Origin of the sequence: Streptacidiphilus cavernicola (assembly GCF_042510955.1) — a bacterium.
Lineage (GTDB): Bacteria > Actinomycetota > Actinomycetes > Streptomycetales > Streptomycetaceae > Streptacidiphilus > Streptacidiphilus cavernicola.
Genome location: NZ_JBHFAB010000008.1, coordinates 114231 through 169577 on the forward strand (window position 1 = coordinate 114231; position 55347 = coordinate 169577).

A 55347-nucleotide genomic window follows, 5' to 3' on the forward strand; every position below is an offset into this window, starting at 1 on the left:
AGCTGAACGCCTCCATCGCCGCGGACCCCTCGCTGCAGGTGTACCTCCAGTACGTGGCCGCCTACGGGCTCGGCTGGAAACTGCAGCAGTCCGACACCATGAAGCTGCCCGGCTACACCGGCACGGCGGACCTCCAGTACGCCAAAGTTCAGCAATGACCGCGCGCCAGTGACCCACCGGGGCGTCCCGCGTTGGGAGGATCAAACGACGGGCGCCCACCGCGCCCCGTACTCTGGTGCGGCGGCGAACGGAAGCGGAAGGAGGGACGGCGATGTACGCCTGGATCTGGAACCGGCTGCCCGGGAACGCGGCGGTACGGGCGGTCCTGTCCCTGCTGCTGTTCCTCGCCGTCGTGGCCGCGCTGTTCACCTGGGTCTTTCCCTGGGCCGAGCCGCTGCTCCCGTTCAGCGACGTCACCGTGGACAACGGGACCAGCGGGGTGCAGCAGAGCGGGACGCCGTCGCCCTCGCCGGACTCCACGCCGTCCGGCGCGGCGAAGCCGGGCGCGGGCACCGGCAAGCCGACTGCGCCGACCATCGACGGCGCCGCCCTTCCGACGTACGTCCCGCGCGTACCGTTCCCGCCGACCGGAGTTGTTGCCTGATGACCGCCCGCATCCTCGTCGTCGACAACTACGACAGCTTTGTCTTCAACCTGGTCCAGTACCTCTACCAGCTCGGCGCCGAGTGCGAGGTGCTGCGCAACGACGAGGTCGCGGTGGAGTCGGTCACCGCGGGCGGCTACGACGGGGTGCTGCTCTCCCCCGGTCCCGGTACGCCCGAGGAAGCCGGGGTGTGCGTGGACATGGTGCACCACTGCGCGGAGGCCGGGATCCCGGTGTTCGGGGTGTGCCTCGGGCTGCAGTCCATCGCGGTCGCCTACGGAGCGGTGGTCGGCCGGGCGCCGGAGCTGCTGCACGGCAAGACCTCGGCGGTGGCGCACGAGGACGGCGGGGTGTTCGCCGGGCTGCACTCGCCGCTCACCGCGACCCGCTACCACTCGCTCGCGGTCGAGCGGGACACGGTGCCGCCGGAGCTGGCGGTCACCGCGTGGACCGACTCGGGCATCGTGATGGGCCTGCGGCACCGTGACCTGCCGGTCGAGGGGGTGCAGTTCCACCCCGAGTCGGTGCTCACCGAGGGCGGGCACCGGATGCTCGCCAACTGGCTCGCCGAGTGCGGCGACCCGGGGGCGGTGGACCGCTCGGCCGGGTTGGCCCCGGTGATCGGCCGGGTGGCGGTCGCATGACCGCGCTGCGTCCGGAGCGCGGCAGCAGCGGCGGGCCCTGGGACGACGACAGGGACGGGGACGAGGACGAGGAGACCCGGCAGCTGAGCGTCTACCGGCCGGAGGGCGAACCGGAGGCCGCGGAGCGGGAGTCCCTGACGGGGCAGTCGCCGATGGGACAGTCGCCGACGGGGCGGGCGGGGCAGGCAGAGCAGGCGGCGGCGGGCGAGGCGGTGCGGCAGTCGCCGGGGCCGGGCTTGGAGCCGGTGCAGCCGCCGATCCAGGCGTCGGAGCGGCTTCGGGACGACGACGTGGTCGAGTCCTCGGACACGCTGACGCTGCGGGTTCCGGCCTCGGCCTTCCAGCGGCCGGTGCCGGACGAAGACGTTCCCGAGTCCTCGGACACGCTGACCCTGCGGGTCCCCGCCTCGGCGTTCCAGCCCGCGCCCGCCCCCGCGCCGGAGGAGGCGCCGGTCGCGATCGGCGGCCGGGCCGAGCGGCGTCGGGCCGAGCAGCAGGCGCGCGGGTGGCGGGGCGCGCTGCCGGGCGGGTCGCCGGGCGGGTCGCGGGGCAGGAGCAGGACGGCCGGTCAGGCCGCGCGGCAGGCCCGGCCCGCACGGCCCAAGGAGAGCGTCGGGATCATCGCGGTCCGGGTGCTGGGCGAGCTGTTCATCACCCTGGGCGTGGTGATGTTCCTGTTCGTCGCCTACCAGCTGTGGTGGACCAATGTGACGGCGGACGCTTACGCCAGCGGCAGCGCCAAGTCGCTGGAGAAGCAGTGGGACCCGGGCGGCGGCGCCGGGACCGGCACCGGCTCGAAGGACCACCCGCCGTACCCGTCCTCGATATCCCACGACACCAAGTTCGCGATCATCTACATTCCCAAGCTGGATGTGATGACCCCGATCGCCGAGGGCGTGGACAAGGACTCCATCCTCGACAAGGGTCTGGTCGGGCACTACACGGGCGCCCAGGAGACGGCCTTCCCGTGGGACTCGTCCGGCAACTTCGCGCTGGCCGGCCACCGGAACACGCACGGCGAGCCGTTCCGCTACATCAACAAGCTGGTCCCCGGCGACAAGATCGTCGTGGAGACCGCCTACGACTACTACACCTACACGGTGACCAGTTCGCTGGCGCAGACCTCGCCGACCGACGTCAGCGTGATCGAGCCGGTGCCGCCGGAGTCCGGTTTCAAGCAGCCGGGCCGCTACATCACGCTGACCACCTGCACGCCGGAGTTCACGTCCAAGTACCGGATGGCGGTGTGGGGGAAGCTGACCCAGGACCTGCCGAAGAGTTCAGGTCAGAAGCCCCAGGCACTGCAGACCGGCTGACGCGGAGCGTCCCAGGGACGTACCGGGCGGGTGTGACCCCGCAGGTACGTTCCGAGGAGAGCCCGCCCGATGCCGTCCTTCCCCGATGCCAGCGCCGACACCGAGGCCACTGCCGACGCCGCCGCTGCTGACGCTGCCGCTGCCCGTTCCGCGATTCGCCGCCGCTCCGGCGCGCTGTCGACCGTCCTGGTGCTGTTCGGCGAGCTGCTGATCACTGGCGGGGTGCTGCTCGCGCTGTTCGTCGGCTACTCGCTGTGGTGGACCGACCTGGTCGCGGACCGGCACGCGGACGCGGTCGCGGCGAAGGTCCGGCAGTCCTGGTCGGCCCCGCCGACGGTCCGGCCCGGGTCGGATGCCAAGCCGGTGCCGCCGCGGCCGTTCAAGGTCGGCGACGGGATCGGCTTCCTGCACATCCCCAGGCTGGGGAAGGGCTTCCAGGTGCTGATCACCATGGGCACCAGTACCGCTGTGCTGAACCAGGGCGTGGCCGGGGTCTACCAGGAGCCCTACGCCGCGGCGATGCCGTGGGCGGCGAGCGGCAACTTCGCGATGGCCGCGCACCGGGACGGCCACGGCGCCAAGTTCCACGACCTGCCGAAGCTGCGGCCGGGGGACAAGGTCGTGGTGGAGACCCGCGACACCTGGTACGTCTACACGGTGGACCGCACGCTGCAGCAGACCTCCAAATACGACGTGGACGTCACCGCCCCGGTCCCGGCCGAGTCCGGCTACCGCGGCCCCGGGCGCTATCTGACGCTGACCACCTGCACCCCGGAGTACACCTCGCTGTACCGGATGGCGGTGTGGGCCTCGCTGACCCGCACCGAGCCGGTGGACGCAGCCCGCAGCCTCCCTCCGGAGCTGCGCTGAGTCCGCGTCAGCAGGCTACACATGGAAGGCGATTTCCCAGGTGTAGCCTGATCGCCGTTTGATGCGCGATTCCAGAAAATCACTGATGATTGGCAATAATAGACTGCGCTTCTTTTATTTTTTCCTCCTGCGCAATTTTCAGATGTTCGAGTTCGGATTTTTTATTTCTTATGAGTTGGTCCTGTATAGCTGACTCTACTTTGAACCATCCGTTGAGGAGGTCGATGCGTTGCTTGCATGAGATATCCGAATTTGCCGCCGCTATCTCGCTCTTGGATGCAACAGGTCCGTTGAACGACTTGTCGGCCAGGGGTTCCATGGGTGTGGAGAATTCATATCCAGACTCCATCATGCAGGACGACCAGCGCTTGAAGAGGGATTTTACAGCCGCACTCCCAGTTGATTTGACAAAGCTGTCCGTTGCGATTTCACTGGCTGCGGAGACGCCTGCTGAATAAGAAGAATAAGAAGTGAAACTTCGATTGACTTCGCCGAGGCATCCATCGGCTGGTATTTCTTTCCTATTCAAAGTTCTCACATACGGAAGGTTCATTAGCTGCATTTCACGCGCACCGTAGAGAACATTCTCCTCGGTCGTGCTCATGTGAGCAGGGTTCGAGGCCGGTGGTTCCGGGGGAAAGTGATATCCGTAATGCTCTGCGGAGTACGGATCCTGCAGTCCATAACGTCGATCTGGGACGATTGGAACCTTGAGAGCAGGGGGCGTGTAGTGGAATCCGAACCGCTGCATGCACTCACTCACCAAAATGCCCTGTGCGGAATTAATCAGCTTCATCTGGTCCGGTGTAAAACTGTATGCAGCTATTGGAAGGAGTCGCGCGTAGTCCGTGTATGTGGCAGTGGTCGACGCTGTGCTGAGGCTCGTTGGTCCCACGCTGCTGCCAGGATGCACCGTGGCCTGTGTTACCCCAGCCTTGTGGGCTGGGCATCCCGTTATTGCCGAGGTCACAATGAGGAGGATTGCTACTTGTGTGACCTTGGAAGATGCGCGCGTTTTCCAAATATACATGCTACCTAATCAGAAAGTATGGAGTCCGAATACCGACAGGCGCCTCAAGGGATGACTCTGTCGATATTCGGATATGCCCACAATTAAAATCTTTTGCTAGAAGTCGTAGCAGGACGAGGGGTGCGTCCAGTTGAAGGAGGCATTCTCGTTGTAGGTGTTGTGGAGCTTGCCGACCAAGCCATTGGGCGGGATCGAGTCGCATGCGCCACTATAGCCGCTGTTGTAGAAAATGCTCGCCCAAGGACTCGATGCGGTCGTCTCTGCTGAGGCTGCGTTGTTCTTCACGGGAAGCCCCTGGCCTGGAGCGGCCGAAAGGAACGTGTAGCCCGCGAAGTTGGGTATGCTCCCGTCCCTGAAAGCGGTGTAAGAGTTAAGTTGGTTGGAGTTGTAGCTCAAAATGAGGCACTCGGAACTTCCGGCGCAGGTGGTTCCTGTGGTCGCCGTCGCAGCTGAAGCCTGCGGCGCTACAGCGAGCACGCCGACCACGGCAACCGCAGAAATAATTCCATAGCGAAATTTGGAGAGGGCCATGATTCCTTCTTTCTCTATTGGTGAAAAGATAATCACATACTACTTGTGTGCATGTCAAGAGTATGTCCACATTTCTGCTCTGGATTAAAGCGTTGATCTGGCAGTCTGGTGCGATATTGGCGGGCATTCCCCCTGTTTGGTAGACATCCCGGGCATTGGGTCTTATAAGAGCTCGTAACACGATCACGCTGTGGCTTTCTTGAGGCGTCGCCAGCAGATGATCGTGCAGCCCAGTGAGACGAGGGCGTTGTGGAGGTCGAGGCGGCGTTCCCAGCGGGTGGCGAGGCGTTTGAACTGGTGCAGGAGGGCGAAGGTCTGCTCGACGACGTAGCGGAGTTTGCCCAGGCCGTGGATGTCGGGGTGGCCGCGGCGGGAGATGACGGGCAGGATCCCGCGGTGGCGCAGGGCTCGGCGGACGGCTTGGCTGTCGTAGCCCTTGTCGCCGAGCAAGGCGTCGGGCCGCTTGCGGGGGTGGCCGACGCGGCCGGCGACGGGTGGGACGGCGTCGACCAGGGCGAGGGTCTGGGTGATGTCATTGACGTTGCCCGCGGTGGTGATGACCTTGAGCGGGGTGCCGTTGCCGTCGCAGATCAGGTGGTGTTTACTGCCGGTCTTGCGGCGGTCGACAGGCGAGGGGCCCATCGCGGAACCCCTTTTTTCGCGCGCACGTGGGAGGCGTCCACGCACGCGCGGCTCCAGTCCAGTTCACCGGCCGCGTTCAGCTCCGACAGGAGTATCCGGTGCAACTGGTCGAAGACGCCGGCGTCCAGGCGGCGCCAGCAGGTCTGCCCGGAACCGAAGCCCAGCTTCAACGGCAGCTGCTGCCAGGTGATCCCGGTGTAGAGCACGAACAGCACACCCTGCAGGCACAGCCGGTCCGACACCGGCCGGGGACCGTGTGACCGCTCCGGCCCGGGCGGCAGCACCGGCTCGACCACTGCCCACAAGTCGTCGTCCACGACCCAAGGCTTGACGCTCACACCCTCACGAACGGCTCAATCGTCCTGCCGGTTACGATTGGCCTGTACCACTCCACAAGGTCGTGCGAGCTCTACGGGCGCTCCGCATCGCTGGCTGCGACCTGGTCAGATACTGCAAAATCCGAGGCACAGTCAGGACATGTGGTGCGACCGAAGAGATGGAGGAGGTGCTCTGCAGCCTCTGATTGCCCGGCCCGGACGGCCAAGTCGCGCAGGCGATGGGCCAATGGGGGCAGATCTCCAGGGGCGCTGGGGTGGACACCGGTGAGGAGGGGCCCCTCCCGGCCGACAACCCGAAAGCTCCTACCCGGGTCCCGGCGGCGAGTGCCGGCGGGCGCGCTGGTGAGGTCGATCCACAGGCTCTGCGCGCAGGCAGGGCAGCTCACGCCGTGTTCATCCCGACGTAGGCGATGTCTCCATACAGGAACACCCTCGAACGCCAGGAGGTCCTCCAGGCAGAAGAGGAAGTCGTCCGCATCGCCCTCGAAGCGGGTTGCCACCACGATCTCCAGGGTTAGCTGGTGCAACTCGCGCACAGCTGCCGGATAGCGTGCCTGGACGTAGCCGGGCTCGTGAAGCTGATGTTCCTCTGCGACGATCCGGCCGGCCAAGCCGAGGGCCTGTCCGCTGGCTCCGGGCTTCCGCCCAGTGGCGATGTCCGCCAGAACAGGGAGGGAGGCAAAGCTGGCGGTGTACACCGTCCCCTGGTGGCAGAGAGAAGCCCAAAGGTCCTCCCACGCAACGTCGGCCGCCTCGGGATCCCCAACATCCTCGAACAGCCTTGGCAGGTCGGACGCGGATCCATACGCGTGCCGCAGGAGAGCCCAGTCCACTGTCATGCCTTCGATCATCCCAGCCGCCTCTGACAGCCCTCCAACGCTCGAAGATCGTGTTACGAGCTCTACGGCCAGAGGAAGGATGCCACATGGGCCCCGGGAACGGGGAAGGGCCGGGACGCGGAGTGCGTCCCGGCCCTTCGGGCCGTAGCGATCAGGGGGCGGGTAGGCGGGCCGGGCTTTCGCCCGGGTTCCGGGCCGTGGTGCTACTGGCCGGTCTGACCCTGGTTGTCACCGGGTTGGCCGGTGGTGCCTCCCGCCCCCTGGGGAGGGGTCTGGGTTCCCCCGTTGCCCCCGTTGCCGCCCTGCTGCTGCGGGGTGAGCCAGAACTGGATCGAGGTGTTCGGCGCCACCATCGTCCCCGCGGGCTGGGACTGGCGCGAGACCTGTCCCGGGAGGTAGTTGCTGGGCTGGTTGTCGTCGCCCTGGGGGGCGGGGCTGAGCCCGGCCTTGGTCAGTGCCGCTGTCGCGTCCTGCTGGTCCAGGCCCAGCAGGTTCGGGACGGCGACCTGGGCTGGTCCGGAGGACACGATCAGGACGACGCCGGAGCCGGTGGCGGCCTGGGTGCCCGCGGCCGGGTTGGTGCCGATGACCTGGCCGTTGGGGACCTTGTCGCTGGCCTGCTGGGTCTGGTTGCTGACCGTGAAGCCCGCCGCCTGCAGCGCCGCGGTGGCGTCGTCCGGGGACTTGCCGGACACCGACGGGATGCCCTTGGTCGGGGCCCCGCTGCTGACGTGGATGGTGATGGTGCTGCCGGCGGCGGCCATGGTGCCGACCGCCGGGTCCTGGGTGCAGACCTTGCCCTTGTCGGCGGTGGCCGGGTCGCAGGCGACCGCGGGGCCCTTGACGATGGTGAAGGTGCCGGGGCTGTTGGTCACCGCCGCCTGCGCGCCGGCCAGGTCCTGGTTGACCAGGTTGGGGACGGCGTAGGTGGTCGGCTTCTTCGGCCCGGCGAAGACGTACTGGGCCACGAAGTAGGAGCCGATCAGCACCAGCACCGCCGCGACCGCCAGCACGATCCAGGAGGTGTTGCGGTTCCGGCCGCCGCCGTTGCCGGCCCGGCGGCGGTCGCCGCGACCGCCGTAGCCGTCGTCGTAGCCGTTGCCGCCGCCGGTGTCGTAGCCGTCGCCGCCGACGTCGTAGCCCTTGCCCAGGCCCGGCAGCAGGCTGGTCTGGCCTGCCTGGTCCGCGCCCTGCTGCGGCATCGCGGTGGTGCGGCCGTACTGGTCCTGCTGGCCGTAGCCCTGCGGCTGGCCGTAGCCGGGCATCGCGCCGGCCCCGTAGGCGACGGTCTGCACCGCGGCGACCGGGAGGCCGTCCAGGGCGCGTTCGATGTCGGCGCGCATCTCGTCGGCGCTCTGGTAGCGGTAGTCCCGCTCCTTGGCGAGCGCCTTCATCACGATGGCGTCGTACTCCGGCCGGACCTCGGGGTCGTAGACCGACGGCGGCTGGGCCTCCTCGCGGACGTGCTGGTACGCGACGGCCACCGGCGAGTCGCCGATGAACGGCGGGCGCATGGTGAACAGCTCGTACAGCAGGCAGCCGGTGGAGTAGAGGTCCGAGCGGGCGTCGACCTGCTCGCCCTTGGCCTGCTCCGGCGAGAGGTACTGGGCCGTGCCGATGACCGCCGCGGTCTGGGTCATGGTCATCCCGGCGTCGCCCATGGCGCGGGCGATGCCGAAGTCCATCACCTTGACCGTGCCGTTGCGGGTCAGCATGACGTTCGCGGGCTTGATGTCGCGGTGCACGATGCCGTTGCGGTGCGAGTACTCCAGCGCCTGGAGCACGCCGGTGGTCATCTCCAGCGCGCGCTCGGGCAGCAGCCGCCGCCCGGAGTGCAGCAGCTCGCGCAGCGTCGATCCGTCGACGTACTCCATCACGATGTACGGGATGGAGATGCCGTCGATGTAGTCCTCGCCGGTGTCGTACACGGCGACGATCGAGGGGTGGTTCAGTGAGGCGGCGGACTGTGCCTCGCGGCGGAAACGGGCCTGGAACGACGGGTCACGGGCCATGTCGGCCCGCAGCGTCTTCACAGCGACGGCGCGTCCGAGCCGGATGTCGTGGCCGAGGTAGACCTCTGCCATGCCGCCGCGTCCCAGGACGCCGCCCAGCTCGTACCGGCCGCCGAGGCGACGCGGTTCTTCCATGGTTCCAACCCTCTCCCTCGCCAGTGCCGAGGTTGATCTGTCGGTCCTGCGGTGGTCATCGGTCGTGGTCGGCATGCGTGCCCACAGGACGTGGGCAGACCGCTGCTTGCGGATACGCTACCGGGCCGGAGGGCCCTTTCGGTTCGCCAGGGGCACCTTGATATGAGACCGGTATCCGTCGTGGGGCCCCGGCGTGGCCTTGATCACTTGTTCAGGTAGGCCTGCATCATCGCCTTGGCGATCGGCGCGGCCAGTCCCGAACCGGAGATCTCGTTGCGGGCCGCGTTGCTGTCCTCGACCACGACGGCCACCGCGATCTCCTTGCCGGAGGAGTCCTTGGCGTAGGAGACGAACCACGCGTACGGGTTGTTCTTGTTGTCCACGCCGTTCTGGGCGGTGCCGGTCTTGCCGCCGACGGTGACCCCGGGGATCGCCGCGTTGTGGCCGGTGCCGTTCTGGACCACGTTCTCCATCATGGTCTGCAGCTGCTGCGCCACCTGCGGGGTGGTGGCCTGGGACAGCTGGGACGGCTTGGCCTGGTCGACCACCGAGAGGTTGGCGCTGCGGGTCTGCGCGACCAGGTAGGGCTTCATCAGTGTGCCGTTGTTCACCACGGCGGAGGCGACCATGGCCATCTCCAGCGGCGTGGCCCGGGTGTCGAACTGCCCGATCGAGGACTGGACGTTCTGCGGGCGGTTGATGCCGCTGTCGAAGACGCTCTTCGAGACGCCGACCGGGATCAGCAGGCTGGAGCTGTTGAAGCCGAACTTGTCGGCCTCCTGGACCATCCGGGCGTTGCCGATCTCGTCGCCGAGCTTGCCGAAGACGGTGTTGCAGGACACCCGCAGCGCGTCGTTCATGGAGACGTTGAGGCAGGTGTCGCCGGCCTCGTTGACCAGCTTCTGGTTGTTCGTCTGCGGCAGGACGTACGGGTCGGGCGAGTCGGTCGGCGCGTTGATGTCGGTGATCTTGCCGGTCTCCAGCGCCGCGGCGGCGGTGACCAGCTTGAAGGTCGAGCCGGGCGGATAGGTCTGCCGCAGCGCCCGGTTCAGCATCGGGTTGGACGGGTCGGCCTGCAGCTTGGACCAGGCCGCGCTGGCGGTGCTGTCCGCGCCGGCGATCGTGCTGGGGTCGTACGAGGGGGCGCTGACCAGGCCGAGGATCGCGCCGGTGGTCGGGTCGAGGGCGACCGCGGCGCCCTTCTTGCCGGAGCTCTTGAACTGGTTCCAGGCGGCGGCCTGCACCTTGGGGTCGATCGTGGTGAGCACGTCGCCGCCCTGCTTCTGCTTGCCGGTCAGCATGTCCAGGGTGTTGTGGAAGAACAGCGCCGAGTCGTTGCCGCTGAGGATCGGGTCCTCGACGTTCTCCAGCAGGTTGCTGCCGAACACCTGCGAGGAGTAGCCGGTCACCGGCGCGTACATGGGTCCGTCGGTGTAGGCCCGGCGGTACTTGTACTTGTTGCCGTTGACCAGCAGGTCCTTGGTGAGCGCCTTGCCGCCGGCGATGATCGCGCCGCGCGGGTAGCTGTACGCCTCGATGGTGCCGCGGGCGTTGTTGGGGTTCTTGTTCAGCGACGCGGCCTCGACGCCCTGGACGTAGTTCACCCGGATCATCAGCGCCAGGATCAGGACCAGGCAGAACACCGATACCCGGCGGATGGGCTTGTTCACGGGCGGGGTTCCCCTCCGGGTGCGGGCTCGGTCGCTTCTCGGGTCACTTGGCTACTGTCTACACGTGGTTCATGACGGCGTGAGCACCTGGGTCGGTTCTCCGGTTCCCGATCCGGTGGCCGGAGCCGGGGCCGGCCGCCGGGCCACGTCGCTGATCTTCAGCAGGATGGCGACCAGGGCCCAGTTGGTGATGACCGAGGAACCGCCCTGGGCCATGAACGGCATCGTCATGCCGGTCAGCGGGATCGTACCGGTCACGCCGCCCGCGACGATGAACACCTGCAGCGCGAAGGCCCCGGACAGGCCGACCGCCAGCAGTTTGCCGAACGGGTCGCGGGCGGCCAGCGCGGTCCGCAGCCCGCGTTCGAACAGCAGGGCGTAGAGCAGGAAGATCGCCATCAGTCCGGCCAGGCCGAGTTCCTCGCCGACCGTGCCGAGGATGAAGTCGCTCTTGGCGGCGAAGCCGATCAGCCAGGAGTGGCCCTGGCCGAGGCCGGTGCCCAGGGTGCCGCCCGCGCCGAAGGAGAACAGGGCCTGGCCGATCTGGCCGACCCCGCCGCCGTCCGGCGCCGCGGCCAGCGGGTTCAGCCAGTCGGTGATCCGGGACTGGACGTGCGGCTCGGTGCTGGCCACCAGCCAGAAGCCGCCGCCGGCCATGGCCAGGCCGAAGACGATCCAGCTGGTCCGCTCGGTGGCCACGTAGAGCATGATCACGAAGATGCCGAAGAACAGCAGCGAGGTGCCGAGGTCGGTCTCGAAGACCAGGATCATCAGGCTGAGCACCCAGACCGCGATGATCGGGCCGAGGTCCCGGCCGCGCGGCAGGTAGAGGCCCAGGAAGCGGCGGCTGGCCAGCGCCAGCGCGTCCCGCTTGACCATCAGGTAGCCGGAGAAGAACACCGGCAGGATGATCTTCACGAACTCGCCGGGCTGGATCGAGAAGCTGCCGACGTGGATCCAGATCTTGGCGCCGAAGTCCGAGGAGCGGCTCGGCAGGAAGGCCGGGATTGCCAGCAGGATCAGCGCGCTGAGACCGGCGATGTAGGTGTAGCGCTGGAGCAGCCGGTGGTCCTTCAGCAGCGCCATCACGCCGATGAACAGGGCGACCCCGAGGCCGGTCCAGATCAGCTGGTTCTGGGCGCCGGGGTAGTTGTGCGCGAGCTGCTTCGCCTGGTCGAGGCGCCAGATGAAGACCAGGCCGAGCCCGTTCAGCAGGGCCGCGACCGGGAGCATCAGCGGGTCGGCGAAGGGGGCGAAGCGGCGTACCGCCAGGTGTGCCAGCAGTACGAAGGCGCCCATGCCGAGCCCGTACTCCAGCATCCCGGCGGGGACCCGTCCGGCCATCGCCAGGCCGGTGTCGGCGTAGGCGAACAGGGTGATCAGGACCGCGAAGACCAGCAGCGACAGTTCGGTGTTGCGGCGGTTGGGCGCGCCCTGCGGAGTGATGGTGGCCGTGGCCGCCGTTCCCTCCGACGTCAGGAGGCGGCGCACTGGTCGGCCATCTGCTGGTCCTGCGCGCTCAGCGAGGGCGCGGCGGCAGGGGCGGAGGCGGTCGGGGCGGTGGGCTTGGCGTTGGTCTTGGCGCCGGAGGGGGTGGTCGGGGTGGCGGCGGGAGCGGACGGGGTCGGCGCGGGCTTGGTCGCGGCGACCTGACGGCACAGCGCCGCCTGGTGCTCCAGGGTGGCGACCTGGGCCTGGGCGTCCTTGAGGCTGCTGGCGGAGACGGTGCCGCGCAGGTGTGTCTGCTCGGCCGGCGGCAGGTCCTTCAGCTGGACGTCGGTGGCCTGGTGCACCTTGGACAGGCTGATTCCGGCCAGGCTCTGGTTGACGCCCTGGTAGATCGCCACGCTGCCGCCGTCGGCGCCGACGTAGTACTGGGTCTGGGTCCAGCGGTAGCCGAAGTAGCCGGCGCTGCCGACCAGGACCACCACGACCAGCAGCACCGCGACCGGGACGCCCCAGCGGCGCTTGCGGCCCGCGCGCTGCTTGCGGCGGCTGCGCCGGCCGCTCTCCTCGGGGAGGTAGTCCTGGTCGGACTCGTCCAGCGGGTAGGCGCCGTCCTGGTAGTCCTGGTCGTAGTCGGTGGCGTAGCCGACCGAGCCGGACGGGGCGGCGCCGGGCTGTCCCGGCTGCGGGCGGCCGAGCGAGGCGGCGCGGGCGGCCGGGGTGTTCGCCATGGCGTGGTGGGTGATCGTGGGCGGGCCGTCGGCGACCGCGCCGACCACGACCGGGGTGTCGGTGAAGTGGCCCGCCATGGTGTCGCCGTCGGTGACGTCGAGGACGTCGGCGACCACGCAGGTGATGTTGTCCGGGCCGCCGCCGCGCAGCGCCAGCTGGATCAGCTCGGAGACGGTCTGCTCGGGGGCGTAGTAGCTGCCGAGGGTCTCCTCCAGGGTCTGGTGGCTGACCACGCCGGAGAGGCCGTCGGAGCAGATCAGGTAGCGGTCGCCGGCCCGGACCTCGCGGATCGACAGGTCGGACTCGACCTCGCCGGTGCCCATCAGCGCGCGCATGATCAGTGAGCGCTGCGGGTGGGTGCTGGCCTCCTCCTCGGTGATCCGGCCCTCGTCCACCAGGCGCTGGACCCAGGTGTGGTCCTGGGTGATCTGGCTGAGCGCGCCGTCGCGGAGCAGGTAGGCGCGGGAGTCGCCGATGTGGATCAGGCCGGCCCGCTGGCCGGTCCAGAGCAGCGCGGTGAGGGTGGTGCCCATGCCCTCCAGTGCGGGGTCGCCCTCGACCAGCAGCCGGAGCCGCTCGTTGGCGCGGTCGGCGGCGGCGCTGAGCGCGGTGAGCGGGTCGGTGCCGGGCACGTCCTCGTCCAGCTCGACCATGGTGGAGAGGACCTCGGAGGAGGCCACCTCGCCCGCGGCCTGGCCGCCCATGCCGTCGGCGACGGCGAGCAGCCGCGGACCGGCGTAGCCGGAGTCCTCGTTGCCCTCCCGGATCATGCCCTTGTGCGACCCGGCGGCGAAGCGCAGCACGAGGCTCATGTGCCGTCCGCCCCCTTCCCTCGGTCCCCTGCGCGATGCCCCGGTGCAGCGTGCGTTGATGCATCGTACGGTGCCGTGCGCGGCCTGTCCGGGCGCGGGTGGGGCGAATTGCGGGCCCCACCGCCCGGACCCGGGGTGCGGGCCTGCTGCCCATGCCTCATGTGCGACTACTTCCGCAGCTCGATGACGGTCCTGCCGATGCGGATGGCCGTCCCCGGTTGCAGCGGGGTGGGGCTGGTCAGCCGGGTCCGGTCCAGGTAGGTGCCGTTGGTGGAGTTCAGGTCCTCGACGATCCACTGCCCGCTCTGGTCGGGGTAGATCCGGGCGTGGCGCGAGGAGGCGTAGTCGTCGTCGAGGACGATGGTGGAGTCGTGGGCCCGGCCGAGGGTGATCGTCTGACCCTGCAGGGCGACCGTGGTACCGGCCAACGAGCCCTGGGTGACCACGAGTTGGGTGGGCGCTCCGCGGCGCGGGCGCTGGGTCTGGCCGCGGCCGGGGTCGCGCTGCTGCGGGGGCTGCTGACGGGCTGTCGCGGCCCCGGCGGCAGCGGCGCCGCGGCGGGCGGTGGCGGCGCGCTGGACCACCTTGGTGCCGAACAGGTCGCTGCGGATCACCTGCACCGCGACGATGACGAACAGCCACAGCACGGCGAGGAATCCCAGCCGCATCACTGTGAGGGTCAGCTCAGACATGTGGAGCGCGTCACCCTTCGGCTTGCCGGTAGACGATGGTGGTGCTGCCCATGATGATCCGTGAGCCGTCGCGCAGCGTAGCGCGCTGGGTGTGCTGCCCGTCCACCACGATGCCGTTGGTCGAGCCCATGTCCAGGACCAGGGAGGGGTTGCCCATCCGGATCTCGGCGTGCCGTCGGGAGACCCCGGGGTCGTCGACCCGGATGTCGGCCTCGGTGCTGCGGCCGAGCACCACGACCGGGGTGGAGACCTGGTGCCGGTCGCCGTTGATCTCCAGCCAGCGCCGGGTGGTGGTCCCGGCCGGGCCGAAGCCGGCGCCGGGCATCGGCCGGACGTTGCCCGGGTCGCGCTGGGCCGACGGCGGCGGGGCCGACTGGCCGGGCGCGACGGCGGGGAAGGCGGGGGCGGTCGGCGGCAGCGGCGGGACCTGCGGCTGCCAGGGTTCGGCGGCCTGGCGGCCGTAGGGCTGGGCCTGCTGCTGGGCTGCCTGCTGCGGCGACTGGTAGGGCTGCTGCGGCTGGTGCCCGGGGGGCTGCTGGCCGTGGGCCTGGCCCTGTCCCTGCTGCTGCCTGCCGTACGGGTCGGCGGGCGCGGCGGCCTCGGGGGCGGCCTCGATCCGGCTGCGGACCCGGTACAGGCCGGTGTCCAGGTCCTCGGCCTGCTCCAGGGCGACCTTGAGCGCGCCCATGAAGGAGTAGCGCTGTGCCTGGGCGTACTCCCGCACCATCCCGGCCAGCTCGCCGCCGAGCTGGGCGGAGTACGGGCTCAGCCGCTCGTAGTCGTGCGGGCTCAGCTCGACGATGAAGTCGTTGGGGACGACGGTGCGGTCCCGGTTCCAGATGCTCGCGTTGTTGTCGCACTCGCGCTGCAGCGCTCCGGCGATCTCCACGGGCTGCACTTCGGACTTGAACACCTTGGCGAAGGCGCCGTTGACGAATCCCTCGAGTCGCTGCTCGAACTTCTTCAGGGCTCCCACGGGGCACCCCCTTCCATCGGGCGTTCTCGGCCCGCCGTGCGGGTGCGCGGCGGCGGCGTGCTTGTCTGCCTTACTGATCGTATCTACGCGGCAGGCCCGCGCGTGGTTCCTCGGGCACCGGGCGGGCGCCGCTTCTCTAGGAAGGATGCCATCAGGGAGCGTCGAGTCGGTAAGAGTCCGGGTGTGCAGGCTGAGACGTACCCCACGATGCGGGTGGTCATCCGCTGATCACCCGTTCGGCTTCGGCGGGGCGTCCGGGGCGGTCGGGGGCGGTCGGGGGCGTGGTCGGGGGCGTCCGGAAGACCCCTTCCGACGTGCTAATGTTCTTCTTGTCGCAAGGCGCTGCAGAGAGCGGCCAGGCGGTCGGAGAGCCGGTGGACAACCGGTTTGAAGACGGCGGGCCAGGTTCGGTAGAGTCAGCGGCATCACTCAATGCGCGAGTGGCGGAATGGCAGACGCGCTGGCTTCAGGTGCCAGTGTCCGAAAGGGCGTGGGGGTTCAAATCCCCCCTCGCGCACAGCGAAGCACCACGAGGTGCCTCCAGCAGAGACGAAAGTCACTGAGGGAGGCACCTCTTCGCGTTGTCGGTGGCCGGTGCGCCAACTACTCCGCTGCGCGGTTGAGTTCGGCCAGGAGGGCGGGGCCGGTCCAGGTGCGGGCCGGGGCGGGGGTGGGGGTCCGGTCGGCGGTCTCGGCGGTGCGGATCAGGGTGATCAGGCGGGCGTTGGCGGGGGCGGGGAGGTGGTGGCGGGCCGCCAGGGCTACCACCTCGCCCTGGAGGGCGTCGATCTCGGTGGGGCGGCCGCGTTCCAGGTCCTCCCACATGGACGACCTGGCCTGGGCGTCGATCCGCAGGCTGGCCGCGGCGAGGCGGTGGAACAGCGGGTCGGGCAGGCGCAGCAGGGTCGGGGTGGCCGCGGCCGGGAGCGGGCCGAGGCGGGCCGGGCGGACGCCCTCGGCGCGGTAGGCGGCCAGGGCCTCGTCCTGGCACAGGGCCAGGCAGCGGCGGTAGTCCCGTTGGCCGAGCTGGTCCCGCAGCGGCAGGCCGGACAGGGCGTTGACGGCGTTGTTGAGGTTCATCAGCAGCTTGGCGTACTGGACCTCGCGCATGTCCCGGCGGGCCTGGACCGGCAGCCCGGCCCGGGTCAGCGCGTCCAGGAGCGGTGCTGCCTGCGGCAGGTCGTCGACCATCAGCGCACCGGCGCTGCCCTGGTGGAACGTCCCCGGCCGGGTTTGCAGCACGTTGTAGGGGACCATCCCGGCCAGCACGGTGTGGTCCGGCAGCGCCTCCCGCAGTACGCCGGGGTTGTGCAGGCCGTTCTGGAAGCTGACCACGACGGTGCCGGGGTCGAGGTGCTCGGCCAGTTCCAGCGCGGCGGCGGCGGTGCCGCTGGACTTGACCGTGACCAGGACCAGGTCCGCACCGGCGACGGCGTCCGGACCGGTTGCGATGGTGAGGTCGGCTCGGGGGACGTGCCGGGGCGGACGGCCGGCGGCGGTGAGGGTGAGGCCGTCGGCGAGGGTGTCCAGCACCGTCCTGCGGCCGATCAGGGTGACCTCGGCGTGGGCGGCCAGGTGGCCGCCGAGGTGGCAGCCGATGCTTCCGGCACCGAGGATCGCGATGCGCGGGCGGCCGGGGGCCGCGGGTGGCGGTGTCACGGGGGAGGGCGCTGCGAGGGGCGACGTCTCAGTGGGTGGTGCGGCGGGGGACGGCGTCTCGGCGGGTGCGGCAGGGGAGGGCGCTGCAGCGGGCGGCGTGTCAGCGGATGGCGTGTCAGCGGGGGGCGGCGTCTCGGCGGGCGGGGTTTCGGGTGGTTGGGACAACGGGATCGGCCTCCAGGGGAGCAGCAGTGAGGGAGCGTCAGCGGCTTGCCGGGGCAGGCTCGGTGACGGAGGTCAGGATGCGGGCCAGGAAGCGGCGTTCCAGCAGGCCTGGCGGGAGTTGCTCGGGTTCGACGTAGCTCTGCGCCAGGCCGCCCTCGCGGATCGCGATCAGCAGCCGGGCGAGTTCGTCCGGGTCGACGGTGAGGGCGAGCCCGGCCCGGCGCAGGTGCTCGGTGATGCCGCGGGCGAGTTCCGCGCGGAGCCGGGCGTCGTGCTGGGCCAGGATCCGGGCGGTCTCCCGGTCGCGGATGGCGTGCAGGGTGAACTCGGTGCTGACCAGGTACCAGTCGCGTTCGGCCGGTTCGATCTCGCAGACGCGTTCGGCGAGCCGGTCCAGGGTGAGGTCCTCGGTGGGGATGGAGTCCATCGCGGCGCTGAGCCGGAGCACGGTCTGCGCGCTGTGCTGGTCGAACAGTTCCAGGAACAGTTCGTCCTTGCTGGTGAAGTTGGAGTAGAAGGCGCCGCGGGTGTAGCCGGCCCGTGCGCAGACCTGCTCGATCGTGGTGGCCTGGAAGCCGTGCTCGGCGAAGGCCGCCAGCGCCGCCGTCAGCAGCGCGGCCCGGGTGCGCGGGCGGCGCTTGGTGGTGCCCTTCGGCATCGGGCCCTCCTGGGGTGAGGCGGTACCGGAAAACGATACAGCGACGTATCGGATACGCCACCGCATCGGCTACCTTGTCGCCATGGACGACGCTGATGTGATCGTGGTCGGTGCGGGACTGGCCGGACTGGTGGCCGCCGCGGAGCTGGCCGAGGCGGGCCGCAAGGTGCTGGTGCTGGACCAGGAGCCGGAGACCGGCCTCGGCGGGCAGGCGTTCTGGTCCTTCGGCGGGCTGTTCCTGGTGGACTCCCCCGAGCAGCGGCGGATGGGCGTCAAGGACTCCCCCGAACTGGCCTGGCAGGACTGGCAGGGCAGCGCCGGCTTCGACCGCGGTCCGGACGACCCGTCGGGTGAGGACTACTGGGCCCGGCAGTGGGCCCGCGCCTATGTGGACTTCGCGTCCGGCGAGAAGCGCTCCTGGCTGCGCGCCCAGGGGCTGCGGTTCTTCCCGGTGGTGGGCTGGGCCGAGCGCGGCGGCTACCTCGCGGACGGGCACGGCAACAGCGTGCCGCGGTTCCACATCACCTGGGGCACCGGGCCCGGCGTGGTCGAGCCGTTCGCCCGGCGGGTCCGGGCCCAGGTCGAACTGGGCCGGGTCGAGCTGCGGTTCCGGCACCGGGTGGACGGCCTGGTGCTGACCGACGGTGCGGTGACCGGGGTGCGCGGTGCGGTGCTGGTGCCCAGCGACGCGGCCCGGGGGACGGCCAGTTCCCGGGAGGAGGCCGGGGAGTTCGCGCTGTCCGCGCAGGCGGTGCTGGTCACCTCCGGCGGCATCGGCGCGGACCACGACCTGATCCGGGCCAACTGGCCGGAGCGGCTCGGCGCCCCGCCGCGGCGGATGATCTCCGGGGTGCCGGAGCACGTGGACGGCCGGATGCTGGCGATCAGCGAGCGGGCCGGGGCCCGGCTGGTGAACCGGGACCGGATGTGGCACTACACCGAGGGCATCCAGAACTGGGACCCGATCTGGGCCAGGCACGGCATCCGTATCCTGCCGGGCCCCTCCTCGCTGTGGCTGGACGCGAACGGGCGGCGCTTCCCGGCGCCCAACTTCCCCGGCTTCGACACCCTCGGCACGCTGAAGGCGATCACCGACACCGGCCACGACTACTCCTGGTTCGTGCTGACCTACCGGATCGCCGAGAAGGAGTTCGCGCTGTCGGGTTCCGAGCAGAACCCGGACCTGACCGGGAAGAGCATCCCCGAGGTGCTGAAGCGGGCCCGTCCCGGCGCCAGCGCCCCGGTGCAGGCGTTCCTGGACCAGGGTGCGGACTTCGTGGTCGCCGACACCCTGCCGGAGCTGGTCGCCGGGATGAACCGGCTGACCGACCAGCCGCTGATCGACCTGGCCGACCTGGAGGCGCAGATCACGGCCAGGGACCGGGAGTTGGACAACCCGTTCGGCAAGGACCTGCAGCTGGCCGCGATCGAGAACGCCCGCCGCTACCGGGGCGACCGGCTGATCCGCACCGCCGCGCCGCACCGGATCCTCGACCCGAAGGCGGGCCCGCTGATCGCGGTGCGGCTCAACATCGTCACCCGGAAGACCCTCGGCGGCCTGCAGACCGACCTCTCCGGGCGGGTGCTGCGGGCCGACGGCGAGGTGCTTCCCGGCCTCTACGCGGCGGGCGAGGTGGCCGGGTTCGGCGGCGGTGGGGTGCACGGCTACCGCTCGCTGGAGGGCACCTTCCTCGGCGGCTGCATCTTCTCCGGCCGCCAGGCCGGCCGCGCCGCGGCTGCCGCCGTGGGGTAGCCGGGGCTGCGCCGTGGGGTAGCCGGGCTGCGGTGGGGTTGGCGACTATTGTGCGAATTGACGTCGCGTCACCATAAGTAGAGCAGGCGGAGGAAGCGCCTGCTTCACCAATATGACGCTACGTCAGCGGCGAGTCCCGCAGTCCGGGCAGAAGGCGGCGCCCTGGGGGACCACGGCCTGGCAGGAGGAGCAGGTGTCCTGTTGGGCGAGCCGGTGGCCGCAGCCGGGGCAGAACCGTGCGCCGTGGGTCTCGGTGCTGCACTGCGGGCAGACCAACTGCGTGCTGCGGTCCACGTTGTAGGCCGCGCCCTGGCTGCCGCCGACCTCGTACGCGCGCTGCGAGGCGACGTCGTTGAGGCCGCGCTGCTGGGAGGCGGCGACCTCGGCGGCGGTGTCCGGGGCGCAGTTCAGGCACAGGCCCTGGGCCGCGTTCCAGCACCGGCCGCAGACGTAACTGGTGCAGCGGGCGCAGCGGTTGAAGTGCGCCTTGGCGTCGTCGATGGCCTTCTGGAAGGCCTTGTCCTTGTTGGGGCCCCAGTTGGCGCCGACCAGGCCGCCGAGGGCGCTGCTCGCCTCGCTGCCGGTACGGCCGAACGCCCCCCAGGCGCTGCCGACCACCCGGTCCGCCCAGCCGGCCGCCCGGCCGCTGGTGTACGGCTGGAAGGCGGACCGCCAGGTGTCGGCGCAGCGGGAGCAGGAGAACTCGAACTGGAAGCCGGCGCCGGTCCCGTGCTGTTCACACAGGTCGCGGTAGTTGTTGCTGAAGTAGATCTCGTTGCTCATGGTGACGCCGCCCCCCACACAATCCATGCCATGTCGAACCCGTTGCGCACAGCGTGGCACAGCGGCGGGGCGGGGGATAAGCGCTGCCGCCCGATCCGGTTCGGAACCGTTACGCCGACCCTGACTGGCGGGTCGCGGTCCCGGCAGGCGTACGGCCCGCCGACGCAACGTCGGCGGGCCGTACCGGGAGGCGGGAGGGGTCAGCTCCTGCTGCCGGACTGCTGGTCGAGCGGCAGTCGCCCGCCGTGGGCGGCCGGGGCCGCGGCCGGGGCGGTGACCTTGCTCAGTGCGCTGGGCCACCACAGTGTCCGGTCGATGTCCATGGTCAGTGCGGTGACCAGGATCGAGCGGACCACCAGGGTGTCCAGCAGCACGCCCAGGCAGACCGCGAAGCCGATCTCGGCGAAGCCCACCACCGGCAGGGTGCCCAGCACGCCGAAGGTGCTGGCCAGGATCAGCCCGGCGGAGGTGATCACCCCGCCGGTCGCGGCGAGCCCGGCCAGTGCGCCGCCGCGGGTGCCGCGCTGCGCGGACTCCTCCCTGACCCGGGTCATCAGGAAGATGTTGTAGTCGATGCCGAGTGCCACCAGGAAGACGAAGACGAACAGCGGGAACGAGCTGTCCTCGCCCTCGAAGTGGAACAGGTGGGTGAAGGCCAGCGAGCTGATGCCGAGCGCCGCGGCGTAGGAGAGCACCACGGTCGCGATCAGCAGCAGCGGCGCGACCACCGCCCGCAGCAGCAGGGCCAGGATCAGCAGCACTACCACCAGCACGATCGGGATGATCACGTAGGAGTCGTGCCGGGACGCCCGCTGGGTGTCCAGCTGCACCGCGGTGTTGCCGCCGACCAGGGCCTCGGCGCCGGGGACGGCGTGTTCGGCGGCCCTGACCCGGTCCACGGTGTCCTGCGCCGCCTTGCTGTCGGGGGCGGCGGCGAGGGTGCCGGTGAGGTAGGCGTGGTCGCCCTTGACCACCGGCGGGGTGGTCGAGGCGATGCCGGGGACGCCCTTCAGCGCGGTCGCGGCGGCGTCGGCGCCGCCGGCGGTGCTGATCACCACCACCGGGGAGCCGGCTCCGGCCGGGAAGTGCTGGGCCAGCACGGTCTGGCCGACCACGGAGTCCGGCTTTCCGGTGAAGGATCCGGCTGTTGACAGGCCGTCGGCCTTGAGGCTGAACATGCCCAGGGCCAGCGCGCCCAGCGCCAGCGTGGTGCCGATCCAGACCAGCCGGGGGCGGCGCGAGATGCCGCCGCCGACCCGGGCCCAGATGCCGCTCTCGGTCGGCTCGGCGGTGCCGAAGGCCGGCTTGACCGGCCAGAACACCCAGCGTCCGCAGATCACCAGCAGGGCCGGCAGCAGGGTCAGCATGGCCGCCAGCGCGACCACGATGCCGATGGCGCAGACCGGGCCGAGGCCGCTGGTGGAGTTCATCCGTGCGAACAGCAGGCAGAGCATGCTGATCGCGACGGTGGCGGCGCTGGCCAGGATCGCCGGTCCGGCCCGGTGCAGGGCCTCCGCCATGGCCTCGTGCCGGTCCTCGTGCCGGCGCAGCTCCTCGCGGTAGCGGGCGACCAGCAGCAGCGCGTAGTCGGTGCCCGCGCCGATCACCAGCACCAGCAGGATGCCCGCGCTCTGTGCGTTGACGGTCAGTCCGGCGTGCTTGACCAGCAGGTAGATGACCGCTTCGGAGGCGGTCAGGGCCAGCCCGGAGGACATCAGCGGCAGGATCCACAGGGTGGGGCTGCGGTAGGTGAGCAGCAGCAGCACGATCACGATGCCGACGGTGGCGTAGAGCAGGGTGCCGTCGATCCCGGCGAAGGCCTTGCTCTGGTCGGCGCCGACGCCGCCGGGTCCGGTGACGTGGACGGTGAGGCCGGGGTCGCCCTTGGTGGCGGTGGCGCGGAGCGAGTCCACCGCCGGGGTGAGCGCGTTCCAGCCGGCGCTGGTGTCGACCGGCACGACGGTCTGCAGGGCCTTGCCGTCCTGCGACGGGATCGGTCCGGTGACGGTGCCCTTGACGTTCGGCGCGGACGCGAAGGCGGCGGCGTCGGCGGCGGCCTTGGCCTTGTCGGCGGCGGTGATGCCGCCGTCGCGGACGTAGAGCACCACGGTGGGCGCGCTGTCGGTCGAGGAGAACTGGCCTTCCAGGTTGAGGACCTTGGTGGACTCGGCGCTCCCGGGCAGCCAGCTCGACGCCTGGTTGTCCTCGGCGTTGGTGAGCTTCCCGGCGAGCGGGGCCAGGACCAGCAGCAGGATGATCCAGGCGGTGAGGACGACCCATTTACCGCGTCGTCCGCAGGGCAGGGCGGCGAGCCGCCGGCCGATGTTCATCTGGTTGTATCCCCCAATGAAACGCGATACATCGCGACTGTTGGGTCAACGATGTGGGGCGCGTCGGGGTGGTGTCAAGCACCGCAGGTCAGATGTGGGCGTTGTAACGGACGAGGTAGTCCGCGAAGCGCTCCAGGTCGTCGTCGGGCCAGTCTGCCAGCCGTTCCAGGAACGCGGCGTGCCGCTGCTCCCTGACGTCGGCCAGCAGCTGCTCGCCGGCCGCGGAGGCGCGGATGGTCTGGCCGCGCAGGTCCTCCGGGTCGGCGGTGCGCTCGATCAGGCCGAGCCGTTCCAGCGCGGCGATCTGACGGCTGACCGTGGACTTGTCCAGCATGAAGAACGCGGCCAGGTCGGTGCCCCGGCAGCCGCCGCGCTCGTAGAGGTGGTCCAGCAGGGTGTAGGTGACCAGGGTCAGGTTGGGGTGGATCCGCGAGGCCAGCGAGCGGGCCCGGCGGGCGACGGCGGTGAGTTCGCGCTGCACCGCGTCGATGGACGCGGCACGGGTGGGGGGTGCGGACAAGGGATGCTCCTTCGTTGGTTGTACAATACAACCAAACTCAGGAGTTGTCCCGCTCCGCGACGCGCTCAGCCGCGGTGCGGAAGCGGGAGTTCGAACCAGACCACCTTGCCGACCGCCTTGCGGCTGGTCCCCCAGCGCGCCGACAGACTGCTGACCAGGCCCAGCCCCCGGCCGTCCTCGTCCAGGGCCTCGGACGGCTCCAGCGAGGGCAGGTTGTGGTCGTCGTCGCTGACCTCGACCAGCAGCTTGCCGACCCGCATCAGCTGCAGCTCGACCCGGTCCCTGGCCACCCGCAGCGCGTTCGTCACCAGCTCGCTGACCAGCAGCTCCGCCGTCTCGGCCAGCTCCGCCAGGCCCCACTGCACCAGCTGCTGCCGGACCAGCTCCCTGGCCCGGCGCACCTCGGAGCTGTCCAGCTGCAGCGACCAGGACATCACGTCCTGCGGCGGGATGCCGTCGAAACGCGCGATCAGCAGCGCCAGGTCGTCGTTGCGGTCGTCGGTGTGCAGCCGCTCCAGCACGGTGTCGCAGACCTCGTCCGGGCTGCGCCGGGGGTCCACGATGTCGCCGCAGAGCGCGGCCAGGCCGTCCCCTATGTCGCCGCCGCGCATCTCCACCAGGCCGTCGGTGCAGAGCACCAGCATGCTGCCGTCGGAGACCTTGATCTCGCGCGAGGCGAACGCCACCCCGCCCACCCCGATCGGCGCCCCGGACGGCAGCTCCAGCAGCTCCCCACGCCCGTCCGGGTGCACCAGCACCGGCGGCACATGGCCCGCGCTGGCCAGGGTGCAGGTCCGGGCGATCGGGTCGTAGACCGCGTAGAGGCAGGTCGCCAGGTGGTCGTCGCCGAGCCGCTGGGACAGGTTGTCCAGGTGCCGCAGGATCTGACCCGGCGGCAGGTCCAGCGCGGCCAGGGTCTGCATCGCGGTGCGGAACCGGCCCATCGCCACCGCCGAGTGCAGGCCGTGCCCCATCACGTCGCCGACCACCAGCGCCACCCGGCTGCCCGGCAGCTGGATCGCGTCGAACCAGTCGCCGCCGACCTCGGCCCTGCGGTCGCCCGGGATGTAGCGGTGTGCGATCAGCACCCCGGGGATCCTCGGCGGACGCGACGGCAGCATGCTGCGCTGGAGCGTCAGCGCGGTCTTCGCCTCCATCCGGTGCAGCCGGGCGTTGTCCACCGACAGCGAGGCACGGGCCGTCAGCTCGCGCAGGTACGCCACGTCGGTCTGGTCGAACGGCGGCCGGTCCGCGGTGCGCAGCAGGGTCAGCATCCCGAGCACGGTCCCGCGCGCGGCCAGCGGCAGGGTCAGCATCGACCGGCCCTGGAACAGCGCGGTCAGCGCCGGGTTGCCGCGTCCGGCCGCGCACAGCTCCGCGACCGCGGCGCCGACCAGCGGGAGCAGCACCGGCTGGTTGGTCTGCAGCGAGAGCCCGGACGGGGTGTCGCCGGACAGCCGGAACAGGCTGCCCTCGTGCACCTCGTGCTCCCAGCCGGCCATCGACTCGCTGAACGCCCGTGCCACCTGCCGGAGCTGGGTCTCGTCGTCGGGGCGGTCGCGGGGCAGCTCGGTGTCCACGATCAGCCGGTCGCGCAGGTCCACGCAGGCGAAGTCGGCGATGTCGGGGACCACCACCTGGCACAGCTCGTGGACCGTCACGTCGAGGTCCAGCGTGGTGCCGATCAGGCCGCCGGCCTGGCTGAGCAGCCGCAGCTGCTCGCCGTCCGGCCGCGGCCCGGCCGACGCGGCGTCAACGGCGGTCGCGGGGAGGCCCGTTGGGCCGGTGAACGGGCCGGTGAACGGGCCGTCCCCGGTCCGCGGCGTGGGGACCAGCGGGTCCGGCGCGGGTCCGGCGCCGTTGCGGTGGCTGGTGGAGACCGCGTCCGGGCGGTTCTTGGGGGAGTCGGCGGCGGCGTCCCGCTCCTCCGCCTGCCGGTCGGCCCCGACCGGGCCGGTGTAGACGGGCAGTCCCACCGCCTCGGGCAGCGGCGAGCCGTCCGGCAGCTCGTGCGGGATCACCGGCAGCCGGATCGTGCCGTCCAGCAGCAGGGCCGGGGCGCCCGCCGCGACCAGCTGGCCGATCAGCCGGGCCCGCCGGTCCTCGGCGGTCCGCGGCAGCATCGCCGACAGCCGCTGCGCGGCGCGCCGGTCGTCGGCGGTCCCGGCCGGGGCGGACCACACCGGCACGATCGGCAGCGCGGCCGAACCGGCCGCGCCCGCCGCGCCGCTGGCCGCGTACGGGAGGAACTGGTCGCCGAGCGCGATCCGCGGGCCCGCCTCGCGCAGCGGCCTGGCGTCCGCGGCGAGCACCAGCAGCCCGCGGCCGGTCGGCTCGACCAGCCGGTAGGCCCAGCACAGGACCTCGACGCTGCGGCCGTCCCGGTCGGTCACCTGCAGCTCGCCGCACCAGGAGGGGGCGTAGGCGGTGAGGTCGTCCAGGTGGTCCAGGGCGTCGCCGAGCCGGCCCTCGGCCGGGGCGGTGCTGGAGCGGGCCAGCGGCAGCAGGCCGGAGGCGGTGCGGTCGAAGACGTCGTCGCGGCGGTGGCCGAAGACCTCCTCGGCGGCCCGGTTCCAGTGGCTCAGCCGTCCGTCGGAGTCGACCATCAGCACGGCCAGCCGCACCACGGCGACCACCCCGGAGGAGGCGGAGGGGGCGTGCGGGGCGGAGGGGTCCAGGGCAGCGTCGGGCAGCCCTCGCCCGGGAGCCGCGAAGGTCTCTTCCGCCATATTCACCTCTCCCAGCTCCACTGCCTCGGACCTGCGTCTGGTTGAGTACCCCAGGCAAGCACGAAACCTGCCGTCAATGCCTCACATCCGGGAAGATTCAGTGTGTCCGGTAGTGCGCGCGGGCTTGCACGCCCTAGTGTGCGCCCTCGATCGCCGCCGCGGTGACAGTAGGGTGACCAGGCGGACACGCGGTACAAACAACGAGCATTGAGGTTGAGATGGCTGCCGACACCCCGGTCCGGTGGACGGACCCCGAGGAACAGCAGCTGGAGGAGCAGATCGCGCTCACCGAGGCGCGCTGGGTCGACGCCGAGGTCGAGGTCGAGACCCTGCGGGTGGAACTGGACAACTTCGCCCTGGTGCACCACCAGCGGCTCGGCCCGATGTACGTGCGGCTGGACGAGCTGGACGCGCTGATCGCCGAGGCCACCGCCGCGCAGACCGGCGACCCCGAGGACATCAGGCGGGCCTTCGAGGCCCGCAACGTGGTCGAGCCGATGCCGGACCTGGAGGCGTTCTTCGCCGAGGCCGACGCGGCGGCGAAGGACGGCGGCAAGGACGGCGCCGAACCGGAGCCGCCGGTGATGCCGCAGGCCCCGGAGCGGATCAGGCCCGACAAGGAGGCCCAGCGCCTCTACCGCGAGCTGGCCCGCCGGGCCCACCCCGACCTGGCCCAGGACCCGGCCGAGCAGCAGCTGCGCGGCGCCTTCATCGCCCGGGTCAACGAGGCCTACGCCCGCGGCGACGTGCTCGCGCTGGCCGCACTGGCCGAGGAGTGGGCCGGTGAGACCGGCGACAGCGGCGCGCCCGCGAGCGGCACCCCGGAGCGGACCGCCTGGCTGCGGCAGCGGCTCGACTGGCTGGAGGCGCGGCTGCGCCGGATCGAGGCGACCCGCGCCGAGCTGGCCGGCAGCCCGATGGGGGAGCTGCTGATGCTGCTCCCGGACGACCCGGACGCGCTGCTCGAAGTACTGGCCGAGCAGCTGCTGGAGTCCGTCGCGGCGCGCCAGGCCGAGCTGGACCGGCTGGTGGGAGCGTTCTGACGGTCTCCCATACTGGGGTACTGGAGCCTTGAGCCCGCACATCTACTACCGCTACCGCTTGGAGAAGAGACCATGCCGCACGCCGCCGTCCCGACCGTGGACGCCGCTTCCGTACCCGCGACCGGCGCCCTGCTCGACGTCCGCGAGCAGGACGAGTGGGAGGCCGGGCACGTCGACGGCGCGCTGCACATCCCGATGGGCCAGCTGCTCGCCCGGATCGACGAACTGCCGGAGGAGAAGCTGTACGTGCTCTGCCGGGTCGGCGGCCGTTCGGCGCAGGTGGTGCAGTACCTGGTCGCGCAGGGCCGGGACGCGGTGAACGTGGACGGCGGGATGTACGCCTGGGAGGCCGCGGGCCGCCCGATGGTCGGCGGCGGGGGCCGGGAAGCGTTCGTGCTCTGAGAAATTCGGCTGTGCGGCGGGTGTGCGTCCGGGATGATGGTCGTCTACGTCTGCTGTCGTCTTCCTCCCCGAGGGGTCACATGAGTTCCGTCCCTGTCCCCGCGCCGCGCTCCGAGCGGATCGAGCTGCGGGTGATCACCCCCGCCGCGGCGGCCGAACTGGCCCCGGGGACCGGGGACGGCGGGTTCAGCTGGGCCCCCGGCGGCCCCTACGAGGGGACCAGGGACGCCTGCGGGATGATCGTCAAGGCGGTCGAGGGCGGCGTGTACGACCCGGGCTGGGGCGCGTTCGCGATCGTCAGGCTCGCGGACGGCGCGGCGGTCGGCGGGGCCGGCTTCCACGGCCCGCCGGACGAGGGCAGCGTCGAGATCGGCTACGACCTGGCCGAGTCCGCGCGCGGCCAGGGGTTCGCCACCGAGGCGGTCCGGCTGCTGACCGGGTACGCGCTGGCCGCGCCCGGCGTGAGCCGGGTGCTGGCGCACACCGAACCGGCGAACACGGCCTCGCAGGCGGTGCTGCTGCGGGCCGGGTTCGTCCGGGACGGCGACAGCGAGGACGGGCTGCCGCGGTTTGTGCTGCTGCCGGGGTGAATCCGGGGTGACCCTCGCTCAGAGGTGTCGGAGCAGGGTGGCGGGGGACTCCACCGCGTCGGCGACGAAGCGGAGGAAGGCCCCGGCGACGGCCCCGTCGCAGACCCGGTGGTCGAAGCTGAACGACAGCTGCACCAGCTGACGCACCGCCAACTCGCCCCGGTGCACCCAGGGTTTCTCGGCGATCCGGCCCACACCGAGCATCGCCGCCTCCGGGTGGTTGATGATCGGGGTGGAGCCGTCGACGCCGAAGACCCCGTAGTTGTTCAGGGTGAACGTCCCGCCGGTCAGCTCGGCCGGGGCGAGGCGGCCCGCGCGGGCCGCCTCGGTCAGCCGGGCCAGCTCGGCGGCGAGCCCGGCCGTGGTCAGCCGGTGCGCGTCGCGGACCACCGGGACGGCGAGGCCGCGCGGCGTCTGCGCGGCGAAGCCCAGCTGGACCGCGGCATGTCGGCGGACGCCGGTGGCGCTGCCGTCCTGGCCGGTCACCACACTGGAGTTGAGCTCCGGGTGCCGGGCCAGACCGGCGAGGGCGATCCGGCCGAACAGCGCCAGCAGCCCGATCCGCTCCTCCGGTGCGCGCCCCGCGTTCAGCGCGGAGCGCGCGGCGAGCAGCTCGGTCGCGTCGGCGTCCACCCAGCAGGTGGCGTCGGGGATCTCCCGACGGCTCCGGGCGAAGGTCTCCGCGGCGAGGCGGCTCACGCCCTTGAGCGGGACGACGGTGTCGCCGTCCGGGAGCAGGTCGCCGCGCAGGTCGGGGGCCGTGGCATGGGCCGGGGGGCCGCTGGGTGACGGGGCGGCAGCTTCCGGCGGCGTGAGCGCGGTGGTCGTGCCGTTGGCGGCGGACTCGACGTCGGCGCGCATGATCAGCCCGTCCGGGCCGCTCCCGGCCAGCACGGCGAGGTCGATCCCGTGCTCCCGCGCCAACCGCCGCACCAGCGGCGAGATCACCGCGGGCGGCGGCGGCCCGGACGGGGACCCGGACGCGGACCCGGACGCGGACCCGGACGCTTGGACCTGCGCCGCTGCTCCGGCTGACACCGAGGCGGCTGCCGGGGCCGTTACCGGTGTGCCCGCCGCAGACGTCACCCGGCGACGTCGTGAGCCGCTGCTCTCGGTGGTGCCGTAGCCGACCAGGACGTTGCCGGAGCCCTCGCCCGCGGCGGGAGCTGCTGCGGCGCCCATGGCGGCCCCCGCGGCCGGGCCTCCCGACTCCCCCGCCGGCGGACCGACCGCGACGGTCACCAGCGCCGCGCCGACCGGGACCTCGGTCCCGGCCTCGCCCGCGCGGGAGGTGATCACGCCCGCGTACGGGCAGGGCACCTCGACCACCGCCTTGGCGGTCTCCACCTCGGCGACCGGCTGGTCGACCGCGATCACGTCGCCGACCTCCACCAGCCAGCGGACGATCTCGGCCGAGGTCAGTCCCTCGCCCAGGTCGGGCAACGGAAACTCGCGTACGGAGGGCATCACGGTCACTGCTCCCACTGGAGTCGGGCCACAGCATCGAGAATGCGGTCCACCCCGGGGAGGTGGTGCTGCTCCAGCATCGGCGGCGGGTAGGGGATGTCGAAGCCGGCCACCCGGAGCACCGGCGCGGCCAGGTGGTGGAAGCACCGTTCGCTGACCCGGGCGGCGATCTCCGCGCCGACCCCGGCGAAGCCGGTCGACTCGTGCACCACCACGGCCCGCCCGGTGGCTCGGACCGCCGCGCAGACGGTCTCGTCGTCGAACGGGACCAGGCTCCGCAGGTCCACCACGGCGAGGTCCCAGCCCTCGGCCTGCGCGGCCTCGGCCGCCTCCAGGCAGACCGGCAGCGAGGGGCCGTAGGTCAGCAGCGTGGCCGAGGTCCCGGCCCGGCGGACCACCGCGCGTCCCAGCGGCTCGATCGGGGTGGGGTCGTCCGCGGACCAGGCGTCCTTGGACCAGTAGAGCCGCTTGGGCTCCAGGAAGACCACCGGGTCGTCCGAGGCGATGGCCGAGCGCAGCAGCCCGTAGCCGTCGGCGACCGTGGCCGGGGTGACCACGTGCAGGCCCGGGGTGTGCGCGTAGTAGGCCTCGGAGGAGTCGCTGTGGTGCTCGACCCCGCCGATGCCGCCGCCGTAGGGGACCCGGATGGTGATCGGCAGCGGCATCGCGCCCGCGGTCCGGTTGCGCATCTTGGCGACATGGCTGACCAGCTGCTCGAACGCGGGGTACGCGAACGCGTCGAACTGCATCTCCACGACCGGTCGCAGCCCGTACATGGCCATGCCGACCGCGGTGCCGAGGATGCCGGCCTCGGCCAGCGGGGTGTCCAGGCAGCGGTCCGCGCCGAACTCGGCGGCCAGGCCGTCGGTGATCCGGAAGACGCCGCCGAGGGTGCCGACGTCCTCGCCCAGCACATGGACCGACGGGTCGTCGCGCATGGCGTCGCGCAGCCCGGCGTTGAGCGCCGCCGCGAGCGTGGTGCCGGTGCGGGCGGGAGTGGCGACCGTGCTCACGACGCGGCCTCCGCGGCCAGCTCGGCGGCCAGTTGGGCGGCCTGTTCCCGCAGTTGCGGGGTCGGCTCGGCGTAGACGTGGGTGAACAGGGACATCGGGTCCAGTTCAGGTTTCACGTGAAACTCGGTGCGCATCCGGTCGGCCAGCTCCTCGGCGGCGGTCGCGGCGTCCTGGACGTCCGCGTTGGTGAGCAGCCCGGCGCCGCGCAGTTCGCGCTCCAGCAGGGCCAGCGGGTCGCGCTGCTGCCACTGGGCGACCTCGTCGCCGCTGCGGTAGCGGCCGGCGTCGTCGGCGTTGGTGTGCGCCTCGATCCGGTAGGTGACGGCCTCGACCAGGACCGGCCCGCGCCCGGAGCGGGCGTGTTCGACCGCCTCGCTGAGCACGGTGTGCGTCGCCGCGGCGTCGTTGCCGTCGACCAGGCGTCCGTGGATGCCGTAGCCGACGGCCTTGTGGGCCAGGGTCGGCGCGGCGGACTGCTTGGCCAGCGGGACGGAGATGGCGTAGCCGTTGTTCTGGACCAGGAAGACCACCGGGGCGCCGAGCACCCCGGCGAAGTTCAGCGCCTCGTGGAAGTCGCCCTCGCTGGTGCCGCCGTCGCCGACCAGGGCCAGCGCGACGGTGTCGTCGCCGCGCAGCCGGGCGGCGTGGGCCAGTCCGACCGCGTGCGGGGCCTGGGTGGCGAGCGGGGTGGACAGCGGGGCGACCCGGTGCTCGTAGGGGTCGTAGCCGCTGTGGGCGTTGCCGCGGAGCAGGGTCAGCGTGGCCAGCGGGTCGACCCCGCGGGAGACCACGGCGAGGGTGTCGCGGTAGCTGGGGAACAGCCAGTCGGCGGGCCGCAGCGCGGTGGCGGCGGCGATCTGGCAGGCCTCCTGCCCGGTGGACGCGGGGTAGACGGCGAGCCGGCCCTGCTTGGTGAGGGTGGTGGCCTGCTGGTTGTAGCGGCGTCCGGCGACCAGACGGCGGTAGAGGTCGCGCAGCAGCGCGGCTCCTTCCGGGCTCTCGGCGAGCGCGGCGAAGGCCGGGGTGCCGAGGACGCGGAACGGCTCGGCGTCGGGGAGCAGCGGCGCGGGGTCGCGGCGCGGGCCGTGGGCCTCGGGGGTCCACGCGGACGGGGGTGGTGTCAGCGCGGTGGAGTGGTCGAGGACGGTCACGGGCACCTCCTGTGTGCGGGTGGGGTGGAAGAGGTGCTGGCAGGCGCGAAAACGCCCTGCTGTCCCTACCGATTGTTCGGTTGTTTGATCGAATCGGCTACCGTTGCGCCCTGGAGCTGGACAAACGGCCGGGTTCGCGCTGTCCTGGAATCAGGATGTCCACCAGGGGAGGGCAGGGGACCATGCCCGCTGAACAGATGGCCGACCGGGCCCGGCGTCGGGCCGCGTCCACCCGGATACCCGAGGGCCCCGGGCCCGACTCCAGGGCGGATTCCAGGCCCGACTCACGGCCCGAGCAGCCCAAGCCGGTCCTGGACCCGGCCGGCGGCCCGCGTTCGCTGGACCGGATCGACCGCGGCATCCTGCGGCTGCTCCAGCAGGACGGCCGGGCCTCGATCCGCTCGGTCGCCGAGCGGGTGCACGTCTCCCGGGCGAACGCCTACGCCCGGATCGCCCGGATGGTGGAGGACGGGGTGATCCGCGGGTTCACCGCGCGGGTGGACCACGAGCGGGCCGGGCAGGGGGCGTCCGCGTACATCACCCTGAAGATCGTGCAGAACTCCTGGCGGGCGGTGCGGGGGCAGTTGCTCGACCTGCCGGGGGTGGAGCACATCGCGCTGGTCAGCGGGGAGTTCGATGTGCTGCTGCTGGTCCATACGGTGGACAACCGGGCGCTGCGGGAGCTGGTGCTGAACCGGATCCAGAGCATTCCCGAGGTGCTCGGCACGCACACCCTGCTGGTCTTCGACGAGACCGACCGCACCCCGGTGCTGCCGGACTAGGTCGGCGGGTCAGCCGCGCTTCGCGCGCAGCCCGCTGAAGGCGAGGGTGCTGACCGCGTCCACGATGTGCCGGGCGGCGGTGTCGGCGAGGTCGGCGTCCGGGTCGTCCCGGTACCACTCCACCAGCGAGTTGATCATGCCGAAGAGCAGCCGGGTGGCCAGCCGCGGGTCCACGTCCGAGCGCAGTTCCCCGGCCGCGACCGCCTCGGCCAGCAGTGCGGAGACCTGCTGGTCGAACTCCCGCCGCCGTTGCAGCGCCCACTGCTCGGTGCCGGTGTTGCCGCGGACCCGGAGCAGCAGGGTGACGTAGGGCAGCTCGGCGAGCAGCACCTCGGTGGTCCTGCGGACCACGTGCTCCAGCCGGTCGACCGGCGGGCCGCCGGCGGCGGCGGGCTCGTCCAGGATGCCGAAGAGGTGGTCCAGGGCCCGTCCGACGGCGAGCCGGAGCAGTTCCTCCTTGCCGCGGACGTGGTGGTAGATGGACGACTTGGTGATGCCGGCGGCGCGGGAGAGGTCCTCCATCGAGGTGCCGTCGTAGCCGCGTTCGTTGAAGACCCGGACGGTCACCGCGAGCAGCGTGTCCACGGTGTAGCTGTCGCGCCGCTGCTGGGTCCGCGAGTTGTCGACCATGACCGGAAGCCTACGGTCTCGTCCGCCCGGGTTGGCAGCCCGAGCTGATAGTTGTATCGTCATAACGGTTATAGAAGTCAAACTAATGGAGTCGCCCCGTGCCTGACAGCAGCACCGCACCTCTCAGTGCCCGCAGGCGCTTCCTCGTCCTCGGCATCTGCTGCATGAGCCTGTTCATCGTCGGGCTCGACAACACGATCGTGAACGTCGCACTGCCCTCGATCCAGCGCGACCTGCACGCCTCCGTGTCCGGCCTGCAGTGGACCATCGACGCCTACACCCTGGTGCTGGCCAGCCTGCTGATGCTGTCGGGCTCCACCGGAGATCGGATCGGCCGCCGCCGGACCTTCCAGACCGGCCTGGTGCTGTTCACCCTCGGCTCGCTGCTGTGCAGCCTCTCCCCCAGCCTGAGCTGGCTGATCGCGGCCCGCATGCTCCAGGCCGTCGGCGGCTCGATGCTCAACCCGGTGGCCATGTCGATCATCACCAACACCTTCACCGACCCGCGCGAGCGGGCCCGCGCCATCGGCGTCTGGGGCGCCACCGTCGGCTTCAGCATGGCGCTGGGCCCGGTCGTCGGCGGCCTGCTGGTGGGCTCGGTGGGCTGGCAGTCGATCTTCTGGATCAACATCCCGGTCGGCGTCGCCGCCCTGGTCCTGGCCGGGCGCTTCGTCCCGGAGTCCAAGGCGGCCAAGGCCCGCCGGGTGGACCCGGTCGGCCAGGCGCTGGTGATCGCGCTGCTCGCCTCGGTCACCTACGCCGTCATCGAGGCCCCCTCGGCCGGCTGGACCTCCGCCCAGACCCTGCTCTGCTTCGGCATCGGCATGCTCGCGCTGGCCGTCTTCGTGGGGTACGAGTCGCGCCGCCGGGAGCCGCTGATCGACCTGCGCTTCTTCCGCAGCGTGCCGTTCTCCGGGGCGACCGTGATCGCGGTCTCCGGCTTCGCCTCGCTGGCCGGCTTCCTCTTCCTGAACACCCTCTACCTGCAGAACGCGCTCGGCTTCAGCGCGCTCAAGGCAGGCCTCTACACCCTGCCCATGGCCGCCATGACGGTGGTCTTCGCTCCGCTGTCCGGACGGATCGTCGGCGCCCGCGGACCGCGGATACCGCTGATCGCGGCCGGGGTGGCGATGTCGCTCAGCGGGCTGACCCTGACCGGGCTCAGCCTGACCACGCCGACCTGGCAGCTGATGGCCGCGTACGTGATGTTCGGCATCGGCTTCGGGATGCTCAACGCGCCGATCACCAACACCGCCGTCTCCGGGATGCCGCGCAGCCAGGCCGGGGTGGCCGCGGCGGTCGCCTCGACCAGCCGCCAGGTCGGCCAGTCGCTGGGCGTCGCGGTGATCGTCTCGGTGGTCACCTCCTCGGTGCAGGGCCCGTCCGGGCCGGCCAGCTTCACCCAGGCCAGCCACATCGGCTGGTGGATCACCGTGGCCCTGGGCCTGGCCGTGCTGGCGCTCGGTATCCTCACCACCGGCGCCTGGGCCAAGGGCACGGCCGCCCGCAACGCCGCACGGCTCGCCCCCGAGGACGTCAGGACACCGGTCGCCGCATGAACGCTCCGCTGGACACCACCGAAAGCAGGCTGGAGACCGCGAGCCGGGTCTTCGAGGCGATGCGCAACCTCGTCCTGGAGTCGGACGACCGGCGGATCGAGGTCACCGAGGCGCTGGGGATGAGCTTCGGCCGCACCAAGGCGCTGCGGCGGCTGGCCGCGGGCCCGCTGCGGATGAGCGAGCTGACCGCCAAGCTGCTCACCGACAAGCCGTACACCACGCTGATCGTGGACGACCTGGAGCGGCGCGGGCTGGTGGAGCGCAGCGTCCATCCGGACGACCGCCGCTGCAAGATCGTCACCATCACCGCCGCAGGGCAGGCCGTCGCCGCGCAGGCGGACGCGATCCTGGCCCGGCCCCCGGAGTCGATGCTGGCGCTGGACCCGGAGGAGCTGGCGGCGCTGGACCGCGCGATGGCGAAGCTCTGACGCGGGGCCGCACCCCCTTGTGCCGACCGATCGTTCGGTTAGCCTGGTGCTGGCACCGTCGCCAGGACCGACCGAGGAGCGTCCATGCCCCATGAGCTGATCGACCGTCACCAGGCCACCCTGGACAGCGCCCTCGCTGCGCTGGCGGCCCGCGACTACTGGTCGCCGTACCCCGAGTCCCCCCGCGGCTACGGGGAACCGGTCGCCCTGGACGCCCTGCAGGGCCGCAGCCTGCTGCTGGACCAGCCCGGCAGCGACGGGCAGATCGGCCCGGACCCGGCCGACGGCGGCGAGCGCTCCCCGTACGGGCCCGAGCTGCGGGTCGCCTACCCGCACGCGGGCGACCCGGAGGCGCTGGTCGCCGCCGCCCGCGCGGGGCAGCCGGCCTGGGCCGCGGCCGGGCCGCTGCTGCGGGCGGCGGTCTGCGTCGAGATCCTGGCCCGGATCAACGCCCGCTCGGCCGAGTTCGGCACCGCCGTGATGCACACCACCGGGCAGGCCCCCGGGATGGCCTTCCAAGCCGGCGGCCCGCACGCGCAGGACCGCGGCCTGGAGGCGGTGGCCGTCGCCTACGCCGAGCAGACCCGGCTGCCGGCCCGCGCCGACTGGACCAAGCCGCAGGGCAAGCGCGACCCGCTGGTCATGGTCAAGGAGTTCACCGCGGTCCCGCGCGGCGTCGCGCTGCTGATCGGCTGCAACACCTTCCCGACCTGGAACGGCTACCCCGGCCTGTTCGCCTCGCTGGCCACCGGCAACCCGGTGCTGGTCAAGCCGCACCCGCGGGCCGTGCTGCCGCTGGCGCTGACCGTCGCCGTGGCCCGCGAGGTCCTCGCCGAGGCCGGCTTCAGCCCGGACCTGGTGCTGCTCGCCGCCGAGAAGCCGGACGAGGGCCTGGCCAAGACCCTGGCGCTGCACCCGGACGTCCGGGTGATCGACTACACCGGCTCCACCGGCTTCGGCGACTGGCTGGAGGACAACGCCCGGCAGGCCCAGGTCTACACCGAGAAGGCCGGGGTCAACACCGTCCTGCTGGACTCCACCGGCGACTACGCCGGGATGCTCGCCAACCTGGCCTTCTCGCTGGCGCTCTACAGCGGCCAGATGTGCACCACCCCGCAGAACCTGCTGGTCCCGCGGGACGGCATCGGCACCGACCAGGGCCACAAGGGCTTCCGTGAGGTCGTCGCCGACCTCTCCGCGGCGCTGGACCGGCTGCTCGGCGACGACGCCCGCGCGGCGGCGCTGCTGGGCGCGGTGGTGAACCCCGGCGTGCTGGGTCGGATCGAGCAGGCCGAGAAGGGCGAGTTCGGCGAGACCGCGCTCGCCCCGCGCGCCGTCGCCGTCCCGGAGTGGCCCGAGGCCGTGGTCCGCACCCCGGCGCTGGTGGTGCTGGACGCCGCCGACGCGGCCCTGCCGGGCGAGTGCTTCGGCCCGGTCGCCTTCGTGGTCGCGGTGGACTCCGCCGCCCGGGGCACCGAGCTGCTGCGTGACACCGTCCGCGAGCGCGGCGCGATGACCGCCGCCGCGTACACCACCTCGCCCGAGGTGGAGGCCGCCGTGGTCGCGGCCTGCCTGGACGCCGGGGTGTCGCTGTCGCTCAACCTCACCGGCCAGGTCTACGTCAACCAGACCGCGGCCTTCTCCGACCTGCACGGCACCGGCGCCAACCCGGCCGCCAACGCCGCCTACAGCGACGCGGCCTTCGTCGCCTCCCGGTTCCGCACCATCGAGGTGCGTCGGCACAGCTGACCGAGCCGCGGCACAGCCGGCGGACAGGAACGGCCCGCAGCGCGGGCGAGGGCACACCGAAGGGGTCGTACGGGATTCTCTCGTGCGACCCCTTCGCCATGCCGCTGTCACACCTGTAGGCCTTCTGTTGCGTCTTTTACAGGATGTAGCGGATCACGTCGCTCATTCCTACGAACGATAACGATTCCGCTGTCGAACGGCCTCCAGGGCATGGAAAGCGCAGTTTTTCGCCCTAATCTCTGACCCCATCGCCTCACTGACTTGCCGCAGAAAGGCCTCACCCCCATGACAGGCCCCAGCTTCGAAGACCTCGCCCGGTTCGCCAACCGGACCCGTGCCCGCTCGACGGCTGCGGCGATGAGCCGCCGCTCGCTGCTCCGCGGCGCCACAGCAGGGGGTCTGGCCGTCGCCGGCGCCGGGCTGCTGTCCGCCTGCGGGGTCCAGGGCCACGTCGTCCCGCCCGGCGCCAAGGCGACCGGGGAGCCGGGCAAGGACTACTCGGCCACCGAGAAGAAGGTCGTCTGGGCGACCTGGCCCGCCTACATCGACATCCAGGACGACAAGCACCCCAACGTGCACCCGACGTTGAACGCCTTCACCAAGGAGACCGGCATCGCGGTCGACTACCTGGAGATCATCAACGACAACAACGACTTCTACACCAAGGTCGACCCGTACCTGGTGAAGGGGATCGACACCGGGTACGACGTGATGGTCGTCAGCGACTACATGGTGGCCAAGTACCGCACCTACGACTACCTCCAGGAATTCGACCTGGCGAACATCCCCAACCACGCGAAGATGCTGCCGAGCGTGCTCAAGGACCCGGTCGACCCCGGCCGCCGCTTCTCCGTCCCCTGGGCCTACGGCTTCACCACCATCGCCTACAACACCAAGCTGGTGAAGCAGCCGATCACCTCGTTCGCGGAGATCTTCACCCGCTCCGACCTGCACGGCAAGGTCTCGCTGTTCAGCGAGATGGAGGACACCGTCGCGGTGGCGCTGCTGGCGCTCGGGTACAACCCGGAGAGCTTCACCGAGCAGCAGTTCAACGAGTCGCTGGAGTACGTCCGCAAGGCCCTCAACGCCGGGCAGGTCCGCGCCTTCACCGGCAACGACTACCTGAGCGACTTCCAGAACGGCAACACCGCGGTCACCATGGCCTACTCCGGCGACGTGGCTCAGCTGGGCATCGACTACCTGGTCACCGTGGACCTCCCGAAGGAGGGCCTGCTCTCCTGGTCCGACAACTGCGTCATCCCCAACTTCGCGCGGCACAAGACCAACGCCGAGAAGCTGCTCAACTACTACCTCCAGCCCGAGGTGGCGGCGGAACTCGCCGACTACATCGACTACGTCCCCGCGGTGGACGGCGCGGTGGCCGCGCTGCAGAAGCTGGACCCGGACGCCGCCTCGTCGCCGCTGATCGTCCCCAGCGCGGCCATGGAGGCCAAGGCCCACGGGTTCATGGCGCTCACCGTCGCCCAGCTCAACGACTACACCAGTCGGTTCCAGCAGATCATCGGCCAGTAGGCCGCACCGCCCCGTTCGACGGCCCCCACCGACGCCGACGCGAAGGAAGATTCCCGATGAGCTCCACTGACGTACTCGGCCGGACCGAGGGCGGCGATCTCCGCCTGGCCGGTCTCACCAAGCGCTTCGGCGCCTTCACGGCCGTCGACAACCTCGACCTGACGATTCCGCAGGGCTCCTTCTTCGCCCTGCTCGGCGCGTCCGGCTGCGGCAAGACCACCACGCTGCGGATGGTCTCCGGCCTGGAGGACCCCACCGCGGGGCAGATCTTCCTCGGCGACCAGGACGTCACCGACACCAAGCCGTTCCGGCGCCCGGTGAACACGGTGTTCCAGAACTACGCGCTGTTCCCGCACCTGGACATCTTCGAGAACGTCGCCTTCGGCCTCCGCCGCCGCGGCTTCAAGAGCGTCAAGCCGCAGGTCGAGTCGATGCTGGAGCTGGTCGAACTGGGCCACCTGGCCAAGCGCAAGCCCACCCAGCTCTCCGGCGGCCAGCAGCAGCGCATCGCGCTCGCCCGCGCCCTGATCAACCAGCCGCAGGTGCTGCTGCTGGACGAGCCGCTGGGCGCGCTGGACCTCAAGCTGCGCCGGCAGATGCAGATCGAGCTGAAGCGGATCCAGACCGAGGTCGGGCTGACCTTCGTGCACGTCACCCACGACCAGGAGGAGGCCATGACCATGGCCGACACCATCGCGGTGATGAACCAGGGCCGGATCGAGCAGATGGGCTCCCCCGCCGAGCTCTACGAGAACCCGGCCACCACCTTCGTCGCCAACTTCCTGGGCCAGTCCAACCTGATCCCCGGCACGGTCGAGTCGGTCTCCGGCGACGTGGTCACCGTCTCCGCGCACGGCCGCAAGCTCACCCTGGACGCCAAGCGCTGTCGCTCCACCGAGGGCCAGGTCATCCTCGGCGTCCGCCCGGAGAAGGTCCAGCTGGTCGCGACCGAGGCGGACGTGCCGTCCGGCCACAACGCGCTCAGCGGCACCGTCTCGGACGCCTCCTTCATCGGCGTCTCCACCCAGTACCTGGTCAAGCTGCCCTCCGGCCAGGAGGTCTCGGTCTTCGAGCAGAACACCGGCCGGGAGATCCAGCGCCCCGGCAGCCAGGTCGTCGTGCACTGGGAGCCCAGCCAGGGCTTCGGCCTCGACGGCTCCCAGGACATCGAGGCCGGCGCGGTCCTGGACGAGGAGGGCGCCGCGTGACCACCGCCGCCCTCGACCTCGACGCCTCCCCCGCGGAGGCCCCGCCGGCCGACCGCAAGCAGCGCCGCAACCTGACCCCCTGGCTCCTGCTGCTGCCCGGACTGCTCTGGCTGGTCCTGTTCTTCCTCGTCCCGATCCTCACCTCGGTGTCGGCGTCGGTGCAGACCGGCAACTTCGACGACGGCTTCAAGCTGACCTGGCACTGGTCCAACTACTGGGCCGGCGACGGCACCCAGGGCGGGGCGCTGAAGTCCTACTGGCACCAGTACCTGCACTCCGGCATCTACTCGGTCGCGACCACGGTGTTCTGCCTGGGCCTCGGCTACCCAGTGGCGTACTTCATCGCCTTCAAGGGCGGCAAGTGGAAGTCGCTGCTGATGGCCCTGGTCATCGTGCCGTCCTTCACCAGCTTCCTGATCCGGACGATCGCCTGGAAGACCATCCTGGCCGACCACGGCGTGGTCGTGAGCGTCCTGAACCACCTGGGTGTCCTCGACGTGACCAGGGCGCTCGGCATCACCGTCGGGGACCACGTCCTGGCCAGCCCCGGCGCGGTGGTCTGCGGCATGGTCTACAACTTCCTGCCGTTCACCATCCTGCCGCTCTACACCTCGCTGGAGAAGATCGACCCCCGGCTGCACGAGGCCGGCAACGACCTCTACTGCAGCACCTTCCAGACCTGGCGCCGGATCACCCTGCCGCTGTCCATGCCCGGCGTGATCGGCGGCACCCTGCTGACCTTCATCCCGGCGATCGGCGACTACATCAACGCCCAGCTGCTCGGCAACCCCAACACCAGCGTCGTCGGCCAGAGCATCGAGAACCTCTTCCTGCGGCAGACCAACGGCTACCCGGTCGGCTCCGCGATGTCGGTCGTGATGATGGTCGGCACGCTGGCCCTGGTGATGCTGTACATCCGCAAGGCCGGTACGGAGGACCTGATCTGATGGCTGCTGACACTTTTCCCCCCGCTGCGTCCCCCCGGCCCTACCCGCCGAAGCCGCCGATGCCGCCGATGCCGCCGAAGATCCGCCGCCGCGGACCGCTGGCCTGGATCTCGGACCACCTGCTGCTGGCCGCCACCGTCGTGATCTTCATCTTCATGCTGCTGCCGAACGCGGTCATCCTGGTGATGTCGTTCAACGCGCCGATCGGCAAGTACGACTACATCTGGAACCACTTCTCCACCGAGGCCTGGGCCCACCCCTGCGCCAACCAGGCGCTGTGCAGCAGCATGGGCCTGTCGCTGGAGATCGGCGGGATCGCCACCGTGGTCTCCACCGCGCTCGGCACGATGATCGCGTTCGCGATGGTGCGGCACCGCTTCAAGGCCCGCTCGGGCATCAACGCCCTGCTGTTCCTGCCGATGGCGGCCCCCGAGGTGGTCATGGGCGCGACCCTGACCGCGCTGTTCTTCAACACCATCGGCCCCGGCTCGCTGGGCTTCTGGACCATCACCATCGCGCATGTGATGTTCTGCCTCAGCTATGTGGTGGTGACGGTCAAGTCCCGCCTCGCGGGCATGGACCCGATGCTGGAACGGGCGGCGGAGGACCTCTACGCCACCCCCACCCAGACCTTCATGCGGGTCACCCTGCCCCTGGTCGCCCCCGGCATCGCGGCAGCGGCGCTGCTCGCGTTCGCGCTGTCGGTCGACGACTACATCATCACCGCGTTCACGGCGGGGCAGCGCACCACCTTCCCGATGTACATCTTCGGCTCGGTGCAGCGGTCCTACCCGGCGCAGATCGATGTGATCGGCTCGATCATGCTGCTGGGCACGATGCTGATCATCGCGGTGTCGACGGTCCTCGGCCGGATGCGGGCGACTCGTCGGTAGGTTCCGGACACCCCTTGCTGCGTCCCGCTCCCGCACGTCGGGGGCGGGACGTTGCGCGTCGGGGCGGTGTCGGGGTCGTAGGGTCGGGGCGTGGACGAGAACGTGAGGCCGGGCGAGGCGGTTGGGGCGGCTGATGTCATTGAGGCCGCCAAGGCGACTGCGGCGGTACGGGGGTGGCGGGAGGCGGCGCAGGGCAGCGTGCTGCTCGACGGCTTCCACGCGCTGAAGCACGCGCTGCGCTTCGGCGCCGACGTGAGCGCCGTACTCACCACCGACCGTGCGGCGGTGGCCGTCCTGGCCGCGGACCTCGCCCCGGACGTGGCGGCCAGGATCGGCGAGTCGGCGGTCGAGATTCCGGCGACGGTGCTGAAGGAGCTGGTCCCGAGGCTGCACCCGACCGGCATCGCCGCCCTCGCGGCGCGTCCGGACCGGGCCGCCGACCTGGCGGCGCTGACCCGGGAGCCGCGCCGCGCCCCCGTCGTCGTGCTGGACAACCCGCGCAACCTCGGCAACATCGGCGCCGTCGTCCGCCTCGCCGCAGGCTTCGCCGCGGCCGGCGTGCTGACCACCGGCGACGCGGACCCCTGGCACCCGACCGCGGTCCGGGCCGGCGCCGGACTCCACTTCGCGACCGTGGTGGAGCGGGTGACGGTCGATCAACTTCCTTACGGTGCACCGCTCTACGCCCTTGACCCGGAGGGCGACGACATCCGCGACGTCCCCTTCCCGGATGACGCGCTGCTCGCCTTCGGCTCCGAACGGCACGGCCTCTCGGAAGCGGTACGGTCACGGGCCACCCGGTTGGTCGCGATCCCGATGCGCCCGCAGGTGTCGAGCTTCAACTTGGCTACGAGCGTGGGGATGGGGCTGTTCCACTGGCAGACGGGGCGGGGGTAGTCGGGGGCGGGGTTGAGCCGGTGGCGGGTGGGGGCGGGGCCGCGGGTGGGGTCGGCCTTCGCCGTAGCCCGGCCAGCGCGCCGTCTCGCGCCTCCGGCGCACTGAAGCCAACTACGCGGAGGCGGGGGCGTGGTCGGCCACCGCGCCGCCGCCGAGCGCCGCTTTATCCCCTTATAGCGACGCGATTATCCGGAATAGTCGAGTCAACTTAATCGTTCGACAATCCGGACATATTCGTGGACCTGATGCCGTTCCAGGAACTTTCCAGGCAAAAGAATGCGATTGACAGGGCCGAGAAGGCATCTATAGCATCACCGAGCTATTTCACCTTCTTATTCAAAGCCAAAGGTAAGAATTATGAAGACCCGAATTCTCGGTTTGCTCGCCCCGCTCGCCATGGCGGTCGGCTGCCTGGTGGCTGTCCCAACCGCCGCCCACGCGACCGGAAGTATATGCGGTGGATACACGAACATCGTGTACGCCAACCGGTACAACGACAGCAAGGGCAACCCGATGGCGACCATCTACGTCTACACCAAGGGCGGTGCGGTCGACCAGTACAAGCTCACAACCCCTACCTGTGCGATCCTCTACGCCGAGGGTGCCTACTCGGGTGAGTCGAAGTACATGGGCGTCACGCTCTGCTCCGACTACGTCGCGGTCCCCTGCACCACCGATCACGGCACTTACAAGAGCTATGCCGGTCCCGTCTACCAGGCCCACGGCGGCTGCGGCTCGGTGACCTACGTCATGAAGAACACGGCCGGGACGACGATCGTCTCGGATTCCAGCGCCCTCGGCTGCGACTAGACGGTTTGATGCCGCGCCCCCGGTAGACGGTCATTGACCGGCGCGGCATGCAGCGCTGTCAGAAGGGTGTTCAGTTCTTCGGTGGTCACAAACCCGATGCTGAACACCCTTCCTGCTGCCCGGCACCATAGCAGTTCCGCGTCGCCCGCCATCGCGGCCCGTCACAGGTCGACATCGCCCAGCTCGCCCCGGCCCCCGCGTAGTTGGCTGCAGTGCGCCGGAGGCGCGAGACGGCGCGTGAGCCGCCGGTACGGCGAAGGCCGACCCCAGCGACGTCGCGCACCTTCTCGCTGACGTCCGCTGTCACGCCACGGCAATCCCCAACTCCCGCAGCAGCCCGGCGATTTCCTGAGCCGTGCCGTGCACCCTGGCCTTGCCGATGCTGAGCGACATCAGCCCCGCGGCCGGCTGGTCGGTCGTATGGCCGGTCGGCTGGCCGGTCGTCTGATCGGCTGTCTCACCTGCGGCTGTTGCCGCCTGCCCCGGTGCCGAGTGGCTCGTCGGCCGGGCAGCCGGGGTCTCGGGCTCGCGTGGCGCAGCCAACCTGCGGACCACGTCCACAAAGCGGATGGTGCCGCAGGGGCGGATGCCCTTGCTGCCCCGGATGCCGACCCGCCGCAGCTCCGGGCAACGGAAGTACGGGCCGAACGGCGGCCCGCTGTCCTCGTCCCGCTTCGGGACGCACACCTCCGTACGCCCGTGCAGGCAGTGGACCGAGCCGTCGGTGAGGACGCGGAAGTCGCCGTCCTCGATGCCGTCGATCCGGGCGACGAGGTCGACCGGCTGGTGGCCGATCGCCTCCGCGAGGGTCTCGGCCATCCGCCGCCGCTCGGCGTCGAGGTCGGTGTCGCCCCGGCGGAGCGAGGGGAGGAGTTCGTTGGTGACCCAGTCCTGGAAGGGCTCGGCTGACGACTTCTTGGAGCGCATGATCAGCCGGTACAAGCCGCCTTCGCTGACCAGGCTGAGGGTTTGGTTTCCTCGACCGTAGGCATTCCGACCTGCTGTTTCCTGGTATGCCTCAGTTGAACTTAGGCATACGGTCCGCATGTCCACGGTCTGCGACTCGCCCTCTCGGAGCGACCTGACGGCTTCGCTGGGGTTGCTGCGCCCCAGGATCCGGCAGACGTCCGCCGTGGCGAACCAGGGCGCGCCGTCGATGACGATCACGCGGATCGGCTGCCCGGTGACCGGGAACGCGGTCTGGCTCAGGGTGGGTTGTTCGGTGCGGGACATGACGTGCCTCTCTGACGAGTGGTGCTGACGTCATGCCAAACGCGATTGTCAGACCGAGGTCACCTGTTCGGGGGAGCGCGAAGACGGCGCACGGCGCGTGATCAGATCGCACGCGAGGGTGGCGCGACGAGCCACCCTCGCCCCGGCCCAGCGGAGGAAGGTGGTGGGCAGGAACACCGCGTCGGCGGAGATCATCGCCAGGGAGAAGAACGGCAGCCCCAGGGTGACCGCGATGGCCAGGTGTTCGATGATCATCAGCACCAGCAGCACGTTCTTGATGCGCCGGTTGAACACCAGGAACGGGAACGCCACCTGCACCATCACCGTGCCGTAGGTCAGCACGAAGACCGGCAGCGGGTGTGCCGACAGCAGTTGGGACAGTCCGGGCCAGGGGTTGAAGTAGTCCAGGTGCAGCGGGAAGTAGAGGGCGGTGCCGCCCTGCCAGAGCGAGCCCTGGATCTTGTACCAGCCGGCCGTGGCGTAGATGAAGCAGACCTCCACCGCCACGACCAGCATCGCGCAGTTGTGCAGCATGTCGCCGAGGGTGTCCAGCAGTGCCCGCGGTTCGCCGTCCGGGTCGTGTCGGCCGAGGTACCACCACAGGCCGCTGAGCAGCCAGAAGGCCCAGAAGACGGTGCTCCAGGTGTAGATGCCGGGGTCGAGCATGCCCCGGGTGTCGACCAGGTCGGAGAACTGCAGCACGGCGAGCAGCAGGCCCAGCAGCGCCCAGAGCGCGACGCCGGTGCGGTCGCCGGTGCGGTCGCCGGTGCGGTCGTCATCGCGCTCGCCGTTGCGGTCGGTGCCGCCTTCGCCGTCCCGGCCCCGTCGGCGGCCCCGGCGGCGTCGGCGGGCGTCCAGTGACCAGACCGTGCCGCAGCGGGTGAAGGCGAGGTAGATGGCCATCAGGTGGATGACGTTGTCGCCGCCGTCGCCGACCAGCACGCTGCGGTTCTGGACGGACAGCACGACCACCAGGAACAGCACGGACATGGTCCTGGTGTGCCAGCCGAGCAGCAGCAGGACGCTGACCAGGATCGCCAGCGCGTACACCGCTTCGAACCACCAGCGGTCGCCGGACCAGGCCAGCACGGTGAAGGCGTGGTTGCCGGACAGCATCTGCCGGGCCAGGTCCAGGCTCCAGGGCGAGCGGTCCCCGTACAGCACCCGGCGGTCGGGCCACTCGCGGAGCAGGAAGCCGCCGAAGCACAGGGCGAAGCCGATTCGGATGACCGCCGCCTGGTACGGGGCGAGCGGTCGGCCGGTGGCGGTGGTCCAGCCGGTCAGGACGGCGCGGGCGAGCCGGTCGCGGAGGGGGACGGCGGGAGGGGCACCGGTGGCGCCGCTGGAGGGGGCGGTCACAGCAGCCCCGTGTAGTCGTCGTCGGTGACGACCCACCACTGGAGCGTCTGGTAGCTGGTCTTCGCCTTGTGCTGGGCCCCGGTCCAGGTGGGTCCGACGACCGGTGTGGTCGCCACCCGGAACTGGATCTGGTTGACCGGTTCGCCGTGCCAGTCCCGGCCGATCCGCTGCAGTGCGATCCGCTTCAGGTACTCCTGGGACAGCGGGCCGCCGGTGCCGAGCGAGTTCTGGTTCGGCAGGTTGTGCCACGAGGTGTAGTAGTCCCAGGCCCGGCGCAGCAGGTTCTGGTCGACGTGGCTGGGGGCGAGGTCGCCGCGGACGTGGGCGATGTCCTGGGCGGTGAGGTTGATCCAGCCGGATTCCGGACGGCCGCCGGCTCCGGTGAGGGTCTGCACCCGGGCCTGGACGGCGATGTTGTCCTGCAGCGGGTTCGGTGCGAAGAGCTGCCAGTTCTGTTCGAACTCGGGATAGACGTGGGCGTTCACCTCGGTGGTGTAGCGCTGGGACGCGGGGTTGGCGGGGGCGATGGAGAGGAACACCGTGCCGAGGTGCCAGGCGGTGGCGGAGAGCAGCACCACCGCGGCGGCGGTGAGCAGCAGCAGCGAGGGGAGCGACCAGCGACGGGGGGCGGGGGGCGGGTCTGCGCTGTCCGGGGCTGTGCCGTCGGGGGCTGTGCTGTCCGGGGATGGCCTCGGGGCCGTGGGCTCGTCCGGGGCGACGGGCCGCTGGGCGGGCACGGCGAGGTCAGGTAGGGGGGTGTCCGTCTGTGGCTGTTCTGACACGCCTGCCTGCCCGCCTGCCTGCTCACTCGTTCGGTGGGGTGCTCCTGTCGATCCCGGTCCGCCCCGAACGGTACTGATCCCGTGCGGGTTGTGACAGCGGGTGCCGGGAATTGCCTGAATTGACCGTAATGCCAGCTTCCCTGGTGAAGCCCTCTCGGCCCTTCCCATCTACTAGAACCCGTTCTAATCTGACGTGTCGTCACATCTGGTCAGAGGAAGGGCAAGCCGTGGACTTCACCTTCACCGAGGAGCAGCAGGCCGCAGCCGAGGCCGCCCGCGCGGCCTTCGCCGACGTGGCGGTGGACGGGGTGCCCAGCCCTGCCCTCGGCATCGAGCCCGTCGCCGAGGACATCGACCGTGAGCTGTGGCAGCGCCTCGCCAAGTCCGACCTGCCCGGCCTCGCCCTCGCTGAGGAGTACGGCGGCTCCGGCCTCGACCCCGTCGCCTGGTGCCTGGTGCTGCGCGAGGCGGCGCGGGTGCTGGCACGGGTGCCGCTGCTGGAGACCGGTGCCGCCGCGCTGGCCGTGCAGCGGTACGGCAGCGCGGACCAGCGCCGCCGACTGCTGCCCGAGGTCGCCGCCGGGCGGCTGCTGCTCGGCGTCGCCCCGCACGGCCGGACCGGGCACGAGCTCGCCGACCAGGCCGTACGCGCGGAGCCCGGCGACGGCGGCTGGCTGCTGCACGGGTCGTCCACCGCGGTCCCGTACGCCCAGCTGATGGACCGGGTCGTGGTCCCGGCGCGGAGCGACCGGGGCACCCTGCTGCTGCTGGTCGACCCGCGCGGGCCGGGAGTTGAGCTGCGCCGCCAGGTCACCGCGCACGGGGAGCTGGCCGCCGAGCTGGTCCTCGACGGCGCCAGGGTGGACGCCGCCTCCGGGCAGTTGGGCGAGCCCGACCCGTCCGGGGCGAACTGGCTGCACCTGCGCGGGCTGCTGATCGTCGGCAACGCGGCGCTGTGCCTGGGCCTCGGCGAGCAGATCCTGCGGATCACCGCCGACTACACCGGCAAGCGCGAGCAGTTCGGCCATCCCGTCGCCACCTTCCAGGCGGTCGCGGTCCAGGCCGCCGACCGGTATGTCGACCTCCGGGCGATGGAGGTGACGCTGTGGCAGGCCGCCTGGCGAATCGGCCGCCCGGAGGGCGACGGTCCGGGGACGGACGCCGAGGTGGACCCGGGGACGGCCGGCGGAGCGGAGGCGGGGACGGCCAACGGCGCGGACGCCGGACGGATCCCGCTGGCGGCGGACCTGGCCACCGCGAAGGTCTGGTCGGCGGAGGGGGTCCGCGGCATCGCCGCCACCGCGCAGCACCTGCACGGCGGCATGGGCGCCGACCTCGACTACCCGCTGCACCGCTACCACGCCTGGGCCAAGCACCTGGAGCTGTTCCTCGGCCCGGCGCCCGCGTACGAGCAGGAGATCGGCGACATCCTGGCCGAGCACCAGCTCTGAGTACCGGCTCTCCTCTGCGCGGCCCTCCGCCGGCCCCCGGCCTGGTGTACTGGGCCGCATGGACGACGACGAGGCGTACGACGCGGTGGTGCTGGCCGGCGGCGCGGCTCGGCGGCTCGGCGGGGACACGGACAAGCCCGCGCTGGAGGTCGGCGGCCGGTCGCTGCTCGACCGGGTCCTGGACGGCTGCGCCGGGGCCCGGACGGTGGTGGTGGTCGGCCCGGAACGGGCGACCGCCGGGCGCGCGGCGGGGTTGCCGCGGGTGTCCCGGGTCCGTGAGGAGCCGCCGGGCGGAGGCCCGGTGGCCGCGGTCGCGGCGGGGTTGCCGCGGGTCACCGCGGGGGTGGTCCTGCTGTTGGCGGCCGACCTGCCGTTCTTCACCACGGACACGGCAGAGGCGCTGGTCGCCGAGCTGCGCCGGGACCGGGACGTGGACGCCGCGGTCCTGGTCGACGAGGACGGACGGGAGCAGCCGCTGGCCGCCGCGTACCGGTCGGCGCCGCTGGGCGCCGCGCTGGCCGCGTTGCTGGCCGAGCACGGCGGCGACCCCGCGGGCCTGCCCCTGCGCCGACTCGTCGGCGCCCTCCGCACCACCCGCGTCCCGGACACCTCCGGCGCCGCCCTCGACTGCGACACCTGGCCCGACGTGGAGCGTGCCCGCGCCGAGGCCGCCGCCCGAGCTGTCGACCGCCCCTGCCCACGTCCGGACCGGGACGGATGAGCCGGCTCATCGAATCGCTGCCCGACAGGTCATCCCACCCCCCGCCGTGTGGCCTTGGGGGGCGAAGCGGCGGAGTCGCCAGTCTGCCGTGCCCGGTCGTGGTGAGGCGGCCAGTCGTACTGCCGTCCCACCAGTTGAGGGCGAGGGCGAGGGTGTGCGGGGTCTGCGGCGGTCCAGGAGACTGCGACCAGTACCGCCCGGTCGGGCCTGTTACTTGGCGCCGATGACGTCGGCTGATGTGGGGTTTCGGCCTGCGTTGCTGGTCGGCTACGGCTGCTGTCGAGGTGATGGCAACACGGAGGAGCCGAAGGTTCAGACCTGGCTGTCGGCAGTGCCGGAGCTGACGACCCAGCGAGTCTGCTGCCCGGTCAGCGAGGCGATCATGTCGTAGTCCTGGTCGTAGTGGAGCACAGTCGCTCCGTGCCGCTCGGCGGTGGCGGCGATGAGCAGATCCGGCATCGACAGTGCGCGGTGGAAGCCCTTGCGGATGGCCGCGCGCTGGATCTCCGTGGCACGGTCCCAGACCTCGTCCGGCGTGGACAGGTAGTCGAAGCCGAGCAGGCGACGATGGAGAAACCTCGCCTCGGAGTCATTGCGGGCCGAGTACATGATCTCCATCTCGACCGGGCCGCAGATGGCGAGCAGTCCTCGCTCCTGCAGATCGTCGAGGACGGCAGCAACGCGTGGCTTCGCCCAGCGCTGCATCGCCGAGTTGTCGATCAGGTAACGCTCGTTCACGCGATGAGACCCTGCTTGCGGGAGTCGTAGGTCAAGTCGATCTCGCCAGATTTGATCGACTCGACGAACTCCTGCCGAAGGCGGCGCTTGACGGCGTCCTCCATGGCGGCGCGAACGGCTGCTGCCTTCGTCCTGACGTTGTACAGGCGCATGGCCTCTTCGACCATCTCGTCGTCGAGATCAATCACGGTACGGGACACGATATCTCCAGAACCTTATAGGCGACATCTAAACGATATCATCTGCGAGGCGGGACTGATATCGCCTGGTGCGTCCCTCAGGCCGTCAGCAGGATCTTGCCGATGTGGGTGCTGCTTTCCATGAGGCGGTGGGCTTCGGCGGCGTCGGCGAGGGGGAGGGTGGTGTGTACGACCGGCCGGATCACGGCTGAGTCGATCAGGGGCCAGACGTGTTCGCGGACCGAGGCGACGATGGCGGCCTTCTCGTCCAGGGGGCGGGCGCGCAGGCTGGTGGCGATGACGGCGGCGCGTTTGGCCATCAGCTTGCCGAGGTTCAGTTCGGCCTTGACGCCGCCCTGCATGCCGATGACGACCAGGCGGCCGTTGACGGCGAGGGCGTCGAGGTTGCGGTCGAGGTATTTGGCGCCGATGACGTCGAGGATGACGTCGGCCGAACCGACGGCTTCGACGAAGTCCTGGTCGCGGTAGTTGATCAGGACGTCGGCGCCGAGTTTGCGGCAGGCGTCCAGCTTGTCCGCGCTGCCGGCGGTGACGGCGACCTTCGCGCCGATGGCCTTGCCGAGCTGGATCGCTATGGTGCCGATGCCGCTGCTGCCGCCGTGCACCAGCAAGGTCTCGCCCGGCCGCAGGTGCGCGGCCTGGAAGACGTTGGACCTCGGGACAGTACCCCCACGTGCCCCGGCGGCTCGGTCTGCTCAGATCCGCTGCACGATGACCCGATCGCCGCAGAGAAGCCTCATGTCCTCCTCGTCGGAGGTGAAGACGATGACGTCGCCCCGCTGACGCAGAGCCACGGCCGCGAGTGCGGCGTCGATGGCGTACTTGTGCCCGTGCAGGCCGGCGGTTTCCAGCAGGATGATCGCCTCCGCCGCGATTTCCCTAGTGATCGGCTCCACCGCGATCTTCGACAGGGTCCAGGACCAGGCACTCTTCTTGACCCGGCCGTGGTACGCCTCGATGAGGGTCATGGAGGTGGTCATCACCCGGACCCCGGAGCGGTCCGCATCCTTCAGCCGGGCACCCATCGTGCGGTTGCCCAGGACGGCCTGCGACAGGCCCTCGCTATCGAGAAGGTAGACGAGCTCGGACATCAGCCCGCCTTGCGGTCCGGCACGGACCGGGCCTTGCGGTCGGCGTGCAGGCGTTGCACCGCAAGCCGCTCGGCCTCAGCCCCGGCCAGTTCCTCGTCGGTCACCTCCCCGTGCTCGCCTTCCCACCAGCCGACGAACTCATGGAGATGATCACGCTCGCGCTGGCGCTCTATGGCCTGCGCGACGTACCGGCTGAATCCACCGGACCCCACCTCTGCGCGGATCTCTTCCGCCAGGTCCTCCGGCAGTGTCACGGTGTACTTCTTCGTTGCCATACCATTCATCATACCGTCGAGCGGAGCGCCTCACCTCAGGCATGGAGCAGGATCTTGCCGATGTGGGTGCTGCTTTCAATCAGGCGGTGGGCTTCGGCGGCGTCGGCGAGGGGGAGGACGCGGTCGATGACCGGGTGGATGCGGTCGTTCTCCAGCAGCGGCCACACATGCTCGCGCACGGCGGCCACGATCGCGGCCTTCTCGTGCAGCGGACGGGCGCGCAGCGAGGTGGAGAGCACGGCGGCGCGCTTGGCCATCAGCTTGGCGATGTTCAGCTCGGCCTGAACGCCACCCTGCATGCCGATGATGACGAGCCGTCCGTTGACGGCGAGGGCGTCGATATTGCGGTCCAGGTACTTGGCACCGATCACGTCCAGGATCACATCAGCGCCGTCCGGGCCGAGTTCGGCCACGAAGTCCTGGTCTCGGTAGTTGATCAGGACGTCCGCGCCCAGCCCCCGGCACGCCTCCAGCTTCTCCGCACTGCCGGCAGTCACCGCGACCCGCGCGCCAATGGCCTTGCCCAGCTGGATCGCCATCGTCCCGATCCCGCTGCTGCCGCCGTGCACCAGCAGCGTCTCGCCCGGCCGCAGGTGCGCGGCCTGGAAGACGTTGGACCAGACCGTGCAGGTGACCTCCGGCAGGGCCGCCGCGGTGACCGGGTCGAGGCCCTTGGGCACCGGCAGCAGCTGCCCCACCGGTACCGCGACCTGCTCGGCGTAGCCGCCGCCGGAGAGCAGCGCGCAGACCTCGTCGCCGACGCCCCAGCCGCTGACCCCGGCGCCCAGCGCGGTGATCCGGCCGGAGCACTCCAGGCCCGGGTAGCGGGAGGCGCCGGGCGGCGGGTCGTAGAAGCCCTGACGCTGCAGCAGGTCGGCCCGGTTCACGGCGGTGGCCGCGACCTCGACCAGGACCTCGCCCGCTGCCGGGACGGGTGCGGGGACCTCGGTCAGCTCCAGGACCTCGGGGCCGCCGGGCGTGGTGATCGTGATGGCTCGCATGGCTCCGACGCTACCCGGGCGCGGGACGGGTGTGTGCGATGTCGGGGCTGAGGTGATGTCAGATCCGTACCGGATCAGGTCTGCGCGATGAGGTAGGCGGCGACGTAGCCGAGGGCGTTGGTGGCCCAGTGCAGGCCGATCGGGGCGAGCAGGCTGCCGCTGCGGCGGCGCAGCTCGCAGAAGACCACCCCGCTCAGCGCGGTGAACAGGACCGCGCCCGCGTCGGCCGCGACCGCTCCCCAGACCGAGTCGCCGAACAGCGGGGTGAGGGCCGGCTTCTCGGTGGACAGGTGCAGCGAGGGCAGGATGTGCCACAGACCGAACAGCACCGAGGACAGCACGGTCGCCGGAACCGTCCCGTGCGCCCGGCGGACCAGGCCGTAGAGCGCGCCGCGGAACGCGAACTCCTCCAGCAGCACCGTGCCGAACGGGACGTACAGCAGCACCTTGGCGGCCACCGTGTCGCCCGGCAGGGCGTCGGTGCGCCGGTCCGCGAACAGGTCCCGGGTGAACGGCAGCAGCGCGCCGACCAGGTAGACCGCGGCGACGATGCCGATCAGCGACAGGCACCAGCGCGCGCCGCGCGGCAGGGTGGCCGGGGCCAGGCCGGTCAGCTCGGCGGTGTCGGCCCAGTCGGCGCAGACCGGGCGCAGGACGGCGAGCAGCACGGCGACGGTGACGGCGGCGGTCAGCAGGCCCCAGCCGGGGGCCCAGCGGTTGTTGGTCAGATTGGCCAGCACCAGCACCGCGACGGTGACCGCGGTCGCCACGTCCGTACGCGCGATGCCCGTACCCGGGAAGCCCGAGCCCGGAAGGCCCGCGCCCGGGAAGCCCGCGCCCGGGATGCCCGCACCCCGGGAACCCCGCCGCGCGGTCACCCCTGGCCCAGGCCGGTCAGCCGGGCGGCCAGGCGTTCGGTGTCGGCGGAGGTCCAGCCGGGCGGTGGGACGATCGCCGCCCAGGCGGTGGTGGGCATGGTGCCGTACCGGTGCCCGTGGCCGTGCGGGACGCCGTTGGCGTCGGCCAGGTCGCAGGCCACCTGCCAGAACGTCAGGACCGGGTACCAGTTCATGGCCGGGGAGACGTCCGCGGCGCGCGGGCGGTCCAGCCAGTCGGGTCGGTGGAACAGCAGCCCGGGGCTCCACCAGACGATCGGGTCGGAGCCGTTCTGCAGGTAGACCGTGCGCGGTCCCGGCCACGGCGTCGCCGGGACGCCGAGGTCGGCGGGCACCTGCGCGAAGCGGAACCGCGCACCCCGGTCCACCACCGGCCGCCACTGCGGGCTGCCCGGTTCGCGGTCCCGGGTGACCTCCAGCCAGAGCGGGTTGTCGAAGGTCGGCCCGACCAGCAGCGCGCCGTCGGCCTCGGTCCCGAGCCGGGACGGGTCGCCGTCGAAGGCCCGTTCGGTGGCGTAGGAGCCCAGGCTCTCGCCGAACACCACCAGCTTCGGGCGGGTGGCGGCCGGCAGGGTCAGCCACTTGGCGCGTACCGCGTCGAACAGCGCCGCGCCGGCCTTCGCGGCCTCGTCCTCGGTCAGCACCGAGGCCACGCTCGGGAGGTAGGAGTACTGCAGGCCCACCTCGGCGCTGTCGCCCGCGTACATGTACTCCAGCGGGGCGGAGGCCTGCGGGTTGATCCAGCCGCTGCCGGTGGTGCCCATCACCGCGAGCACCTTGCGGGAGAAGCCGCCGGTGCGCTCCAGCTCGGCGACCGCCAGGGCGGCCCGCTTCGGCAGGGTGTCCGCGGAGCGCAGCCCGACGTAGACCCGGACCGGGTCCATGGCCGGGCGTCCGGCGAAGCGGGTCAGCTCGTCCCGGGTGCTCGCCTGGCCGACGAAGTTGCGGCCCTGGTTGCCCAGGCTGTCCCAGGACTCGTACGAGACGGGGCTGCCGGAGAGGGTCGGCAGGTCGGGCCGCACGATGCCCGGCGAGGTGCCGCGGTCGGCCAGCGAAGCGCCGCTCTCGATCGCCGAGAGCACCCCGCTGAGCAGGAACCCCTGGACCACGCCGACGACCACCACCGCGACCAGCGCCGCCCCGGCCGCGTAGGCGACCGGCGCCGGCGCCACCCGGCGCAGCACCCGGGCCAGCGCCCTCGCGCCGAGCCGCAGCGAACGGGCCAGCAGCACCAGCAGCCCGCCCACGGCCACGGCCACCAGCGGCACCAGCACCCACTGCCACCAGGGCAGTTGCGGTGGCAGCGCGACCGCCCTGCGCACCTCCCCCTGCCAGTGCACGCTACGGGCGGTCACCAGCACCGTCCCGACCAGCACGACCGCGCCGAGGATCCACCAGGCCCAGCGGACGGTCCGCGGCCCGGGACGGGCGCCGCAGCGGCGGGCCACCGCCTGGACGGCGGCACCCAGCGCATAGCCGATGGCGGCCGAGACGGCGGCGCAGAGGCCCTGCAGCCACCAGGCCCGAGGCAGCAGCGAGGGGGTGAGCGACAGGCTGTAGCCGGCCCAGGCGCCGAGCACCGCGCCCCAGGACGGCCGGCGGCGTACGATCGGGCCGTGCCGCTCCGGGCGCCCGCCCCGCCCGGTCCGCCACCGGGGCCGCAGCCAGGACGGCAGCCAGGACGGTGCCGGGAACCGTGCCCCGGACCGGGTCAGCGCTGACGCTCCGTCGGCCATCGTCGCCTCAGCCCGCCTTCCTCGCTCCCCGCCCGGGAGGTCGTCATGTCCTGTCTGCCCGAATCAACGGTGTAACGGCCACGACCGGGCGGCGACCCGGTTGCGCCCATCAGGTGACAGCGGGTTGACGGTCTGTAGGCTGAGCCGTGGGGGCATACGCGAAGCGGGAGGCGCGGATGGGCGGCTGGTTGTGGTGGATCATTCCGTTGGTGCTGGTCTTCGGGGGCCGGGTCGGTCAGCAGTTCCGGGGCGCGTTGCGGACCAGGCACGAACGGAAGCTGGAACTGCTGAAGGCGAACGAGAAGCGGCAGCGGTCCCTGGCCGCGGCGAACCGTCCGCCGGAGCCGGTCTGCGGCTGCACGCACCACCTGGCGAAGCACGACCGGGCCGGGAAGTGCCACGAGGTGGTCGAGGCGCCGACAGCCTGGGACTCCGAACGCAAGCCGACCGAGTACGCCGCCCGCCCGTGCACCTGCCAGCAGTACGTCGGGCCCGAGCCGCTGGGGACGGTCTTCGCGCAGGAGATCGTCGACCTGGACCGCTGACGTACCGCCGGGTGAGCTGACGTACCGCCGGGTGACGGGTCCTCAGACCGGGTCGGCGTCCGCGGCGAGGCGGATGACGATGAGGCGGTCGGTCGACTTCAGCACCGCCGTCTCGGGGTCGGTGTAGGGGAGCCTGCGGTTGCCGCGGACGACGCTGACCACCAGGTCGACGCAGTCGTGCGGGCTGCGCCCGGTCTCGGCGGCGGTCACCGGGCGGTCGATCATGTCCAGGCCGTTCCCCACGGTCAGCAGGTCGTCGAGAACCGCCCCGGTGTGCGGGCTGAGGCTGGAGACGCCCAGCATCCGCCCGGCCGAACTGGAGCTGGTGACC

At 71.2% G+C, this 55347-nt stretch carries 53 protein-coding genes, 1 tRNA gene and 1 pseudogene (2 of these 55 running past the window's edge); 23 read left to right on the forward strand and 32 right to left on the reverse strand.

Features of this window, described 5'->3' with window-relative positions:
* From ACEZDE_RS13290 to ACEZDE_RS13310, 5 genes are all read left to right on the forward strand, one after another.
* Positions 1 to 158: the 3' end of a DUF881 domain-containing protein gene (locus tag ACEZDE_RS13290; RefSeq protein ID WP_380535875.1), read on the forward strand. 535 nt of this gene lie to the left of the window's left edge; 158 of the gene's 693 nt are visible here — the last part of the coding sequence; its start codon lies beyond the left edge, outside the window; it ends in the stop codon at positions 156 to 158.
* Positions 159 to 271: 113 nt separating this feature from the next.
* On the forward strand, positions 272 to 604 hold the full coding sequence (locus ACEZDE_RS13295) for a hypothetical protein (RefSeq protein ID WP_380536148.1): 333 nt from the start codon (positions 272 to 274) through the stop codon (positions 602 to 604).
* Positions 604 to 1248, forward strand: a complete 645-nt coding sequence (locus ACEZDE_RS13300; RefSeq protein ID WP_380535876.1) for an aminodeoxychorismate/anthranilate synthase component II — start codon at positions 604 to 606, stop codon at positions 1246 to 1248. The genes ACEZDE_RS13295 and ACEZDE_RS13300 overlap by 1 nt, the downstream gene beginning before the upstream one ends.
* Positions 1245 to 2564, forward strand: coding sequence for a class E sortase (locus tag ACEZDE_RS13305; protein WP_380535878.1), 1320 nt, complete (start codon positions 1245 to 1247; stop codon positions 2562 to 2564). Before ACEZDE_RS13300 ends, ACEZDE_RS13305 begins: the two co-directional genes overlap by 4 nt.
* A 69-nt stretch (positions 2565 to 2633) precedes the next feature.
* Positions 2634 to 3434 carry a class E sortase gene (locus tag ACEZDE_RS13310; protein ID WP_380535880.1) on the forward strand — a complete coding sequence of 267 codons (801 nt, stop codon included), beginning with the start codon at positions 2634 to 2636 and terminating at the stop codon, positions 3432 to 3434.
* A gap of 79 nt (positions 3435 to 3513) precedes the next feature.
* Here ACEZDE_RS13310 and ACEZDE_RS13315 read toward each other — a convergent pair whose 3' ends face one another.
* The 10 genes from ACEZDE_RS13315 to ACEZDE_RS13360 form a co-directional block, all read right to left on the reverse strand.
* Positions 3514 to 4038 carry a hypothetical protein gene (locus ACEZDE_RS13315; protein WP_380535882.1) on the reverse strand — a complete coding sequence of 175 codons (525 nt, stop codon included), beginning with the start codon at positions 4036 to 4038 and terminating at the stop codon, positions 3514 to 3516.
* Between the two features lie 522 nt (positions 4039 to 4560).
* Positions 4561 to 4995: a hypothetical protein gene (locus ACEZDE_RS13320; RefSeq protein WP_380535884.1), complete on the reverse strand. Its 435-nt coding sequence runs from the start codon at positions 4993 to 4995 to the stop codon at positions 4561 to 4563.
* Between the two features lie 183 nt (positions 4996 to 5178).
* Positions 5179 to 5975 (reverse strand): IS5 family transposase gene (locus tag ACEZDE_RS13325; RefSeq protein ID WP_380535886.1). Its coding sequence is split into 2 segments (ribosomal slippage): positions 5179 to 5654 and positions 5654 to 5975, totalling 798 coding nucleotides; the frame shifts between segments, so codons are not numbered across the junction.
* 71 nt (positions 5976 to 6046) lie between these two features.
* Positions 6047 to 6826, reverse strand: coding sequence for a hypothetical protein (locus ACEZDE_RS13330; protein ID WP_380535889.1), 780 nt, complete (start codon positions 6824 to 6826; stop codon positions 6047 to 6049).
* A 191-nt stretch (positions 6827 to 7017) separates the two neighbouring features.
* Positions 7018 to 8961 carry a Stk1 family PASTA domain-containing Ser/Thr kinase gene (pknB, locus tag ACEZDE_RS13335; RefSeq protein WP_380535891.1) on the reverse strand — a complete coding sequence of 648 codons (1944 nt, stop codon included), beginning with the start codon at positions 8959 to 8961 and terminating at the stop codon, positions 7018 to 7020.
* Between the two features lie 203 nt (positions 8962 to 9164).
* Positions 9165 to 10631, reverse strand: a complete 1467-nt coding sequence (locus ACEZDE_RS13340) for a peptidoglycan D,D-transpeptidase FtsI family protein (protein WP_380535892.1) — start codon at positions 10629 to 10631, stop codon at positions 9165 to 9167.
* A 69-nt stretch (positions 10632 to 10700) separates the two neighbouring features.
* On the reverse strand, positions 10701 to 12122 hold the full coding sequence (locus tag ACEZDE_RS13345) for an FtsW/RodA/SpoVE family cell cycle protein (RefSeq protein WP_380535894.1): 1422 nt from the start codon (positions 12120 to 12122) through the stop codon (positions 10701 to 10703).
* Positions 12107 to 13621, reverse strand: coding sequence for a PP2C family protein-serine/threonine phosphatase (locus ACEZDE_RS13350; RefSeq protein ID WP_380535896.1), 1515 nt, complete (start codon positions 13619 to 13621; stop codon positions 12107 to 12109). Before ACEZDE_RS13350 ends, ACEZDE_RS13345 begins: the two co-directional genes overlap by 16 nt.
* 167 nt (positions 13622 to 13788) lie before the next feature.
* Positions 13789 to 14313, reverse strand: a complete 525-nt coding sequence (locus tag ACEZDE_RS13355; RefSeq protein WP_380535897.1) for an FHA domain-containing protein FhaB/FipA — start codon at positions 14311 to 14313, stop codon at positions 13789 to 13791.
* A 10-nt stretch (positions 14314 to 14323) separates the two neighbouring features.
* Positions 14324 to 15289 carry an FhaA domain-containing protein gene (locus ACEZDE_RS13360; RefSeq protein ID WP_380535899.1) on the reverse strand — a complete coding sequence of 322 codons (966 nt, stop codon included), beginning with the start codon at positions 15287 to 15289 and terminating at the stop codon, positions 14324 to 14326.
* A gap of 434 nt (positions 15290 to 15723) precedes the next feature.
* Between ACEZDE_RS13360 and ACEZDE_RS13365 the strand changes: the two genes are divergently transcribed.
* A tRNA-Leu gene (locus ACEZDE_RS13365) sits at positions 15724 to 15806 on the forward strand.
* Between the two features lie 86 nt (positions 15807 to 15892).
* Here ACEZDE_RS13365 and ACEZDE_RS13370 read toward each other — a convergent pair.
* Positions 15893 to 16948, reverse strand: coding sequence for a 2-dehydropantoate 2-reductase (locus ACEZDE_RS13370; RefSeq protein ID WP_380535901.1), 1056 nt, complete (start codon positions 16946 to 16948; stop codon positions 15893 to 15895).
* 202 nt (positions 16949 to 17150) lie between these two features.
* On the reverse strand, positions 17151 to 17771 hold the full coding sequence (locus ACEZDE_RS13375) for a TetR/AcrR family transcriptional regulator (protein ID WP_380535903.1): 621 nt from the start codon (positions 17769 to 17771) through the stop codon (positions 17151 to 17153).
* A gap of 82 nt (positions 17772 to 17853) precedes the next feature.
* Here ACEZDE_RS13375 and ACEZDE_RS13380 point away from each other — a divergent pair, with 82 nt between their 5' ends.
* Positions 17854 to 19524 carry an FAD-binding dehydrogenase gene (locus ACEZDE_RS13380; protein WP_380535905.1) on the forward strand — a complete coding sequence of 557 codons (1671 nt, stop codon included), beginning with the start codon at positions 17854 to 17856 and terminating at the stop codon, positions 19522 to 19524.
* Positions 19525 to 19647: 123 nt separating this feature from the next.
* Here ACEZDE_RS13380 and ACEZDE_RS13385 read toward each other — a convergent pair whose 3' ends face one another.
* From ACEZDE_RS13385 to ACEZDE_RS13400, 4 genes are all read right to left on the reverse strand, one after another.
* Entirely contained in the window at positions 19648 to 20307 is a 660-nt protein-coding gene (locus ACEZDE_RS13385) for a zinc ribbon domain-containing protein (protein WP_380535907.1), read from the reverse strand.
* A 200-nt stretch (positions 20308 to 20507) separates the two neighbouring features.
* Complete coding sequence (locus ACEZDE_RS13390; RefSeq protein WP_380536132.1) at positions 20508 to 22631, reverse strand: MMPL family transporter; 2124 nt, start codon at positions 22629 to 22631, stop codon at positions 20508 to 20510.
* Between the two features lie 94 nt (positions 22632 to 22725).
* Positions 22726 to 23157, reverse strand: coding sequence for a MarR family winged helix-turn-helix transcriptional regulator (locus ACEZDE_RS13395; protein WP_380535909.1), 432 nt, complete (start codon positions 23155 to 23157; stop codon positions 22726 to 22728).
* Positions 23158 to 23222: 65 nt separating this feature from the next.
* Positions 23223 to 25886 (reverse strand): ATP-binding SpoIIE family protein phosphatase, encoded by a 2664-nt coding sequence (locus ACEZDE_RS13400; protein WP_380535911.1) that lies wholly within the window; start codon positions 25884 to 25886, stop codon positions 23223 to 23225.
* Between the two features lie 218 nt (positions 25887 to 26104).
* Between ACEZDE_RS13400 and ACEZDE_RS13405 the strand changes: the two genes are divergently transcribed.
* The 3 genes from ACEZDE_RS13405 (at position 26105) to ACEZDE_RS13415 (ending at position 27921) form a co-directional block, all read left to right on the forward strand.
* Positions 26105 to 26929: a hypothetical protein gene (locus ACEZDE_RS13405; RefSeq protein ID WP_380535913.1), complete on the forward strand. Its 825-nt coding sequence runs from the start codon at positions 26105 to 26107 to the stop codon at positions 26927 to 26929.
* A gap of 72 nt (positions 26930 to 27001) precedes the next feature.
* On the forward strand, positions 27002 to 27331 hold the full coding sequence (locus tag ACEZDE_RS13410) for a rhodanese-like domain-containing protein (RefSeq protein ID WP_380535915.1): 330 nt from the start codon (positions 27002 to 27004) through the stop codon (positions 27329 to 27331).
* Between the two features lie 80 nt (positions 27332 to 27411).
* Positions 27412 to 27921, forward strand: a complete 510-nt coding sequence (locus ACEZDE_RS13415; RefSeq protein ID WP_380535917.1) for a GNAT family N-acetyltransferase — start codon at positions 27412 to 27414, stop codon at positions 27919 to 27921.
* Positions 27922 to 27939: 18 nt separating this feature from the next.
* Here ACEZDE_RS13415 and ACEZDE_RS13420 read toward each other — a convergent pair whose 3' ends face one another.
* The 3 genes from ACEZDE_RS13420 to ACEZDE_RS13430 are packed head-to-tail and all read right to left on the reverse strand — an operon-like array spanning position 27940 to position 31552.
* A complete protein-coding gene (locus tag ACEZDE_RS13420; RefSeq protein ID WP_380535919.1) occupies positions 27940 to 29388 on the reverse strand; it encodes a dihydrolipoamide acetyltransferase family protein in 1449 nt (482 codons plus the stop codon).
* Between the two features lie 5 nt (positions 29389 to 29393).
* Positions 29394 to 30401 (reverse strand): alpha-ketoacid dehydrogenase subunit beta, encoded by a 1008-nt coding sequence (locus tag ACEZDE_RS13425; RefSeq protein WP_380535921.1) that lies wholly within the window; start codon positions 30399 to 30401, stop codon positions 29394 to 29396.
* Positions 30398 to 31552 carry a thiamine pyrophosphate-dependent dehydrogenase E1 component subunit alpha gene (locus tag ACEZDE_RS13430; protein WP_380535923.1) on the reverse strand — a complete coding sequence of 385 codons (1155 nt, stop codon included), beginning with the start codon at positions 31550 to 31552 and terminating at the stop codon, positions 30398 to 30400. Before ACEZDE_RS13430 ends, ACEZDE_RS13425 begins: the two co-directional genes overlap by 4 nt.
* Positions 31553 to 31734: 182 nt before the next feature.
* Here ACEZDE_RS13430 and ACEZDE_RS13435 point away from each other — a divergent pair, with 182 nt between their 5' ends.
* Complete coding sequence (locus tag ACEZDE_RS13435) at positions 31735 to 32334, forward strand: Lrp/AsnC family transcriptional regulator (RefSeq protein WP_380535925.1); 600 nt, start codon at positions 31735 to 31737, stop codon at positions 32332 to 32334.
* A 9-nt stretch (positions 32335 to 32343) separates the two neighbouring features.
* On the opposite strand, the gene ACEZDE_RS13440 is transcribed toward ACEZDE_RS13435, so the two are convergent.
* Entirely contained in the window at positions 32344 to 32964 is a 621-nt protein-coding gene (locus ACEZDE_RS13440) for a TetR/AcrR family transcriptional regulator (protein WP_380535927.1), read from the reverse strand.
* A 164-nt stretch (positions 32965 to 33128) separates the two neighbouring features.
* Between ACEZDE_RS13440 and ACEZDE_RS13445 the strand changes: the two genes are divergently transcribed.
* The 9 genes from ACEZDE_RS13445 (at position 33129) to ACEZDE_RS13485 (ending at position 42988) form a co-directional block, all read left to right on the forward strand.
* The gene (locus ACEZDE_RS13445) at positions 33129 to 34523 is read left to right on the forward strand and encodes an MFS transporter (RefSeq protein WP_380536133.1); all 1395 of its coding nucleotides are present in this window, start codon (positions 33129 to 33131) and stop codon (positions 34521 to 34523) included.
* Positions 34520 to 34951, forward strand: a complete 432-nt coding sequence (locus tag ACEZDE_RS13450; protein ID WP_380535929.1) for a MarR family winged helix-turn-helix transcriptional regulator — start codon at positions 34520 to 34522, stop codon at positions 34949 to 34951. Before ACEZDE_RS13445 ends, ACEZDE_RS13450 begins: the two co-directional genes overlap by 4 nt.
* Positions 34952 to 35035: 84 nt before the next feature.
* On the forward strand, positions 35036 to 36700 hold the full coding sequence (gene paaN / locus ACEZDE_RS13455; protein WP_380535931.1) for a phenylacetic acid degradation protein PaaN: 1665 nt from the start codon (positions 35036 to 35038) through the stop codon (positions 36698 to 36700).
* Between the two features lie 285 nt (positions 36701 to 36985).
* A complete protein-coding gene (locus ACEZDE_RS13460) occupies positions 36986 to 38233 on the forward strand; it encodes a polyamine ABC transporter substrate-binding protein (protein ID WP_380535933.1) in 1248 nt (415 codons plus the stop codon).
* Between the two features lie 56 nt (positions 38234 to 38289).
* The gene (locus tag ACEZDE_RS13465) at positions 38290 to 39441 is read left to right on the forward strand and encodes an ABC transporter ATP-binding protein (protein ID WP_380535935.1); all 1152 of its coding nucleotides are present in this window, start codon (positions 38290 to 38292) and stop codon (positions 39439 to 39441) included.
* A complete protein-coding gene (locus ACEZDE_RS13470; RefSeq protein ID WP_380535937.1) occupies positions 39438 to 40388 on the forward strand; it encodes an ABC transporter permease in 951 nt (316 codons plus the stop codon). Before ACEZDE_RS13465 ends, ACEZDE_RS13470 begins: the two co-directional genes overlap by 4 nt.
* A 59-nt stretch (positions 40389 to 40447) precedes the next feature.
* Positions 40448 to 41281 (forward strand): ABC transporter permease, encoded by an 834-nt coding sequence (locus tag ACEZDE_RS13475; protein WP_380536134.1) that lies wholly within the window; start codon positions 40448 to 40450, stop codon positions 41279 to 41281.
* Positions 41282 to 41419: 138 nt separating this feature from the next.
* Positions 41420 to 42178: a TrmH family RNA methyltransferase gene (locus tag ACEZDE_RS13480; protein ID WP_380536136.1), complete on the forward strand. Its 759-nt coding sequence runs from the start codon at positions 41420 to 41422 to the stop codon at positions 42176 to 42178.
* A 357-nt stretch (positions 42179 to 42535) separates the two neighbouring features.
* Positions 42536 to 42988, forward strand: a complete 453-nt coding sequence (locus ACEZDE_RS13485; RefSeq protein WP_380535939.1) for a hypothetical protein — start codon at positions 42536 to 42538, stop codon at positions 42986 to 42988.
* A gap of 303 nt (positions 42989 to 43291) precedes the next feature.
* Here ACEZDE_RS13485 and ACEZDE_RS13490 read toward each other — a convergent pair whose 3' ends face one another.
* From ACEZDE_RS13490 to ACEZDE_RS13500, 3 genes are read right to left on the reverse strand one after another with little or no spacing between them, the layout of a single operon-like run.
* Positions 43292 to 44221, reverse strand: coding sequence for a BRO-N domain-containing protein (locus tag ACEZDE_RS13490; RefSeq protein ID WP_380535941.1), 930 nt, complete (start codon positions 44219 to 44221; stop codon positions 43292 to 43294).
* Between the two features lie 48 nt (positions 44222 to 44269).
* On the reverse strand, positions 44270 to 45580 hold the full coding sequence (locus tag ACEZDE_RS13495) for an HTTM domain-containing protein (protein WP_380535943.1): 1311 nt from the start codon (positions 45578 to 45580) through the stop codon (positions 44270 to 44272).
* A complete protein-coding gene (locus ACEZDE_RS13500) occupies positions 45577 to 46317 on the reverse strand; it encodes a DUF5819 family protein (RefSeq protein ID WP_380535944.1) in 741 nt (246 codons plus the stop codon). The genes ACEZDE_RS13495 and ACEZDE_RS13500 overlap by 4 nt, the downstream gene beginning before the upstream one ends.
* A gap of 272 nt (positions 46318 to 46589) precedes the next feature.
* Between ACEZDE_RS13500 and ACEZDE_RS13505 the strand changes: the two genes are divergently transcribed.
* Both ACEZDE_RS13505 and mobA read left to right on the forward strand, forming a co-directional pair.
* A complete protein-coding gene (locus ACEZDE_RS13505) occupies positions 46590 to 47813 on the forward strand; it encodes an acyl-CoA dehydrogenase family protein (protein WP_380535946.1) in 1224 nt (407 codons plus the stop codon).
* A gap of 58 nt (positions 47814 to 47871) precedes the next feature.
* Positions 47872 to 48534, forward strand: coding sequence for a molybdenum cofactor guanylyltransferase (mobA, locus tag ACEZDE_RS13510; protein WP_380535948.1), 663 nt, complete (start codon positions 47872 to 47874; stop codon positions 48532 to 48534).
* A gap of 312 nt (positions 48535 to 48846) precedes the next feature.
* Here the strand turns inward: mobA and ACEZDE_RS13515 are convergent, their stop codons facing one another.
* The 8 genes and pseudogenes from ACEZDE_RS13515 to ACEZDE_RS13550 all read right to left on the reverse strand — a co-directional run bounded on the left by ACEZDE_RS13515 (position 48847) and on the right by ACEZDE_RS13550 (position 54471).
* Positions 48847 to 49272, reverse strand: a complete 426-nt coding sequence (locus ACEZDE_RS13515; RefSeq protein ID WP_380535950.1) for a PIN domain nuclease — start codon at positions 49270 to 49272, stop codon at positions 48847 to 48849.
* Entirely contained in the window at positions 49269 to 49472 is a 204-nt protein-coding gene (locus ACEZDE_RS13520) for a type II toxin-antitoxin system VapB family antitoxin (RefSeq protein ID WP_380535952.1), read from the reverse strand. The genes ACEZDE_RS13515 and ACEZDE_RS13520 overlap by 4 nt, the downstream gene beginning before the upstream one ends.
* A 77-nt stretch (positions 49473 to 49549) precedes the next feature.
* Positions 49550 to 50125, reverse strand: a pseudogene (locus tag ACEZDE_RS13525) (zinc-binding dehydrogenase); the annotation flags it as partial.
* Between the two features lie 42 nt (positions 50126 to 50167).
* Positions 50168 to 50563, reverse strand: coding sequence for a PIN domain-containing protein (locus tag ACEZDE_RS13530; protein WP_380535954.1), 396 nt, complete (start codon positions 50561 to 50563; stop codon positions 50168 to 50170).
* Entirely contained in the window at positions 50563 to 50838 is a 276-nt protein-coding gene (locus ACEZDE_RS13535) for a hypothetical protein (protein WP_380535956.1), read from the reverse strand. The genes ACEZDE_RS13530 and ACEZDE_RS13535 overlap by 1 nt, the downstream gene beginning before the upstream one ends.
* A 35-nt stretch (positions 50839 to 50873) precedes the next feature.
* Positions 50874 to 51839 carry an NAD(P)H-quinone oxidoreductase gene (locus ACEZDE_RS13540; RefSeq protein ID WP_380535958.1) on the reverse strand — a complete coding sequence of 322 codons (966 nt, stop codon included), beginning with the start codon at positions 51837 to 51839 and terminating at the stop codon, positions 50874 to 50876.
* Positions 51840 to 51913: 74 nt separating this feature from the next.
* Positions 51914 to 52609, reverse strand: coding sequence for a CPBP family intramembrane glutamic endopeptidase (locus ACEZDE_RS13545; RefSeq protein WP_380535960.1), 696 nt, complete (start codon positions 52607 to 52609; stop codon positions 51914 to 51916).
* Between the two features lie 104 nt (positions 52610 to 52713).
* Positions 52714 to 54471, reverse strand: coding sequence for an alpha/beta hydrolase (locus ACEZDE_RS13550; RefSeq protein WP_380535961.1), 1758 nt, complete (start codon positions 54469 to 54471; stop codon positions 52714 to 52716).
* A gap of 176 nt (positions 54472 to 54647) precedes the next feature.
* On the opposite strand from ACEZDE_RS13550, the gene ACEZDE_RS13555 reads away from it, so the two are divergent.
* Positions 54648 to 55016 carry a hypothetical protein gene (locus ACEZDE_RS13555; protein ID WP_380535962.1) on the forward strand — a complete coding sequence of 123 codons (369 nt, stop codon included), beginning with the start codon at positions 54648 to 54650 and terminating at the stop codon, positions 55014 to 55016.
* Between the two features lie 42 nt (positions 55017 to 55058).
* Here the strand turns inward: ACEZDE_RS13555 and ACEZDE_RS13560 are convergent, their stop codons facing one another.
* On the reverse strand, positions 55059 to 55347 hold the 3' portion of the coding sequence (locus ACEZDE_RS13560; RefSeq protein WP_380535964.1) for a potassium channel family protein. The gene runs 836 nt beyond the window's last position; 289 of the gene's 1125 nt are visible here — the last part of the coding sequence; the start codon falls outside the window, past its right edge; the stop codon is at positions 55059 to 55061.

What these genes read in the sequence shown, in the direction of transcription:
- ACEZDE_RS13410 (WP_380535915.1), top strand. Translation starts at nt 27,002, where the DNA reads ATGCCGCACGCCGCCGTCCCGACCGTGGACGCCGCTTCCGTACCCGCG.
- ACEZDE_RS13320 (WP_380535884.1), bottom strand. Translation starts at nt 4,995, where the DNA reads ATGGCCCTCTCCAAATTTCGCTATGGAATTATTTCTGCGGTTGCCGTG.
- mobA (WP_380535948.1), top strand. Translation starts at nt 47,872, where the DNA reads ATGGACGACGACGAGGCGTACGACGCGGTGGTGCTGGCCGGCGGCGCG.
- pknB (WP_380535891.1), bottom strand. Translation starts at nt 8,961, where the DNA reads ATGGAAGAACCGCGTCGCCTCGGCGGCCGGTACGAGCTGGGCGGCGTC.
- ACEZDE_RS13450 (WP_380535929.1), top strand. Translation starts at nt 34,520, where the DNA reads ATGAACGCTCCGCTGGACACCACCGAAAGCAGGCTGGAGACCGCGAGC.
- ACEZDE_RS13490 (WP_380535941.1), bottom strand. Translation starts at nt 44,221, where the DNA reads ATGTCCCGCACCGAACAACCCACCCTGAGCCAGACCGCGTTCCCGGTC.
- ACEZDE_RS13415 (WP_380535917.1), top strand. Translation starts at nt 27,412, where the DNA reads ATGAGTTCCGTCCCTGTCCCCGCGCCGCGCTCCGAGCGGATCGAGCTG.
- ACEZDE_RS13310 (WP_380535880.1), top strand. Translation starts at nt 2,634, where the DNA reads ATGCCGTCCTTCCCCGATGCCAGCGCCGACACCGAGGCCACTGCCGAC.
- ACEZDE_RS13530 (WP_380535954.1), bottom strand. Translation starts at nt 50,563, where the DNA reads ATGTCCGAGCTCGTCTACCTTCTCGATAGCGAGGGCCTGTCGCAGGCC.
- ACEZDE_RS13300 (WP_380535876.1), top strand. Translation starts at nt 604, where the DNA reads ATGACCGCCCGCATCCTCGTCGTCGACAACTACGACAGCTTTGTCTTC.
- ACEZDE_RS13465 (WP_380535935.1), top strand. Translation starts at nt 38,290, where the DNA reads ATGAGCTCCACTGACGTACTCGGCCGGACCGAGGGCGGCGATCTCCGC.
- ACEZDE_RS13540 (WP_380535958.1), bottom strand. Translation starts at nt 51,839, where the DNA reads ATGCGAGCCATCACGATCACCACGCCCGGCGGCCCCGAGGTCCTGGAG.
- ACEZDE_RS13555 (WP_380535962.1), top strand. Translation starts at nt 54,648, where the DNA reads ATGGGCGGCTGGTTGTGGTGGATCATTCCGTTGGTGCTGGTCTTCGGG.
- ACEZDE_RS13405 (WP_380535913.1), top strand. Translation starts at nt 26,105, where the DNA reads ATGGCTGCCGACACCCCGGTCCGGTGGACGGACCCCGAGGAACAGCAG.
- ACEZDE_RS13350 (WP_380535896.1), bottom strand. Translation starts at nt 13,621, where the DNA reads ATGAGCCTCGTGCTGCGCTTCGCCGCCGGGTCGCACAAGGGCATGATC.
- ACEZDE_RS13485 (WP_380535939.1), top strand. Translation starts at nt 42,536, where the DNA reads ATGAAGACCCGAATTCTCGGTTTGCTCGCCCCGCTCGCCATGGCGGTC.
- ACEZDE_RS13535 (WP_380535956.1), bottom strand. Translation starts at nt 50,838, where the DNA reads ATGGCAACGAAGAAGTACACCGTGACACTGCCGGAGGACCTGGCGGAA.
- ACEZDE_RS13385 (WP_380535907.1), bottom strand. Translation starts at nt 20,307, where the DNA reads ATGAGCAACGAGATCTACTTCAGCAACAACTACCGCGACCTGTGTGAA.
- paaN (WP_380535931.1), top strand. Translation starts at nt 35,036, where the DNA reads ATGCCCCATGAGCTGATCGACCGTCACCAGGCCACCCTGGACAGCGCC.
- ACEZDE_RS13440 (WP_380535927.1), bottom strand. Translation starts at nt 32,964, where the DNA reads ATGGTCGACAACTCGCGGACCCAGCAGCGGCGCGACAGCTACACCGTG.
- ACEZDE_RS13295 (WP_380536148.1), top strand. Translation starts at nt 272, where the DNA reads ATGTACGCCTGGATCTGGAACCGGCTGCCCGGGAACGCGGCGGTACGG.
- ACEZDE_RS13400 (WP_380535911.1), bottom strand. Translation starts at nt 25,886, where the DNA reads ATGGCGGAAGAGACCTTCGCGGCTCCCGGGCGAGGGCTGCCCGACGCT.
- ACEZDE_RS13380 (WP_380535905.1), top strand. Translation starts at nt 17,854, where the DNA reads ATGGACGACGCTGATGTGATCGTGGTCGGTGCGGGACTGGCCGGACTG.
- ACEZDE_RS13330 (WP_380535889.1), bottom strand. Translation starts at nt 6,826, where the DNA reads ATGATCGAAGGCATGACAGTGGACTGGGCTCTCCTGCGGCACGCGTAT.
- ACEZDE_RS13435 (WP_380535925.1), top strand. Translation starts at nt 31,735, where the DNA reads ATGCCCGCTGAACAGATGGCCGACCGGGCCCGGCGTCGGGCCGCGTCC.
- ACEZDE_RS13550 (WP_380535961.1), bottom strand. Translation starts at nt 54,471, where the DNA reads ATGGCCGACGGAGCGTCAGCGCTGACCCGGTCCGGGGCACGGTTCCCG.
- ACEZDE_RS13460 (WP_380535933.1), top strand. Translation starts at nt 36,986, where the DNA reads ATGACAGGCCCCAGCTTCGAAGACCTCGCCCGGTTCGCCAACCGGACC.
- ACEZDE_RS13475 (WP_380536134.1), top strand. Translation starts at nt 40,448, where the DNA reads ATGCCGCCGATGCCGCCGAAGATCCGCCGCCGCGGACCGCTGGCCTGG.
- ACEZDE_RS13445 (WP_380536133.1), top strand. Translation starts at nt 33,129, where the DNA reads ATGAGCCTGTTCATCGTCGGGCTCGACAACACGATCGTGAACGTCGCA.
- ACEZDE_RS13355 (WP_380535897.1), bottom strand. Translation starts at nt 14,313, where the DNA reads ATGTCTGAGCTGACCCTCACAGTGATGCGGCTGGGATTCCTCGCCGTG.
- ACEZDE_RS13305 (WP_380535878.1), top strand. Translation starts at nt 1,245, where the DNA reads ATGACCGCGCTGCGTCCGGAGCGCGGCAGCAGCGGCGGGCCCTGGGAC.
- ACEZDE_RS13375 (WP_380535903.1), bottom strand. Translation starts at nt 17,771, where the DNA reads ATGCCGAAGGGCACCACCAAGCGCCGCCCGCGCACCCGGGCCGCGCTG.
- ACEZDE_RS13420 (WP_380535919.1), bottom strand. Translation starts at nt 29,388, where the DNA reads ATGCCCTCCGTACGCGAGTTTCCGTTGCCCGACCTGGGCGAGGGACTG.
- ACEZDE_RS13315 (WP_380535882.1), bottom strand. Translation starts at nt 4,038, where the DNA reads ATGAGCACGACCGAGGAGAATGTTCTCTACGGTGCGCGTGAAATGCAG.